Origin of the sequence: Solihabitans fulvus (assembly GCF_008386585.1) — a bacterium.
In the GTDB taxonomy this organism is placed as follows: domain Bacteria; phylum Actinomycetota; class Actinomycetes; order Mycobacteriales; family Pseudonocardiaceae; genus Solihabitans; species Solihabitans fulvus.
In genome coordinates, this window is sequence record NZ_VUOB01000035.1 from 1 (window position 1) to 57,671 (window position 57,671).

The 57,671-nt window shown below is 68.2% G+C and carries 45 protein-coding genes (1 of these 45 running past the window's edge); 14 read left to right on the forward strand and 31 right to left on the reverse strand.

The window, feature by feature from the left end:
- From F0L68_RS19795 to F0L68_RS19825, 7 genes are all read right to left on the reverse strand, one after another.
- Positions 1-243 (reverse strand): helix-turn-helix domain-containing protein (locus F0L68_RS19795; RefSeq protein ID WP_223198958.1); only part of this gene is annotated, 243 nt, incomplete at its 3' end.
- A 177-nt stretch (positions 244-420) separates the two neighbouring features.
- A complete protein-coding gene (locus tag F0L68_RS19800) occupies positions 421-1,593 on the reverse strand; it encodes an MFS transporter (RefSeq protein ID WP_149851107.1) in 1,173 nt (390 codons plus the stop codon).
- 82 nt (positions 1,594-1,675) lie between these two features.
- Positions 1,676-2,356, reverse strand: coding sequence for a type 1 glutamine amidotransferase domain-containing protein (locus F0L68_RS19805; RefSeq protein WP_149851108.1), 681 nt, complete (start codon positions 2,354-2,356; stop codon positions 1,676-1,678).
- 178 nt (positions 2,357-2,534) lie between these two features.
- Positions 2,535-3,434: a LysR family transcriptional regulator gene (locus F0L68_RS19810; protein WP_149851109.1), complete on the reverse strand. Its 900-nt coding sequence runs from the start codon at positions 3,432-3,434 to the stop codon at positions 2,535-2,537.
- A 126-nt stretch (positions 3,435-3,560) separates the two neighbouring features.
- Positions 3,561-4,298 (reverse strand): HAD family hydrolase, encoded by a 738-nt coding sequence (locus F0L68_RS19815; RefSeq protein WP_149851110.1) that lies wholly within the window; start codon positions 4,296-4,298, stop codon positions 3,561-3,563.
- Positions 4,299-4,380: 82 nt separating this feature from the next.
- Complete coding sequence (locus F0L68_RS19820; protein ID WP_149851111.1) at positions 4,381-4,947, reverse strand: type 1 glutamine amidotransferase domain-containing protein; 567 nt, start codon at positions 4,945-4,947, stop codon at positions 4,381-4,383.
- A gap of 36 nt (positions 4,948-4,983) precedes the next feature.
- Positions 4,984-5,700, reverse strand: coding sequence for a cupin domain-containing protein (locus F0L68_RS19825; RefSeq protein ID WP_149851112.1), 717 nt, complete (start codon positions 5,698-5,700; stop codon positions 4,984-4,986).
- A 396-nt stretch (positions 5,701-6,096) separates the two neighbouring features.
- Between F0L68_RS19825 and F0L68_RS19830 the strand changes: the two genes are divergently transcribed.
- Positions 6,097-6,792: a type 1 glutamine amidotransferase domain-containing protein gene (locus F0L68_RS19830; protein ID WP_149851113.1), complete on the forward strand. Its 696-nt coding sequence runs from the start codon at positions 6,097-6,099 to the stop codon at positions 6,790-6,792.
- Between the two features lie 166 nt (positions 6,793-6,958).
- A complete protein-coding gene (locus F0L68_RS19835) occupies positions 6,959-7,399 on the forward strand; it encodes a VOC family protein (protein WP_149851114.1) in 441 nt (146 codons plus the stop codon).
- Positions 7,400-7,516: 117 nt separating this feature from the next.
- Here F0L68_RS19835 and F0L68_RS19840 read toward each other — a convergent pair whose 3' ends face one another.
- The 3 genes from F0L68_RS19840 to F0L68_RS19850 all read right to left on the reverse strand — a co-directional run bounded on the left by F0L68_RS19840 (position 7,517) and on the right by F0L68_RS19850 (position 14,817).
- Entirely contained in the window at positions 7,517-10,348 is a 2,832-nt protein-coding gene (locus F0L68_RS19840; protein ID WP_149851115.1) for an RICIN domain-containing protein, read from the reverse strand.
- Between the two features lie 64 nt (positions 10,349-10,412).
- Positions 10,413-12,839 carry a ricin-type beta-trefoil lectin domain protein gene (locus F0L68_RS19845; protein ID WP_149851116.1) on the reverse strand — a complete coding sequence of 809 codons (2,427 nt, stop codon included), beginning with the start codon at positions 12,837-12,839 and terminating at the stop codon, positions 10,413-10,415.
- A gap of 181 nt (positions 12,840-13,020) precedes the next feature.
- A complete protein-coding gene (locus tag F0L68_RS19850; RefSeq protein ID WP_149851117.1) occupies positions 13,021-14,817 on the reverse strand; it encodes an RICIN domain-containing protein in 1,797 nt (598 codons plus the stop codon).
- A 685-nt stretch (positions 14,818-15,502) separates the two neighbouring features.
- On the opposite strand from F0L68_RS19850, the gene F0L68_RS19855 reads away from it, so the two are divergent.
- From F0L68_RS19855 to F0L68_RS19865, 3 genes are all read left to right on the forward strand, one after another.
- Positions 15,503-16,459, forward strand: coding sequence for a LysR family transcriptional regulator (locus tag F0L68_RS19855; protein ID WP_149851118.1), 957 nt, complete (start codon positions 15,503-15,505; stop codon positions 16,457-16,459).
- A gap of 280 nt (positions 16,460-16,739) precedes the next feature.
- Positions 16,740-18,005 carry an alpha/beta fold hydrolase gene (locus F0L68_RS19860; RefSeq protein WP_149851119.1) on the forward strand — a complete coding sequence of 422 codons (1,266 nt, stop codon included), beginning with the start codon at positions 16,740-16,742 and terminating at the stop codon, positions 18,003-18,005.
- Positions 18,006-18,076: 71 nt separating this feature from the next.
- Positions 18,077-19,702 carry an alpha/beta hydrolase gene (locus tag F0L68_RS19865; RefSeq protein ID WP_223198959.1) on the forward strand — a complete coding sequence of 542 codons (1,626 nt, stop codon included), beginning with the start codon at positions 18,077-18,079 and terminating at the stop codon, positions 19,700-19,702.
- A 164-nt stretch (positions 19,703-19,866) separates the two neighbouring features.
- On the opposite strand, the gene F0L68_RS19870 is transcribed toward F0L68_RS19865, so the two are convergent.
- The gene (locus tag F0L68_RS19870; protein ID WP_188316687.1) at positions 19,867-20,532 is read right to left on the reverse strand and encodes a hypothetical protein; all 666 of its coding nucleotides are present in this window, start codon (positions 20,530-20,532) and stop codon (positions 19,867-19,869) included.
- Between the two features lie 119 nt (positions 20,533-20,651).
- Positions 20,652-21,617 (reverse strand): Lrp/AsnC family transcriptional regulator, encoded by a 966-nt coding sequence (locus tag F0L68_RS19880; protein ID WP_149851121.1) that lies wholly within the window; start codon positions 21,615-21,617, stop codon positions 20,652-20,654.
- Positions 21,618-21,732: 115 nt separating this feature from the next.
- Between F0L68_RS19880 and F0L68_RS19885 the strand changes: the two genes are divergently transcribed.
- Positions 21,733-23,172 (forward strand): FAD-dependent monooxygenase, encoded by a 1,440-nt coding sequence (locus F0L68_RS19885; RefSeq protein ID WP_149851122.1) that lies wholly within the window; start codon positions 21,733-21,735, stop codon positions 23,170-23,172.
- A 22-nt stretch (positions 23,173-23,194) separates the two neighbouring features.
- On the opposite strand, the gene F0L68_RS19890 is transcribed toward F0L68_RS19885, so the two are convergent.
- The 3 genes from F0L68_RS19890 to F0L68_RS19900 form a co-directional block, all read right to left on the reverse strand.
- Positions 23,195-23,614, reverse strand: coding sequence for a DUF6640 family protein (locus F0L68_RS19890; protein ID WP_149851123.1), 420 nt, complete (start codon positions 23,612-23,614; stop codon positions 23,195-23,197).
- 55 nt (positions 23,615-23,669) lie between these two features.
- A complete protein-coding gene (locus F0L68_RS19895) occupies positions 23,670-23,990 on the reverse strand; it encodes a muconolactone Delta-isomerase family protein (RefSeq protein ID WP_149851124.1) in 321 nt (106 codons plus the stop codon).
- A 105-nt stretch (positions 23,991-24,095) separates the two neighbouring features.
- Positions 24,096-25,037 carry an NADP-dependent oxidoreductase gene (locus tag F0L68_RS19900; protein ID WP_149851125.1) on the reverse strand — a complete coding sequence of 314 codons (942 nt, stop codon included), beginning with the start codon at positions 25,035-25,037 and terminating at the stop codon, positions 24,096-24,098.
- A gap of 98 nt (positions 25,038-25,135) precedes the next feature.
- Here F0L68_RS19900 and F0L68_RS19905 point away from each other — a divergent pair, with 98 nt between their 5' ends.
- Both F0L68_RS19905 and F0L68_RS19910 read left to right on the forward strand, forming a co-directional pair.
- Positions 25,136-25,696, forward strand: a complete 561-nt coding sequence (locus F0L68_RS19905; protein ID WP_149851126.1) for a TetR family transcriptional regulator — start codon at positions 25,136-25,138, stop codon at positions 25,694-25,696.
- Positions 25,697-25,931: 235 nt separating this feature from the next.
- Positions 25,932-26,264 (forward strand): hypothetical protein, encoded by a 333-nt coding sequence (locus tag F0L68_RS19910; protein ID WP_149851127.1) that lies wholly within the window; start codon positions 25,932-25,934, stop codon positions 26,262-26,264.
- A 136-nt stretch (positions 26,265-26,400) separates the two neighbouring features.
- Here the strand turns inward: F0L68_RS19910 and F0L68_RS19915 are convergent, their stop codons facing one another.
- The 3 genes from F0L68_RS19915 to F0L68_RS19925 form a co-directional block, all read right to left on the reverse strand.
- Entirely contained in the window at positions 26,401-28,884 is a 2,484-nt protein-coding gene (locus F0L68_RS19915) for a rhomboid family intramembrane serine protease (protein ID WP_149851128.1), read from the reverse strand.
- Positions 28,815-30,077 (reverse strand): alpha/beta hydrolase, encoded by a 1,263-nt coding sequence (locus F0L68_RS19920; RefSeq protein ID WP_149851129.1) that lies wholly within the window; start codon positions 30,075-30,077, stop codon positions 28,815-28,817. The genes F0L68_RS19915 and F0L68_RS19920 overlap by 70 nt, the downstream gene beginning before the upstream one ends.
- A 170-nt stretch (positions 30,078-30,247) precedes the next feature.
- Positions 30,248-31,753: an MFS transporter gene (locus F0L68_RS19925; RefSeq protein WP_223198960.1), complete on the reverse strand. Its 1,506-nt coding sequence runs from the start codon at positions 31,751-31,753 to the stop codon at positions 30,248-30,250.
- Between the two features lie 96 nt (positions 31,754-31,849).
- Here F0L68_RS19925 and F0L68_RS19930 point away from each other — a divergent pair, with 96 nt between their 5' ends.
- Positions 31,850-32,197, forward strand: coding sequence for an ArsR/SmtB family transcription factor (locus F0L68_RS19930; RefSeq protein WP_149851130.1), 348 nt, complete (start codon positions 31,850-31,852; stop codon positions 32,195-32,197).
- A gap of 100 nt (positions 32,198-32,297) precedes the next feature.
- Here F0L68_RS19930 and F0L68_RS19935 read toward each other — a convergent pair whose 3' ends face one another.
- The 8 genes from F0L68_RS19935 to F0L68_RS19970 all read right to left on the reverse strand — a co-directional run bounded on the left by F0L68_RS19935 (position 32,298) and on the right by F0L68_RS19970 (position 45,491).
- Positions 32,298-33,860 (reverse strand): sigma-70 family RNA polymerase sigma factor, encoded by a 1,563-nt coding sequence (locus tag F0L68_RS19935; RefSeq protein ID WP_188316688.1) that lies wholly within the window; start codon positions 33,858-33,860, stop codon positions 32,298-32,300.
- A 223-nt stretch (positions 33,861-34,083) separates the two neighbouring features.
- A complete protein-coding gene (locus tag F0L68_RS19940; protein WP_188316689.1) occupies positions 34,084-36,111 on the reverse strand; it encodes a ricin-type beta-trefoil lectin domain protein in 2,028 nt (675 codons plus the stop codon).
- Positions 36,112-36,690: 579 nt separating this feature from the next.
- Positions 36,691-37,212, reverse strand: a complete 522-nt coding sequence (locus F0L68_RS19945; protein WP_149851133.1) for a hypothetical protein — start codon at positions 37,210-37,212, stop codon at positions 36,691-36,693.
- Complete coding sequence (locus F0L68_RS19950) at positions 37,146-39,206, reverse strand: glycoside hydrolase family 95 protein (protein WP_149851134.1); 2,061 nt, start codon at positions 39,204-39,206, stop codon at positions 37,146-37,148. The genes F0L68_RS19945 and F0L68_RS19950 overlap by 67 nt, the downstream gene beginning before the upstream one ends.
- 45 nt (positions 39,207-39,251) lie before the next feature.
- Complete coding sequence (locus tag F0L68_RS19955; protein ID WP_149851135.1) at positions 39,252-42,248, reverse strand: glycoside hydrolase family protein; 2,997 nt, start codon at positions 42,246-42,248, stop codon at positions 39,252-39,254.
- 126 nt (positions 42,249-42,374) lie between these two features.
- A complete protein-coding gene (locus tag F0L68_RS19960; RefSeq protein WP_223198961.1) occupies positions 42,375-43,142 on the reverse strand; it encodes a carbohydrate ABC transporter permease in 768 nt (255 codons plus the stop codon).
- 62 nt (positions 43,143-43,204) lie between these two features.
- On the reverse strand, positions 43,205-44,095 hold the full coding sequence (locus F0L68_RS19965) for a carbohydrate ABC transporter permease (RefSeq protein ID WP_149851137.1): 891 nt from the start codon (positions 44,093-44,095) through the stop codon (positions 43,205-43,207).
- 73 nt (positions 44,096-44,168) lie between these two features.
- A complete protein-coding gene (locus F0L68_RS19970) occupies positions 44,169-45,491 on the reverse strand; it encodes an ABC transporter substrate-binding protein (protein WP_149851138.1) in 1,323 nt (440 codons plus the stop codon).
- A gap of 233 nt (positions 45,492-45,724) precedes the next feature.
- On the opposite strand from F0L68_RS19970, the gene F0L68_RS19975 reads away from it, so the two are divergent.
- From F0L68_RS19975 to F0L68_RS19990, 4 genes are all read left to right on the forward strand, one after another.
- Positions 45,725-47,809 carry an alpha-L-fucosidase gene (locus tag F0L68_RS19975; protein ID WP_149851139.1) on the forward strand — a complete coding sequence of 695 codons (2,085 nt, stop codon included), beginning with the start codon at positions 45,725-45,727 and terminating at the stop codon, positions 47,807-47,809.
- Positions 47,810-47,831: 22 nt separating this feature from the next.
- Positions 47,832-49,097 carry an ABC transporter substrate-binding protein gene (locus F0L68_RS19980; RefSeq protein WP_149851140.1) on the forward strand — a complete coding sequence of 422 codons (1,266 nt, stop codon included), beginning with the start codon at positions 47,832-47,834 and terminating at the stop codon, positions 49,095-49,097.
- 78 nt (positions 49,098-49,175) lie between these two features.
- On the forward strand, positions 49,176-50,063 hold the full coding sequence (locus tag F0L68_RS19985) for a carbohydrate ABC transporter permease (protein ID WP_223198962.1): 888 nt from the start codon (positions 49,176-49,178) through the stop codon (positions 50,061-50,063).
- Positions 50,060-50,962: a carbohydrate ABC transporter permease gene (locus F0L68_RS19990; protein ID WP_149851141.1), complete on the forward strand. Its 903-nt coding sequence runs from the start codon at positions 50,060-50,062 to the stop codon at positions 50,960-50,962. Before F0L68_RS19985 ends, F0L68_RS19990 begins: the two co-directional genes overlap by 4 nt.
- Positions 50,963-51,031: 69 nt before the next feature.
- On the opposite strand, the gene F0L68_RS19995 is transcribed toward F0L68_RS19990, so the two are convergent.
- On the reverse strand, positions 51,032-51,823 hold the full coding sequence (locus F0L68_RS19995; protein ID WP_223198963.1) for an AraC family transcriptional regulator: 792 nt from the start codon (positions 51,821-51,823) through the stop codon (positions 51,032-51,034).
- A gap of 15 nt (positions 51,824-51,838) precedes the next feature.
- On the opposite strand from F0L68_RS19995, the gene F0L68_RS20000 reads away from it, so the two are divergent.
- The gene (locus F0L68_RS20000) at positions 51,839-53,071 is read left to right on the forward strand and encodes an alpha-L-fucosidase (protein ID WP_149851142.1); all 1,233 of its coding nucleotides are present in this window, start codon (positions 51,839-51,841) and stop codon (positions 53,069-53,071) included.
- Between the two features lie 9 nt (positions 53,072-53,080).
- Here the strand turns inward: F0L68_RS20000 and F0L68_RS20005 are convergent, their stop codons facing one another.
- The 4 genes from F0L68_RS20005 to F0L68_RS20020 form a co-directional block, all read right to left on the reverse strand.
- Positions 53,081-55,894 (reverse strand): right-handed parallel beta-helix repeat-containing protein, encoded by a 2,814-nt coding sequence (locus F0L68_RS20005; RefSeq protein WP_223198964.1) that lies wholly within the window; start codon positions 55,892-55,894, stop codon positions 53,081-53,083.
- Positions 55,895-56,560: 666 nt separating this feature from the next.
- Positions 56,561-56,872 (reverse strand): TfoX/Sxy family protein, encoded by a 312-nt coding sequence (locus tag F0L68_RS20010; protein WP_149851144.1) that lies wholly within the window; start codon positions 56,870-56,872, stop codon positions 56,561-56,563.
- Entirely contained in the window at positions 56,869-57,216 is a 348-nt protein-coding gene (locus F0L68_RS20015) for a nuclear transport factor 2 family protein (RefSeq protein ID WP_149851145.1), read from the reverse strand. Before F0L68_RS20015 ends, F0L68_RS20010 begins: the two co-directional genes overlap by 4 nt.
- Positions 57,213-57,671, reverse strand: partial view of a TetR/AcrR family transcriptional regulator gene (locus F0L68_RS20020; RefSeq protein WP_149851146.1) — the 3' portion only. The gene runs 138 nt beyond the window's last position; the window shows 459 of its 597 coding nt (coding positions 139-597); the start codon falls outside the window, past its right edge; it ends in the stop codon at positions 57,213-57,215. The genes F0L68_RS20015 and F0L68_RS20020 overlap by 4 nt, the downstream gene beginning before the upstream one ends.

Sequence of the window (57,671 nt, forward strand, 5' to 3'; positions counted from 1 at the left end):
CAACGGCACCGACGACACCTCGTTGAGGTAGGCCAGGTCCTCGGTCTTCTTCCACCCGGTGAGCAGCGCCGAGGTGGCGTTGTAGGTGACCCGTTCCCGCCGCAGCGTCCACGCCTCGGTGCGGGCCTGCAACGCCAGGTTGTAAACCTTCCGCACACAGCCAAACGTGCGCGACAGCTCCACTGCCTGCGCATCGGTGGGATAGAAGCGGTACTTGAACGCCCGCCTCACCAGCCTGGCCACCATCCACAATGTACACAGCTCGGTTGTGAACCCTGCGGCGGGGTGGGTGGCGGACGACGAACCGCACGGCGGCGGTTCGACTTTCCCTGCCGTGCTCCGCGGGGGTGTCGTTTCCCCCCAAGGCTGGGCCGCACCATCCGGCCGAACCCGCGCGGCCGAACCTGCACGGAGCGGACGTCAGCGACGGGACCGCGCCAGCCGGCCCACGACGGCCGCGCCAGCCACCAGCGCCACGGTCAGCACACCGAGCGTCACGTGGAAACTCAACCGCACGAACACCAACTGCGCCAACGACGCGCCGAGGAACAGCACGAAGGTGTTGGCCGCGACCGCCGCACCCCTGGCCTCCGGGGCCAACTCGGCGAGCAGGCCGACCAGGCTGGGCACGATCAGGCTGATGCCTCCAACGAACACCACGCTGCCCGCGATCACCGCGGCCAGCACGCCGCTCTGCTCCACCAGCAGGCCGGTCGCGGCGGACAGGTAGCCCGCGACCGCGAGTCGGCGCAGCGAACCGTGGCCGACCAACCGGTTCACCACCGGCGACACCACCAGGCCCAGCCCGCCAAGGGCTTCCACCGCCAGCAGCCCACCGGTGTCGAACCCGTGATCGCTGCGCAGCCACGACTCCAGCACCAGGTACATCCCCACGAAACTGCCGAACACCGTGCTGGCGCTGAGGAACACCGCAGCGGTGGCGCGGCGACCAGCCAGCATCGCGATCGCCGCGTAGACCGCGCGCCACGGCGCCGAGGTCGCCGGCCGGCCGCGCGCCAATACCAGCCACAGCAACGGTGTCGCGGCCGCGTAGCAGATCGCGACCGGCCAGAACGCGGCCTGCCACGGCGTGTGTCCGGCCACGACCTGGCCGTAGAGCTGGCCGACGATGCCCGCGCCGAGCAGCCCGGTGGTCAGCAACGACAGCGCCACCGGGCGGCGCGGGGCCGGGGCCCGTTCGGCGACGTAGGCCAGCGCGGCTGGCGCGAAACTGGACGCCGCAAGCCCTTGCGCCGCACGCAGACCGATGAACCAGTCCATCGTCGGGCTCACCGCCACCAACGCCGTGGTGACGGCCGTCGCCGCCGTGCCGAGCACCAGAATAGGGCGGCGGCCCACCCGGTCCGACAGCGGTCCACACACGAGGAAACCGATCGCGTAGGCCAGCCCGAACGCGCTGCCCGTCCACGAGGCCGTGCCGGCGTCGGTCCGAAACGCGTCCTGGATGCGGCCCGCGATCGGGATGGCCAGGTACAGCGACGCCGGAACGGCGAACGCCAGCGCCACCAGCAGCGCCAGCTGCCAACGGAACCGAGGGACGACGGCCGTGGCGGCTCGGGTCGAGGCGGTCATGCGCACCGTCCTTGGTGGCCGCGCGACGGCGCCTGGAACGAACCCCAGCCGTTCCAGACGCCGCGCCCGGCACTCAGAGCTCTTAACCCGCCAGACTTTCCAGGACCTTCACGGCGACCTTCGCCGAGGACGCCGGGTTCTGGCCGGTGATCAGGCGGCCGTCGACCACGACCTGCTCGGCGAAGTTCGGGGCCGTCTCCACGGTGGCGCCACGCTCGATCAGCGCGCTCTCCAACAGGAACGGCACCACCTCGGTCAGGCCGACCGCGGCCTCCTCCTCGTCGGTGAACGACGCGACCCGCCGGCCGGCGACCAGGTAGCTGCCGTCGGACAAGGCCAGGTTGACCAACGCCGCCGGCCCGTGGCAGACCGCGGCCACGACGCCGCCCCGCTCGTAGATCGCGGCGGCGAGTCCGGTCAGGTCCTTGGCGTCGGGGAAGTCCCACATGGTGCCGTGGCCGCCCGCGAACAGGATCGCGTCGTAGTCCGCCGGGTCGAGGTCGGCCGCGGTCGGCGTGTTCGCCAGCTGCTGCGCGATCTCCGGGCGGGCAAGGAAAGCGCCGACGACGCGGTCGTCCGGCTTGATGCCCTCCTGCGGCGGCCGACCGCCCGCGACCGACACGAAGTCCACCTGGTGACCGGCCTCGACGAAGACCTTGTGCGGGTGGGCCGCCTCCGGGACGTAGAAACCGGTGGCGCGTCCGGTGGACCCCAGCACGCCGTGGCTGGACAGGGCGATGAGAATTCTTTTCTGCGCGGACATTAAGCCCCTCCAACGGGATTGAATGTTTCCGGGAGCCAACTCGGGAAGCCGACAACGAATACGTTAGCTCGAACGCGGCAAAACTGGCCAATACAGTGGACATGCACCGGCCATAACCAAATTTATGTGCCGGACGCGGCCATCCGCGATTGACCGAGGTTGCCGGAACAGAGGCGGACTACCGCCACACCTGCGCCTTCATCAGCAGATGGGAGCGCACCACGTCCAGATGCGGTGAGGCCAACGCCCCTGCCCTGGTCGCCAGGTACAACGTGTTGATGGGCGGCACTTCGGGCATGTGCAGCGGAACTATCTCGCCGCTCTCCAACGCGGCGCTGCACAGGTAGGTCGGCAACACCGAGATGCCCGCACCCGCGGCGACCGCGGACAACACCCCGCGCAGGTCGGGCACGACCACTGCCGCGCTGACCTCCGGCGGATGCTCGAACACCGTCAACCAGTAGTGCCGCAACACCGGCAGGCTCTCGGCGTAGGCGAGGAGGGGGAATCCCTCCAGCGCCGACGCGCCCTCCGCCGCGAGCCGTTCCGCCGACACCTGCTCGGCGATCTCCGGCGCCGCCACGAGCGCGAACTCCTCGTCCATCAACGGCGTCGCGACGATGCCACGGCGCCGTGGCCGCACGGTCGACACCACGAGGTCGAGCTTGCTGGTGGCCAGCCCGGACAACAGGTCGTCGGGCATGCCGAGGGTGATGCGCAGCCGCAACCCGTCGCGGATCAGGTCGGCGAGCGCGGGCAGCAGGCGCACCGTGACCAGCTCGGTTGGCCCGCCGACGTAGAGGGTGTGGCTGCCCAATGTCTGCGGTTCGATGCTGCGCTGCAACGCGATCTCCAGCGCGTCCACGTGCGTCTCGATCCTGCGGGCCAGTTCCTGGCCGACCGGCGTCGGGACCGCGCCCTGGGGAACCCGTTTGAACAGCGGCTTTCCCAGGGTCTTCTCCAGGCTGCGGATCTGCGCGGTGACCGCGGGCTGGGAGATGCCCAGCTGTCGCGCCGCCTTGGTGAAGGATCCGGCTCGATGCGCCGCGAGGAAGGTGCGCAACAGTTCCATCTGCATCGGATCCCCCTGCTGACGCGAATAACGTCACCGGCGGCACAGCGGAACGCACACACCGTGCTACGTCCTGACCGTACTCCGCAGCAACGGCCACTGCGGCGTTTCGGACAGATCGCACATCGTCGGTCAGCGCGGCGTCCCGCAGTCGATGAGCGAGGGCCGGTCGATGCCGACGACTCGCTCCCGCGCGGCGATCGCGACGTGCTCGGCGGTGTGATAGCCCCACAGGGCCCACCGGGTTCGCGCACCGGTTTCCCGCACCCGCAACACGTTGGCCAGGTTGTCGTCGACGAACACGGCCGCCGCGGGTTCGACCAGGAACTCGGCGCAGATCCGCGACACCGCCGCCGCCTTGTCCCCGCACTCGCCCTCGATGTGCGCGACGGCGTCCGCGAGTCCGTGGTGCGCCAGGATGTCGGCGACGGACCCGGCGTCCTTGGCGGTGACGATCGCGACCTTGCCCGCGTGCCGGCGCAGCAGCTCCGGCATGCCCGGGTAGAGGGTGTGCAGGCCCAACCAGAACTCCGGCTGCCGCGACCGCAGCGCCGACCGCACCGCGCCCGCCCCGGCGACGAACCGCGCCACCAGCTCGGGCGGCAACCGCGCGAACAGTTCGTCGAAGCGCGCCTGGTCGCCGATGGCGGCGGCCTCCGCCAGATGCGCCACGACGAAGCGGTCCAACGTTCTGGAGTAGTCGCGCACGGTGCGGAACGCGCGCACGAAGTCCTCGGGCAGCCGGGCGAGCGCCTCGACCGCCACCGACACGACGTCGAACTCCGGCACGACGTGCAGGCCGAACCAGGTGACCAGCGCGCACTCCAGGAGCGCGTCGCACACGACGCCGTCGAAATCGAGCAACAGCATGTTTTTCCGTCTCCCCCGCTCACGACTGCCGGTGGCGGCGCCCCACGCGCCGCCACCGGCAGCTGTCCCCCAGGTGTATGGCTCAGACGCCGGCCGGCGCGACGACCCTGGTCCGGTCCAGCTCCTCGACCGTGCTGAACACGGCACGCATGAACGCGCCGACATAGCCGTAGTAGGAGCAGGTGATGATGTGGCCGTCGACGATGACGTCGCTGTCCACGACGTTGGCCCCGGCGTTCACGACGTCGTCGCGCAGACCGATGTAGGCGCAGGCCGTGCGGCCGCGCAGCACGCCGGCACTGACCATGATCCAGGGCCCGTGGCACAGCCCGGCGACGACCTTGCCGGCCCGGTCCATGGCCCGCACGAACTCCAGCACCTGCGCGTCCTGCCGCACCCGGTCGGGTGCCTCGTGGCCGCCGGTCAGCACCACGGCGTCGTAGCGGTCGACGTCGAGCTGGTCGAAGCCGATCAGCGGGTTGGCGGTCTTGTCCATCGGCAGCGGCACACCGTACTTGCCGACCGCGCTCGCGGCGCCCTTCGTCGCGACGTCGACGACCCAGCCCTCCTCCAGCAGCCGGTAGTAGGTGTAGACGACGTCGTGGTCCTGGAAACCCGGACCGGTAATGATCACTGCGTGACGGGTCATCTCGGTCTCTCCAAGGTGAGTCTCGGCGAACACGATCTAGGCGGCAGCACTGATGCTCAGGTAGTACTGGTCGGTCGCCGGGCTGATCCGGTTGTCCAGCCCGGTGAGGATCTCCACTTCCCCGTGTGCCAACCCGACGAGACCGAGTGGAACGTGGAAGATGTCCTGCGGACGACGGCGGTAGAAGATGTCCATGCCGGTGCGCAACGCGAAACCGAATCTGCCGTCGGGCGACCGGTCCCGCATGGCGGCGTTGGGGAGATAGGGCACCGTCCGCATCGGGTGGCCGTCGGCGGGCTCCGAGTCCGTCTCGTAGGGCGTCCCGGCCCGCGCGTAGTCGTCGCGATAGCGAATCAGGTCGAACTTGTTGCGGGGTAACTCGACCTCGATCAGCGCCAGCGGCTCGGCGCCGATGTTGCGGGTCGCGTGGAACGTGCCCCCGGCGATACGGACCATCGTGCCGGCGCGGACCAGGATCTCCTGCGTGAGCCCGATTGTGACGCCCTGACCCGACATGCACAGCAGGTAGGTGAGCTTGCGCGGATGCACGTGCATCGACGTGCTCCGACCGGGTTCGATGTGCAGGTTCCAGAAGTCGAAGAAGTCGTCCGCGTACGCGCGGTACTCGTACCCCCACGGCTTGGGAATGACGTCGCTGAGGTGGGCGTCCCCGTCGAACTGCTCGTTGCCGGGGCGCGCGCCCTGCCGCACCAACTCGCTCAGCGCGACAACATCCTCTGTTCCCACGTTCATGCGGAGCGGTAACGTTGAATCAATGACCTCCACCACAGAATTTCTGTCGAAGCTCTCGACGGTGTCCATGAATCATGTCCCCCATAAAGAAGTCAGCACAGGTTCTTCCGGACCGGCCCACCGCTCAGTCACGCGGCAAGGTGCTCCCCCAGCAACTTCGGCCGTGTGCCCGAGTCTATCCGTGCCAACAGAATAGGCCAATAAAAACACTTCGCCGAGACCATAGGAAAAGTTATCCTGCAATCTGGCTACAGTTGTCCGCAGCGAGTTCGACCACAATCGTTCGATCAGAACAGCGCTGGCCACTCCTCGCCCCGATCGCACTCCCACCCGCCTCGGCGCGGTCATCGCCGCGTCGACGGCGGTGGCCGCGACTCCCAGGACTGCGGAGGATCCATGGAGCAACCGAGGGCACTCATCGCGCTCAGCAGCACACGCGAGCTTCCCGACGGCCGCAGGTGCGGGTACTGGCTTCCGGAGGCCGCCTATCCCTGGTGGGCCCTGACCAAGGCGGGCTGGCAGGTCGACTTCGTCAGCACCAAGGACGGGGAACCACCGGTCGACGGCGTCGACCACTCCGACCCTCGGCAGCACCGCTTCCTGCTCGACGGGCACGCGCGGCGCGCCCTCGCGGCGACCCGCCGTGCCCGGCACTACGACCCAGGCGACTATCGGATCATCACCTTCGCGGGCGGCCGAGGGGCCATGTGGGACCTGCCGCACGACCACGAGCTCGCCGAGCTGACCGCCGGGATCTACCGCGCGGGCGGCGTCGTCGGCGCGGTCTGCCACGGCACGGCGGGCCTGCTCAACGTGCGGGTCGACGGCGTCGCCCTGGTCAGCGGCCGCAACGTCACGGGCTTTTCCGAGGAGGAGGAACGCACCGTCGGTCTCGTCGCCGAGATCCCGTTCTTCCTCGGCGACGAGCTCGCCGCGCGCGGCGCGCACTACCTGTGCGGGCCGCCGCTGCGGGAGCACATCGTCACCGACGAACGCCTGGTGACCGGCCAGAACCCGGCCTCGGCGCCGAGGGCCGCCGACGAGTTGTTGGCGGCCGCCACCAAGACTGTGGGCGCCTCGTCCGTGCCGTGACCGCGTTGCCGGGCCGAACGCGCCGCCCGACACCGTGTTCGAGACCGTCGGCGAGTGTGGACGTTCCCGGCGGCGAGGTGTTGCGAGGATGTCGAGAACGGCGCGGCGGCTCCGTCCCAGGGGCGGACGCGGCGACCACGGCCGCACGACACCAGGGAGACCCAGCATGACGATCCAGCGGATGGACAACGTCCTCATCGTTGTCGAAGACCTCGACGCTGTTATCTCGTTCTTCGTGGAACTCGGCATGGAGCTGATGGGCAGGGGGCCGATCGAGGGACGTTGGGTGGAGCGGGTCATCGGGATCGACGATGTCCGGCAGGAGGTCGCCATGCTGCGGACCCCGGACGGTCACGGCCGAATCGAGCTGGCGATGTTCCACACGCCGAAGGCGGTCAGCGCCGAGCCGAAGGAGGCACCGGCGAACACGCTGGGCATTCGTCGCATCATGTTCGCCGTCGACGACATCGACGACGTCGTCGCCCGCCTCCGCGCCCTCGGCGCCGAACTCGTCGGCGAGGTGGCGCAGTACGAGGACAGCTACCGACTCTGCTACGTCCGCGGCCCCGAGGGCATCATCGTCGGCCTGGCCGAACAGCTGAGCTGACGGTGCGGACACCCGCCGCCCCTATCGAGTGCATGCGCAACGCCCTCGGCCCCGCCACCAGTGCGCGGTACCCGGTCACACTGGCGTGACCGGGCACCGGCCATTGGGGCGGTGCGGCTACCTTCTGGTCCAGGTCTGGTTGGGGCCGGCGCTGCACGTCCACAGCTGTAGCGGGCTGTTGTTTCCGGTGGCACCGTTGGCGACGTCAAGACAGAGCCCCGACTGGACGCCCCGGATGGTCCCGTCGGGGGCGAAGGTCCACTTCTGGTTCTGTCCGCCGGAGCAGTCGTAGATGATCACCTTGGTGTAGTTCGTGGTTCCGCCACCTGAGGCGTCCAGACACTTGCCCATGGTGGCCAGCGTCTGGTCGGCGGCGTAGGTCCATTTCTGGTTCTGCGCGCCGTTGCAGTCGTAGATGATGACCTGGGTGTCGTTCTGCGTGGACGCTCCTGGGTCATCGAGGCAGCGTCCGGATCCGACGCCGACCAGGGTGTGGGTGCCTGGCGGCACAGTGCCGCCGGGAATGCCGATGGTCGCGGGCCCGAGGGTCCTGGGGCCGGTGGCGGGCGTGCCGGTCACGGCGGCGACGGTCATCCCGGAGACTGGAGCGTCGACCGGCTCGACCAGGTACGAGGAGCCCTGCACGGCGGGGATCGAGAGCTGCGCGGCGGTCGTTCCTGCGACGACGACGGTCTTCTCGTCGGCGCCGTCGACAACCTCGACCCGCCTGCCGGGCCACGGACTGCGGACCGTGATGGTGCCGGTGGAGCCGGCGTTGATCCCCACCGTCCCGATCACCCCACCGTGGACCTGGACCGATGCCCTGCTGTTGCCGTGGATGAACACCGTGCCCTCGGCGTCCCATCCCTGGGGCAGTGCCGGGGCGATGCGCAGCACGCCGTCGTAGTCCTGCACGAGGGCCTCGTTGAGGGCTGCGGCGACGACGCCCTGCTGCTCGCCGTAGGGCTCGTCGCCGACGAAGGTGGCCAGGCCGGAGGGCAGCTTCTGGTACTGCTTGGTGAGGCCAACCAAGGTGCTGGCCAGGTTCGCGCCGTCGCCCAGTCGCGCCGCCTGCAACGGGTCATAGCTCCAGTCGTTGGCCAACGTGTTGGGACGGTTGGCGAAAGTCCGCTTTGCCAGCTCGGACAGGCCGCCCTGATCGCCGATCAGGCCGTAGGGCCACACCGGCTCCAGACCGATGTTCTCGCTGTTGTTCGACGAGGCGGTCACGTCGTAGGACGGGGCGATCATGTCGGCGCCGGCCGCGTCGTCGGAGGGCGACAGAAGCGTGCGCTGTGTCGCGATGTCGGTGCGGGGCAGCGGGCGCAGCTGTCGCTGGGCGGCGGTGAGCTGGCCGATCAGCGGGTCGTTGCCCTTGCCGAGCACGGAGGCGGCCTGGATCGTCGCCGGGAACAGGGCCTGCATCGCGGCGATGTCGGTCGTGGGGTCGTGCACGTCCCACTGCGTCTCGTGCGCGTTGGACGGGAAGGTGTGCCGGTAGCCGTCGGAGCCGACGGTGGAGTAGGCCAGCAGGAACCTGCTCGCCTCCGCCAACAGTGGGTAGTTGGTCGACAGGAAGCCGCGGTCGTTGGTGGTCAGGTACTGCTGCCACACCCACAGGCCCACCTCGGCCCCGGTGGTGATGGTGCGCGCGTTGTAGTACGGCCCGACCGAGGAGTCGCACAGCACCGGCGTGGAGGACAGCCACGTCTCGTACTCGTAACCCGCCCCGTTGAACCGCATCGTCTCCGGGACGCAGATCCCGGCCCTGTTGTTCAGGTGAGCCCGGGTCCACGCCTGGATGTTGGCCAGATTCTGTTGGTACAGCCGGAAGTACGGGGTGTTCAGGTCGAACGCGCCCGCGGAGATGTTGGCCTGGACCTGCATCCGCATGTTCCAGTGCCAATACGCGCCGGGACTCCACTTGTGTGCGTCCTGATAGGGGGAGAACAGATCCGCGACACCCGCCTGCGAACCCGGCACCGTGCCTCGACTCTGGGCCGCGGCGTCGTAGAGGTCCAGGGTGCGCAGGTTCTCCAGGTAGTCCGCCGAGCCGTCGGACGAGGAGAGCTTGACCAGCCCGACCCGCCCCCAGAATCCGTGCCACCAGGCCAGGTGCCCCGACCGGAGCGCGGCCGAGGACACCTCGGCATCCGTGCCGATCAGCGCGGACGCCGCGGCCTGCGCGTCGCCGCCGGACCATCGCGGCGCGGCGGCGATCACCCGGAACGAGCCGTCGGAGCGTGGCGTGACGCTGACCTGCACCGTCCGCGAGTCCACCGTGGAGGTCGAGACGCGGGAACCGCCGGCGGTCACCGCCGCCAGCGAACCGTAGGTGTTGCCGGTGTGTCCCGGTTCAGAGTCGTCCACCCACGTCTCGGCCAGCGTGGCGATCGAGGTTCCCGTCTCGGCCTGCGGCGAGCGGCCCGACCACAACGCCACCTCGGCCGTCTGCGTCGTGGCCGGGTCGGCGCCGGTGACGTCGACGACCAACTCGTCCTTGTCGGCACGCAGGTAGATCGTCGCGGTCATGCCGCCGCCGGACTCGTACAACACGCCGTCGTAGACATCCAGGTGGGCCGCGAAGTTCGGCGCACCGGTCAACGCGGCCAGCCCCGGGATCGTCAACCAGCCCGGCGACCTGCGGTCGGGCAGCGTGTCGACGCGGTTGAGCTGGGCGGTGAACCCGCCAGCCGCCCACACCGCCGCCCCGAAGCTCCCGTTGCCCAACGGCATCGCCTGCGCCTGGGTCGTGTTCGGGGCGGCCAGCACGACGTCCGACCGGCGCACCAGCCCGGCGTGGTCGACCGAGAACGCCCCCGACGACCAGGCCGTGGTGCCCGCCGCGGCGGGTGCCGCAGGGGCCGCGACGGCCACCGTGCTCATCGCCACGAGGATGGCGGTCGCGCCGCGCGCCGCGACGGACCGGACCGTGCTCAACCGTGTCATGCCAACTCCCTTGCAGGGTGGTGGTGTGTGCCGGCGGCTCTGCGTTGTGGCGATGCCGCCCCAGTCAGTTCGGCATGGTCCACTTCTGGTTGGTGCCGCCGATGCAGGCGTAGATGATCAGCTGTGTCCCGTTGACCGCGGTCCCGCTCGGGTCGTCGAGGCAGATTCCTGGCGAGGCCGCCGACTGCGCGCTCTTCAGCGTGCCGTCGGCCTGTGGCAGCCACTTCTGGTTCGCGCCGCCGTTGCACTCCCACACCTCGACCGGGGTGAGGTTGGCCGTGCCCTGACCGGTGACGTCCAGGCACAGGCCGTCGTGGGTGAGCGCGCCGTTGGCCGCCGCCCACACCTGCTCGGCGTGGCCGTCGCAGTCGTACAACTGGGCCGGATTGCCCTTGTCGGTCGCGTTGACCAGGCTGGTCGCGCCGACCTTGACGCACTTACCCGCCAGGCCGGAGGTGATCGGGCCGACGTGGGCGATCGGGTTCGTGCCCGGTGTGACGGCGAAGTTGTCGAACTGGTCGGTCCGGAAGTCGCCGACGCCCAACCCCGCCTGACCGTTGGGGTAGGAGGAATCCGTGGCGGTGCCGAGCCGCGTGCCGTCCACCGCGGCGGTGAGCACGGAGTCCTGCATGGTCAGCGCGATGGTGTGCCAAGTGTTGGTGCCCAACGGGTTGGTCGCCCCCGAGGCCAGCGTGGTGGTGGCCCAGCTTTGGTCGGTCTTCACGATCGACCACGCGCCGCCGTCGGTCACGCGCAGGTGGTAGGCGTCCAGACCGTTGTTGTTCTTGGCCTGTCGCATGACCCTGCCAAGGACTTCGACGGTGCCGGGCCGCTCCAGCATCGTGTCGACGCTGACCGTGTAGTTGCTCCACGCGAAGTCGCCCATGATGCTGTAGGGCCCGTAGTACTTCTCGTCGGTCCACCGGACCGGAAGGGCGGGAGCCATCTGACGCAGGCACCCTCCGGTGCGCCCGCCGCCGCAGGCCACCCGCTGGAACGCGCCCTCCATGTCGGAGAAGTACTTCGGCGACGTGCTGGCGGCCGGGGTGTCGAAGTTGTCCCGGTAGGGCAGGGAAAGCCGCGCGGTGGGCGGCGGGGTCGCGGTGCCCTTGGCTCTCGCCGGCAGCGTCGTGGTGGCGGTGTAGACGTACCCGGGTTGCAGGGTCACCGTGTAGTGGCCGCCGGACGGGGTGATGTCGGGCTGGCGGACGAACCAGTCGGCCGGGTTGGCGGACTTCACGTTCGTGGCCCACACGTGCACTCTGCCGGTGGACAGGCCGCCGGTGACCGCGACGTCGACGGTCTGGGCCGCGGTCGCGTCCATCGTCTCGAACACCGTGCTGTAGTCGGAGTTGTTGGTGGACTTCAGGGTGACGTGGCTGCCCTGGCCGCCAAGGTAGCCGCTGGCGGAGTCGATGTAGTGCCAGCCGGGCCGGGTGAACTGGGTGGTCTGCGCGGTGACCCACGTGGTCTTGCCGATGTCGTAGTGCCCCGACCACGGCTGGTTGGCCACCGACATGCCGTCGTCGGAGAAGAACAGGTTCGGGTACTCCGCACCGATGACCGGCCAGTTGAGGTAGGCGGTCATCCTGGCGTCGATGTAGTCCCGGTTGAGCGCCCGCGCGACCGACGTCGCGCCGATGTGATAGTCCAGCGAACCGTTCTCGCTGGCCCACAGCGGATTGCCGAGCGACTGGGCGGAGCCGATGCTGCCGCAGGAGGTGAAGGAGCCGCCGTAGCCGCACGGGTAGTGCACGCCGACGATGTCGACTGCAGCCTTGAAGGCCGGGTCGGCGCCCATGTCGTTGGCCACTGACCAGTCGTTGTCACCGCCGACGATCTTGGTCGAGGCGTAGCCGCCCTGCGCCAACGCGGGCTTGAGCTTCTCGTACCAGGCCTTGGCAGTGGCGTCGCCGCCGTAGTAGCGCTCGTTCCAGCCGCCGAGGTAGTCGATGGCCAGGTGATGCTGCTTGGCGCAGCCGAGCCACTGCACCAGGTAGGTGATCGCGTTGTCGGTGTAGAAGTAGTTCGCGGTGGGATTGACCCAGCTCGGCGCGCCCCAGGACAGGCCGTAGAGCTTGATGTCGGGGTTGCGGGCCTTGGCCTGTTCGGCCAGCCACCACTCGTAGCCCTGGTTGCAGTCCACGGTGTCGGCGGTGTGCATGTGGCTGGCCTCTGCACCGTCGGTGGAGTTGGTGTCGCCACCGATCTCGAGCTTGAGCAGCTGGAGCGAGGCCCCGTAGCCGGGCTTGAACAGGTAGTCGAGGAGCTGGCTGCGCTGCGGTTCCGGATAGTCGATCAGCAGTCGGGAGTTGCCGCCGCCGCCACTGATCGCCCCGACGCCGTCGAAGATCCGGCCCGGCTTGCCGCCGTCCACGGTGATCGAGGTCGAACTCGCCGCGTGCGCGGGCGCGGCGAGGACGAACAGGCCGCCAAGCAACGCCGCGAGGGCCGCGAGGACGGGGAAACGACGTTGTGCCAACGAAGTCATGGTGGCTCCTTCGCGTGCTGTCCATTCCGGAGTGACCCGAGGGTGCGGCTGGGGCGGCGGCTGGTTTCGCTCGACGGCAGGGAAAGCCGAGCGAAACCAGCCGCCGCCGGTCACCGGGCAGGGTCGGCGACCCGGGGCCCCTGATCCGGCCGCGCTGTGCCGGCGCGCGGCGTCGTGGGACTCAGCCGGCGTTGATCTGGGTGAGGCTGAGGGTCTGCTCGGCAGCGGACCGAGATCCGCCGACGGGGTTGCCGGTGGTGTCGGTCCAGGACCGGGCGGGAGTGGTCTCGACGAGCCGTTTGTTGTTCGCCGACATGGCCAACACCAGTCCGCTGTAGCGGTTGACCAGCCGGTAGGCCCCGTTTCTGCCGGGGATGAGGAACCACTGCTGTCCGACGCCGTAGCCGCCAGGCCCGGCCGCGTTGGTGACGGTGGGCTTGGCGCCCCAGGCGCGGTTGGCCGTCTTCCTGGAGTCGACGCCGAGGGCCTGCCGGGTGGCGACGTTGACGATGGCGCACACACGGTCGCTGGTGCAGTCGAAGCGCCACGCCGCCAGGTCCGAGCCCGCGCCCGCGCCAAGCGAGGTGGTGGCGGTGCTGCCGGAGACCTGGGCGAGCAGGCGCCCTGACCCGTTGCCGATCCGATAGGTCTTGGCCGGGTCGACCGGCAGGCCGACCCTCGGGGTGGCGTCGATGGTCACGCTCGCGTACTCGCCGTCGGAGTTCGCGCAGGCGATGGCGCAGTACGCCCGGAAGGTCCCGCCGACGACGGTGGAGTTCGTCCTGTTCTGGCCGTCGAGGAACCAGCGGTACCAGGAGTCGGACTTGTAGTCGCCGGAATCGCCGACATAGCGCCACCGCTGGGTGGCCAGGTCGTCGGTGACGTAGTACTTCTGCGACACCTTCGCCGACTGGTCCACCGCTTCGGGCGTGCCGACGTACAGGCCGAGGGCGGCGTCGTAGGCGATGTTCATGACGAACAGCTCCGACTTCGACGGCAGCGTGCCGGCCGCGATCTGCTGGTCCACGGTGCCCTTGTTGGCCGGGTTGTAGTCGTGGCCGATCGGCGTGTAGCCGGACGGGTTTGCCGCGGTCGCCGGCTCCATGTTGCTCTCCTTGCCGCCAACCCCCGGCTGCGACCAGGAGCCGTCGTACCACTTCTGCCAGGAGCCCGCGGCCATCTTCTGCGACATCGGCGCGCGGGCGACGTGCGCGAGGCCGTCAGTGCTGCCTGGTGTACCGACCTTGGGCACGACCCGGGAACCGTAGTACACGTAGAAGTAGCCTGAGGCGGGGTCGGCGAACAGGCGCGGGTCGCCGTCGCCGTAGTAGAAGGTCTCGTTCGGGAACGCCGCGGTGTCGCCGCGCTTGGTGCTGTAGGGGGAGGTGATGATGTGGCTCTTGATCGTCCACACCCTCCCCTGGTTGGTCGACACCGCAAGGTCGATGGAGTCGTAGTGCGAGAAGGACCTGGCCCCGAACGGCTCGGGGGTGAACTCGTTGTGCACCAGGCCGTACCAGGCGCCGGTGTCCGGGTCGACCCAGACCCCGACCAGGTCGCAGAAGTTCTTCTGGGAGTAGCCCGAGCCCGCAGGCGGGTCGGTGGCCTCCTTGCCGGTGGGGCTGTTGTTGCAGCGCCAGGTCGTGTCGTTGTTCCGGTCCTTGGGGTTGGCCGGGTTCACCGCGTCGCTGATCGGTGACTTCGTGGCGGCGTCGAAGTCCGTGCCGGTGTAGAAGTCCCATACCCGAGGGTCGTTCTTGCCGTACAGCGCGGCGGACTGCTGGAAGTAGAACCTGCCGTCCTTGTCCGTGAACGGGCTGGCTGGCGTGTCGGTCGGGTACTTGTACGGGCTGGTTGGCCCGACCGTGATGGTGTAGCTGGCGTCCGGCGGCGACGCCGACGCGGCCGGTGGCGCCAGCGCGCCGACCGTGGCCAGAGCCACGACAGCGGCGGCGACACTCGTCTTGAGGCGTAGCACTTGTGGTCCTTTCGTTGATCCGCGCGACAGCCGGATTCGGGCGCGCCGTGGCGTGCCGTTCTCGGAGAAGGCCTCGTGGACCGCCGGCGCTGGGCGATCCGTGGGGCGAGATGGGGCGATGACGGGCAGGGGACGCATCGCGCTCCTGACTGTGAGGCAGGACACAGAGTGGTCACGCTTGACGGAGATACTATGAGCCAAAGTGAGCATAAGTCAACAGTTTCGATCATCTTCAGACAGAAGCGTGCATCTTCACCGGTTCCGACGACGAGGCGACCCAAGAGCAAACCCGGTCAGACAAGGGATTCCCGCTCGAAGCCGCGCCAGGCCGGCCGTCGGCCGATTGTTCCCTGTTGTCCACAGATGGTCGACTCGTGCGCGCCAGTGCAAAGAAGTGCGCACCATTCGCCCAACAACACGCACTCCTCCCCCGCTGTCGCGTCGCTGGCCCGAACCCGACCCAGCAGATCGTCACCACCGCGTCGATCGCCCAGCGAACGCCGGATCCGGCGCGAGCCCCCTGGCGGGTCCAGGCGCGGTCCTCCCTGGCCGGCACGCGTGTCGGCCAGGTCCTTGCGCATCGGCCGGACCCCTGTCGAAACTGTGGCGAACAGACCCTGACGGGGTGCCAGGTACCGTGCCGACCGATCTGTTCCGGCGAGTGCGTGATGGTGGGGGTACGCGAATGGACCTGGAACTTCGCCACCTGCGGGTCCTGTGCGCGATCGCCGATGCCGGGAGCGTCGCGCGGGCCGCCGGCATCCTCGGCTACTCGCAACAGGCGCTCAGCGCCCAGCTGCGCCGCATCGAACGCCACTTCGGACAACCGCTGTTCGAGCGGAGCCCGGCTGGTGTGGAGCCGACCACGTGCGGCCTGGAGATCCTCGCCCAGTCGCGCGACGTCCTGGCCAGGGTCGGCAGGCTCGGCCGGACGACCGGGTCCACCGCTGATCGAATCCGGGCACTGCGGCTGGCCGCGACCAACTCACCGGTCCTGGCCGGGACGGCGGCCAGGGTCCGTAGCCACCTGCCGGACCTGGCGCTGACGGTCAGCAGCGTCTACGCGTCCTCGGACATCGTCGACCTGCTGGAGCGCGGCGAACTGGACGCCGCGATCGCCGTGGACTATCCGGGGCTGGAACTGCGGCACTCCGATGCCGTCGCGCATCGGGGCATCATCACCGAGCCCGCCTTCGTGGCGCTGCCGGCCCACCACACGCTGCGGCACAACCTCCAGATCGCGCTGACCGACCTGGCCGGCGAGGCCTGGTTCCTGACCCCGGATGACGGGGCGGGCTGGCCGGGGATCTTCTACGCGGCGTGCGCGACCGCCGGATTCGTGCCGGCGAGGGTGCACGAGTTCCTCGGCGACCACCTGCAACTACAGAACATGATCGCCGAGGGGCTAGGGGTCTCTCCGGTGCAGGCCACGACCCGGCCCATCCCCGGGGTGATCGTGAAGGCGTTGGTCGGCACACCGCTGTGGTGCCGCTACCTGCTGGCCTGGCGGCGGGACGGCGTGCCCGACTCGGTCGCCGAGGCACTGTTCGCCTCGGCCAGCGCGACCTACCGCGACCTCATCGCCCAGGCGCCGCACTTCCAGGCGTGGGCATCGCGCACGTACGCGGCGACCCGCTCGTAGGAGTCCACGCATCGGGCCGGCGCGACGCCCGTGCCCGATCGACGCACCGCTGACCCGGCGACGCCGGATGTTGTGGCCCAGCCACCGGTTGTGCTGTACCCCGACCCATTGTCGCCGGCGGAACTCAGTGCAATGTTACGTAGCACAGATTCGAGCCCTGCCCGCAACGCTGAGCCCGAGTCCACACCGGCACTGATCCGCCGATCTGAGAACGCGCCCGGCCGGCCACAAGTCGGTCGGGCCGCCGCCGAACCAACCTACCCCGAGGTGAGCCAGCTCCATGAATCCGCGCATGGCCGTGACCGACCACGTCTTCACCGTCCCGCTGGACCACGACGATCCCGACGGCGCCACCATCGAGGTGTTCGCCCGCGAGGTCGCCGACCCCGCCCGCAGCCCGGACAAGCTGCCGTGGCTGGTGTTCCTGCAAGGCGGACCAGGAGGGAAATCCCCTCGGCCGAACGGCGACTACCCCGGCTGGCTCGCCCGCGCGCTGCGGACCCACCGCGTGCTGCTGCTGGACCAGCGCGGCACCGGCCGCAGCACACCGGTGACGCCGACGTTCGCGGCAGGGTTCGCGGCGGGCAAGGATCTCGCCCGGTACCTGTCGCTGCACCGGGCCGACGCCATCGTGCGCGACGCCGAGCTGATCCGGCGGAAGCTGTGCGGCGACGAGCCGTGGGAGACCCTCGGCCAAAGCTACGGCGGGTTCATCACCCTGACCTACCTTTCCCTTGCCCCCGAGGGGCTGCGCGCCTGCCACGTCACCGGCGGCCTCTCCGGCCTGGACGCCCGCGCGGACGACGTCTACCGCCGCACCTATCCCAGGGTCGAGGCCAAGAACCGCGAGTACTACGCGCGCTATCCCGAGGACGTCGCGACGGTCCGCCGGGTCGCCGACCTCGCCGCCACCGGACGCGTCGTCCTGCCCGACGGCGACAAGCTCACACCGCAGCGGCTCCGCACCCTCGGCCTGGCCTTCGGCATGGGCGACGGCTACGAGCGCATCCACTGGATCTTCGACGAGGCCTTCGACGCGTCCGGTCAACTCACCGACACCTTCCTGCTCCAGGTCATGCAGCAGACCGGTTTCGTCGACAACCCGCTGTTCACGATCCTCCAGGAGCCCTGCTTCGCCCAGGACGGGATCCCGATCGACTGGGCGGCCCACCGCATCATGCGCGAACACCCGAACTTCGCCGCCGATGCGGACCCGCTGTTGTTCACCGGGGAGATGATCTATCCCTGGATGTTCGAGGAGATCAGGGCCCTGCGGCCGTTCGCCGAAGCCGCCGAACTGCTCGCGGCCTGGACCGAGTGGCCGCCGCTGTACGACGCGGACCGCCTCGCCGCGAACAAGGTGCCGCTCGCCGCGGCCGTCTACCACGACGACATGTACGTCGACGCCGAGCTGTCCCTCCGCACCCTGCGACACCTGGGTTCGGCGCGGGCGTGGGTGACCAACGAGTGGGAGCACGACGGCGTGAACGCGTCGGGAGACGTCGTGCTGTCGCGGCTGATGGACATGAACGCCGGACGGTGCTGACAACCGCCCCGAGAAGCCCTTCGTTCACCAAGGCCTGATGACGGGCCACGGCAACCGAGAGAAGTCACGCCATGAAACGGAAGTTGACGCTGCTGGCCGCGACAGCGGTGTTCGCGTCGCTGATCGGGCTGGTGCCGGCCGGTGCGGCGCCCCAGACACCCGAGCTCCAGGACACCGGCCAGGGCAGGCTTGACTGGACATCCTGCGGCGACACAACCACCCCGGCCCTGCAATGCGCGATGCTGGAGGTGCCCCTGGACTACACCCACCCGCACGGCCAGAAGATCAAGGTCAAGGTGGACCGACTTCCAGCCACCGCGCCGAAAAACCAGCAGCAGGGCCCGATCCTGCTGAACCCGGGTGGTCCCGGCGACAGCGGCCTGTGGATGCCCGCGTACATCGCCGGCCAGATCCCGGCGGACGTCGCCGCGCAGTACGACTGGATCGGGTTCGACCCGCGCGGCACCAACAACAGCGACCCGCACGTGGTTTGCGACGCGCACTACTTCGACGCCGAGCGGCCCGACTACCAGGTCGGCCACGGCACCGAGCAGGCGTGGCTGGAGAAGTCGGCGAAGTACACCGCCGACTGCGCGGCACGATGGAGCGGGATCCTGCCGCACATGACGACGGTCGACAGCGCTCGTGACCTCGACAGCATCCGCCGGTCGCTCGGCGTGTCCAAGATCAGTTTCTACGGCGGGTCGTGGGGCACGTCGCTCGGCTCCACCTACGGCCAACTGTTCCCCTCACATGTGCGCCGCATGGTGTTGGACAGCATCGTCGGACCGACGATCTCCTGGTACGACCACAACATCCTCCAGGACAAGGAGCACCAGCGCCGCTTCCAGGCGTTCGCCGAATGGACGGCGAAGGCCGACGGCACCTACCACCTCGGCACCGACGCCGACACCGTGATCAAAAACTACGGCAAGGTCGAGGACGCCCTGCGCGCCACCCCGGCGCCGGCCGCCCCAGCGCCTGGGGCGATCGGCCCCGCGGAGTTCGAGGACGTCTTCTACAGCGGCGGCTACAACTTCCTGCGCTGGCCGCGCATGGCGACCGTACTGTCGGCCTATCTCGTCAAGAACGACACCCGGCCGCTGACCATCGCCTACAACCGCTACGCCGCCCCTGGCGCGGACGACGCTGCCTTCCCGAACTACAACGCGGTGCAGTGTATGGAGAACCAGTGGCCGCGCGACTGGGAGTTCTGGAAGAAGGACCAGGCCGAGGTGAACGCGGTCGCGCCGTTCTACACCTACAACAACATGTGGTACAACGCGGCCTGCATGTTCTGGCCCCACCAGGGCGGCGCGGGACGCCTGCCGATCACCGGCAAGGGCCTGCCACCGGTCCTGCTGTTCAACGCCACCGAGGACGCCGCCACGCCGTATGAGGGCGCGGTCGCCATGCACAAGGCGCTGCCCGGTTCCAAGCTCGTCGTGCAGAACGGCGGCAGCTTCCACGAGATCCTCTTCCACGGAAACGCCTGCCTCGACGACACATTCGTCGCCTACCTCCGCGACGGCTCCCTGCCCTCGGGCAACGGCTTCATCTCGAAGACCTGCGCACCCGAGGCCGACCCGGCACCGGCCTACCTCGATCCCCCACCGGCAGCGAGCACGCCGAAGGCGACGAACTCCGGCACCGGCACCGCGGCCAACGACCCTGAGGCCGTCCACGGCCGCAGCTGACCCTGGCACCGCGGCGTGTTCCTCGAGCGCTGAGGAGCACGCCGCGCGCCCTTGGTGACGGCGTGATCTGCACCGGCAAGTTGGGTCTCGATGCCGCGGTCGAGGATCGTGCCGATGGCACTATGCGGCCCGCAGCAGTGTTGCGGTCAGTGGGTTGAGTTCGACTAGCTCGTCTTCGCCGACGAGAACCGTCCCGCCGTGGGCTGTCCGGATGCCGATGGTGCCGGGCCCGAGCTGAAGTGCATGTACGGCGCGAGGGTGCCGTGCCGGTACGCGGTGGCCGTGGCCGCGGCGACCACGTCGGCCTCGGAAACGCCCGGTGCGGCCGTGGCCACCATGGCCTCCGCCATCGCATCGCCGATGCGGGCCGCGTGACGCACCACGGCGATCTCCTCGTCGCTCAGCGGCATCATCAGGCGGGCGAACGCGTGCCCGACATTCCGGAAATCAGCGCCGGTCGGCTGTTTCACCACGGTGTCCCAGAACGGATACGGGATGCGCCCTTCGGGATGCGCGGGAAGGTACGGGTCAAGGCCCATGACCCCGATGGAACCTTTGCGCAGCCCCAGGTCCGTCAAGGCCTGGACGAGCTGATGGGACTGCCGGCCCAGTCGCAGGTCGTTCGCGGCGAGCCACAGTTCGTCGCCTCTGCGCACTGCTTCTCGATGGTCGAAGAGAAACGTCGGGATCGGCACGAGCGCGGTCGGGGCTTGGTCGCGGGGGAAGACGAGAAGGACGCCCGGCCGGTCATTGGTGAACCAGCTGAGGCGCTGAGAACCCAGCTGCACGCCTCCGGGTTGTTCACCGGTCTCGACGCGCAGGAACAGCACACCCTGCTCGCGCTGCTGACAAAAATGCAAAAACCGCTATGCCCGTAGCCAGTAAGGCTTGCTGCGTAACGGTTCGTCGCCACGTGTGATCATGTCGTGTGATGCATGCGGCTCGGTCGTCAGGTCCGGGTGGCGGCCCGTTTGACGGTCTTGATCACTGGTGCGGTCTCGACGTGTGTGACGCCGGGCAGCGCGGCCACCCGGGTGGTCAGGTAGCGGTACAGCTCCTGTTGGTTCGCGCACACCACGCTCGCGTACAGGTTCGTCGGCCCGGTCGTGGCGGCGGCGAACGCGATCTCCGGATGCCCGGCCAGCGCCGCGCCGGCCTGTTCCAGACAGGCGGGGACGACGGAGAGCCAGAGCAGCGTGCGGGGGCCGACACCGAACAGGCGCCCGTCGACGTCGATGTCCAGGTACAGCACCCCGCGTTCGCGAAGCTCGGTCATCCTGCGCCGGACCGTCGTCGGCGACCAACCGGTCACCGCGGCAAGCTGCTCGAACTCGGCCCGGCCGTCGGTGGCGAGCGCGGCGAGGAGCTTGCGGTCCCCGTCGTCGAGCCGCACCGGCCCCGGTCGGTGTGGCACCGGGGGCGGACGCAGCCGCTCGACCGCCTCGTCGTCCAGCGAGCCGAGCTTGGCGACCAGGCTGTCCGGGCCGCCGTAGTACGCGTGCAGCACGGAGTGCGCGGTCACTCCCTCCACGCGCGGGGTGCGCGGGAGTTTGGTCAGCAGCAGCGCCTCGCTGTCGGCTTCGCTCTCGGTGCGGACCGTGCAGGTGATCTCCGTGCCTCCGGAAGTGATGCTCACCCAGGACGTGTCGGAGCGGCGGGCCAACGCCTCGGCGACCGGGACCGACGCGGCGGGCGCGCAGCGCACCCGCAGGAACCACAGCACCGCGCCAAGCGCGGTCGGGTCGACCCCGCCGAGCACCCGCACCGCCCCCGCCGACCGTAGCCGGGCGTACCGGCGGGCGATGGTGCGATCCGACACGCCGAGAACCTCGGCGATCGTGCTGAACGGGGCCCTGCCGTTGATCTGCAAGGCGTGCACGAGCCGACGATCCAGTTCGTCGTAGTCGGATTCCACCGGCCCGATCGTAAACAGTGTCGGATACCGATGCAATCGAACTTGTTTCTGGCGCGACCGCGTCGGAAGGCGGAGCGTCGCTCTCGTCCTGATCGGCACAACCAGGGGAGAAATCGTGGACACCGATGTGCTCATCGTCGGCGCGGGCCCGACCGGCCTGACGCTGGCCAACGAACTGCGGCTGGCGGGGGTGCCTGCCGTGTTGGTCGACAAGCTGGCGCAGCGCAGCACGTTGTCAAAGGCGGGCGGCGTGCAGTCCCGCACGCAGGAGGCGTTCGACCAGCGCGGCTTGCTGGAACCGTTGCTGGCGACGGGAAACTACCCGATCGGCACCGCCCACTTCGCCGGTATCACGCTCCCGCTCACCCGGGACAGGCACCGGCATCCGTGGCGGTCCATCCCGCAGGTGGTGATCGAGGGATTCCTCGAACAACACCTTGCCGCACAAGACATCCACGTGCTGCGAGACCACGAACTGACCGGCATCGCCCAGGACGAGGACGGGGTCACCGCGACCTTCGCGAGGGGCGGTGTCGTCCGCTCCCGTTACCTGGTCGCCGCCGACGGCGGCCGCAGCACGGTGCGGTCGCTGCTGGGAGCGGAGTTCCCCGGCAGGCCGGGAACGATGACCACCGTCGCCGCCGACGTGCGATTGGGCGGCGACGACCAGGCGATGACGCACGCCAGGAGCGAGGACGGGCACTGGGTGTCGGTGTTCCCGCTCGGCACCGATCCGCAGGGCAGGCCGCTGCGCCGGCTCGCGCTGGGCGGGCCGGGCCGGTCACTGCCCCGCGAGGTCCCGGTCACCGAGGACGAGATCCGCGAGGGGCTGCGCGCCGTCTTCGGCTCCCGGGTGCGACTGCTCGAACTGCGCTACGCCCGCCGCATCACCAACGCGGCCCGCCAGGCCGCCCGATACCGGCACGGGCGTGTGTTCCTGGCGGGCGACGCCGCCCACGTCCATCTCCCGATCGGCGCGCAGGGCATGAACACTGGGATTCAGGACGCGCTGAACCTCGGGTGGAAACTCGGCGCCGCAGTGCACGGCTGGGCCCCCGAGCACCTGCTCGACACCTACCACACCGAACGCCATCCGGTCGCGGCCGCCGTGCTGCGCAACGTCCAGGCGCAGAGCCTGCTCATGGACCAGCAGGGCGCCCGCGACCCGGATCTGACGGCCACCAAGGAACTGTTCGCGGCCTTGACGGGACTGCGGGAGGTGCAGTACCACCTCGACGACATGTTGTCCGGGATGGGCATCCGCTACCCCATACCGGGCGCCGAGGAGCAGCCGCTCGTCGGTCTGCCCGCGCCGAGTCGCGATCTCGGCCCGGTCAGGTCGCACGAGCTGCTACGGCGCGGACGCGGCGTCCTGATCGACCCGGACGACAGGTTCGCCAAGGTCGCCGCCCGCTGGCAGGACCGCGTGGACCGCACGGGTCAGGGCGCTGACGCCGAACCGATGCTCATCCGGCCGGACGGCTACGTGTGCTGGGCCGGCAACCCGGATGACCTCGAACCGGCGCTCGGCCACTGGTTCGGCGAACCCCGCTGAAACCTCAGATGTCACGGAGCCGTCATTTTCGGGTGATTCGGTAGCGCTCGGTCAAGTAGCCGAGCAGGACCATCCCGAGGCTGGGCAGGGTGTACTTGAGCTGCGGCCAGCTGTCTTCGCGAGGCGGGTCGACGCTGGCGGTTCCCGGATAGAGTGCGGCGGAGAGTTGGGTGAGCCCGTACATGCTTGCGATGATTGCCGCACTGTCCAGCGACGCACGCGACTGGCCTCGCTTCCACACGTGATACAAGGTCGCCAGGGATAATGCGGTGCCCATGCTCATGGTCTGGGCGTTGTGAAACTTGGCGTGGGGCGGCCACGTCGGATTGTAAATATGCGTCTCGTTCCAGTCGGCGGCGTACGACCCGACCATTGTCCCCACCGCAGACAACGAGATGAGCACCTTGCCGAACGGGAACTTCTTGAGGCTGATATTTGCCATATTATTCTCCATCAGCTGAAGGAGGCGAATTCTCGGCAGCCAAACACAGCCGGGCTCACGACCTCGCTCGGTGGGCGGCCTCCGCTGGGTCCGGGGGCGTGGTCGGGTAGACATCGACATCGAAGAACCGGGCGAAAGGCAGGGTTGCCAGCGTCTCCGCGACTTGCTTCTCGTCGGCGGCGATGACCTCGAGGAACGTTGCTCGCCGGGCGGGGGAAACGTAGTGGGCGCCAATTCGCCCGTCCGAGCGCAGCACCTCCAGCTGCTTCTGCTCGTCGTCGCGCAGCGCGGCGAATTCCGTGAAGTCCGTGTCGTCGCGGAGGGTTGCGAACACCATGAACGTCGGCGCGGCGGCGGGATTCGGGGTCGGTGACATGGTTTGTCCTTTCGATAGCGGTTGTGGTGCCATTCACAAGGCCGGGCCTGTGAGCAGGACACGCCTCGCCAGGTCACACTTGTCGGGATTCCAACGACGTAATAGTCACTCGGTCGTGATGATGAGCTTGCCGCCCTTGGGCGTGCGGTTGCGTTCGAGCTCCGTGAGCGCCGCGATCGCCTCACCGAGCGGCACGGTGCGTGCGACCGGCAGCCGCAGCATCCCTTTCCCGGCAACCTGTGCGACCGCTTCGAGGTCGGTCGTGACGGCTTTCCCGATCATCACCTGATAGGGCCCAGGCAGGACGCTTCTCACGAACTTCGCCGGCGTGGGGACGATATCGATGATGCGGCCGCCAGGCTTCAGCAACGTCCGCGCGGCTTTGATCGGCAACGTGCCGGGGGTGTCGAACACGACGTCGAATCGCCCCGCGAGTGTCGTCGCGTCGAAGTCGAACTCGACGATCGGGGCGATGCCAAGGTCGTGCGCCTCGTGCATGGCGGTGTCGCGGCAGCTGCCGCCCACGGAGGCGCCGTGCGCCAAGGCGATCTGTGCGGCGGCTCGGCCGACACCGCCGAGGCAGCCGTGGATGAACACGGCTTGCCCGGCGTGCAGCTTGCTTGTGTTGACCATGGACTGAAAAGCGGTGACGCCGACCGTGGGGATCGCCGCTGCCTCCTCCCAGGAGAGATTCGCCGGCTTTGTCACGACCGCCTTCTCCTCGGCGACGACCATCTCGGCGAACGCTCCCGCAGCCTTCAGGCTTGCCCCGCCGAGCACGTCGTCGCCGACGCTGAGTCGAGTAACGCCGTCGCCGACCGCCGCCACGACGCCCGCGAAGTCGTGTCCCAGGCCGCGCGGAAACCTGCGGCCGGTCATGATCTTCATCTCGCCGCTACGGATCTTCCAGTCCATCGGGTTCGCGGCCGCTGCCTTCACCCGGACCAGAACCTCACCGGGGCCGGGCCGCGCCGGCTGGAAATCCTCGAGCCGCAGCACCTCGGGGCCGCCGTACTGGTGGTACTGGATGCGCTTCATCGTCGTCATGACGAACACCTCCACGCGTTGATGTCATCAGGTGACATCATCGTATCACGCCGATGTCACCTGATGACATCAACGCGAGACGGCACTAAACTCGCGGCATGGGACGTTGGGAGCCTGGAGCCGCTGGTCGACTGCGCGAGGCCGCGCTGGCCCTGTATCTCGAACGCGGCTTCGAACAGACCATGGTGGCCAACATCGCCGAACGGGCCGGCGTGACCGCCCGCACCTTCTTTCGCCACTTCGCCGACAAGCGCGAGGTCCTCTTCGACGCCTCGGCCGAGTTGGAGGAGAAGTCGCTGGCCGCGCTGGAGGCGGCGCCCGCTATGGCGTCGACGCTGGATCTCGTCGCGGCCGCGCTCGACGCCACGGTCGACATCCTCGGGGGCGACCGTGTGCTCGCCCGAAAGCGGCACACGGTGATCATGGCCAACCCCGATCTCCGCGAACGTGAACTGATCAAGATCGCACACATGTCGGCCGCCCTCGCCGACGGGCTTCGACGGCGGGGCATCGGCGACACCGAGGCCAGCCTGGCCGCCGAGGCCGGCACCGCGGTGTACCGGGTCGCCTACGAACAATGGGTCTACGCGGCCGACGACCTCGACCTACGCGACGCCATTCGCCGGTCGTTCGCCCAACTGCGAACCCTGACCGCCTGACGATTGCTGGTTCCGGCGATCGCGGACCGGATGGGATTCCAAACCGTGATCGAGCCGACAGAGGATGAGGCATGAACCATCTGGCGTGCCTGTCCATGAAGGTGGACAGCGGGCTTGTGAAGGCGAACGGTCCTTGTTGGTAGAGACACCCGAATGGGTTCAGTTCGCCGACACGCTCCCGCGTGGGTAGTACTGCTGATGTGCCGGGAGCCCGATGGCCTCGAGACTGATGGTCGTGACAGCACCGACGACCCGGCCTCGCGGACACCTCGTGTCTGCGGCCGTCATGCTGGGCATCAGCCCGCTGGCGGCGCTGTGGATGGGATTGGCCACGATGGCCGCCGGCAACTGCCCCAGCAACGCTCGACCGATCTGCACACCGGGTGGACAGTTCGTGGTGGTCGGGATGCCCGTGCTCGCCCTGGCGGCCGGCATCCTGATCGCCGTAGCCGGAGGGCACGTCGCGGTCCGCCGTGGCCACCGCCCCACACTGTGGATCGTGGTCTCCTGGAGCGTGCTGGTCGTGGCGTCGGTGGTCGCGGTGTCAGTCGGCAACGCCACGCGCTGACCATCGTCCGACCGCGCGTCCGGCGCGAGCCTGGCCGGTGACCCACGGCGGCGTGTCAGCCAGGACCGGAGGGCTGGCTGACCCAGGTCCGCGAGCCGGTGCCGTTGCAGTGCGCCACCTCCAAGCGGCACTGGGATCATGTCGCGGCGACTGTCTTCTGTGGCCGTCGAGTGATCATCTTGCGAGCCAGCCGCAGGCCCTGCCGTGTGTTGAGGTGCGGCAGGTAGGCGCGGCTCACCGCGTTCGCGATGCGAGGCAGCGCAGCCGAGTCCGGATAGGCCATGAACATCGGTCGGTACACGGGCTGGAACTTCGCCTTGAACGCGAACAACGACCTGAACCCGTACACGGGCTCAAGCACCTGACCGGTGACGTCGAGCAGGCGTTGCACGCCACGGGGTTGCTCGCCACGGTCGAGGCGGGCCAGCGGCGCGCCGGACAAGCTCAGGAACGCCGCGCCCTCCTCCTTCAGCGTCAGCGCAGCCGAGGCGATCAGGAACTCAGTCGTGCCACGGAAACCGGCCGAGCGGCGGCGCATGAAGTCCAGCGTCCAGCCCACGATCGCCCCATCCTGGTACACCGGAAGCCAGCTCGTCACGCCGTGCACGGTGCGGTCGGCGTCGACCGCGACCAGGCAGCGCACGCCGTCACCGGAGAGCTCCTCGATGCCGCCGAGGGTGAAGCCCATCTCCGGCAGTCCCTTGTCCGCCACCCATTCCGACGAGATCGACCGCACCTGGTCGGTGATCGCGAGCGGCGCCTCGGGGTAGCGGATCCACTCGGCGGCGATGCCCTCCTTCGCCGCCTTGTTCAGCGCGGTGCGGATGTCCTGCCACTTCTTACCGGTGAAGCTCAGCGTGTCCAGCGGTATCACGGTGTCTTCGGCGACCTGCACGGTGCTCCAGCCCTCGCCCGCGACGGCGTCGCGTAGTTCGGCGCTGATGCTGTAGAGGCACGGCGTCCAGCCGTTGTGCACGCAGAACTCGGAGAACCCGCGCACGGCCGCGTCACGGGCTGCGGGGGCGCCGATCGGGTCGCCGACGGTCAGCGCGATCGTGGCGACGACCCGATACGCGACGGCGGCCTCGCCGTCCTCGGTGAACCAGTAGTGGTTGCCGCGCCACGTGGTCATGTATGACAGCGACGAGCCGCCGTGGCGTTCCATCAGCACGCGGGCGCGCCGCGCCGCGCCCTCCGGCTGGCCTGGGTGTGCGCGCCACGACGCCATCAGCAGGCCACCGAGCACGATCACCCAGAAGACGACGCCGGTCCACTCGAACAGCAGCGTGGCGATGAACTCGTCCGGGGCGAACCGCACCGGCATCAGGTTGAGGTAGCCGGGCGGCAGGAACCGCGCGGGTAGGTCGGCCACCAGATCGGTGAACTCGGGCGAGGGGGTGAACTGCTCGCTCGCCAGGGAGCCGCCGACGATCCACAACGCCGACAGCGCGGCGAACGCGGCGCCAGTCCGGCGCCAGAAGCTGATCACGCTCGGCCGGGGCAGCACGAGCGGGAAGTGTCCGCGCGTCACCAGGAGCACGACCGCGATCGACAGTGGCACCAGTACCGGCACACCGTGGTCGACCATGTTCGCGATCGTGGTGTCGTCCGGGATCGACACCGCGCCGAGCAGCGCCATCAGTCCTGCGAGGGCAAGGTTGAGCGTGAGCGCCGACCACCAGGCGAACCGGCGGCCCCTGCGCAGTCCTTCGGCGAGCACCAGCAGCAGCAACGCGGGCAGAAAGGACATCACCAACGCGGGCACGCGACCATAGGAGGCCCGCACGGACAGCATGCGGCACGTCTCCTCCGCCGCCGGGTCGGCGCACGTGTCGGCGACCAGTTGCGGATCGGGACGCGAGGCCGTGAGCACGTCGACGAACCACGACAGCGGCCCGTTGGAATACGGCGCGATCAGCGCCACCATGGGGCCAAGCGCCGATGCCGCGAGCAGCAGCGCGACCAGCACACGTGCCTCCGCGTGTGAGGGCGGCGCGGGCCTGGCGTCGCGCGCCCGCCAGATCCAGCCGACCAGCAGGCCGATCGCGCCGCCGCCGACCCGCAGCACGTCCTGTAGGTATCCCGAGTACAGGGCCAGGACCAGCAGCGTGAACACGAACAGCAGCCGTACCCGGCGCCGCCACAGCGGGGGCAGCCGGTAGCTCAGCGCCAGCGCGAGCCCGACAAGGCCGACGGACGGGCCGACGGCGACCTCACCGTCGAGGTAGGTGAGCCACCGCCACTCGACCTTCATGCCGAGCCAGACGAGGCCGGCACCCAGGAACGAACCGATCGTGTGGCACACAAGGAAAACCGCCGCGGTCCGCACCGCGCCAAGTTCCCGTTCGGCCAGCACGCCGAACACGAGCAGCAGCACCGTGGTGCCCAGGTAGCCGATCAGGTCCATGGACCACAGCGCCGACGTGAGGACGGTCCACGGCGGGGAGGAGACACCGAAGCCGACGGTGTCGAGCAGCTCCCTGGACGGCCCCGTCCCGATGCTGCCGGTGACGATCCCGACGAGCCAGAACAGCGCGAGGAACGAGAAGGTCAGCGGGGCTCCAGCAACCCAGTGCGTTGCGCGAGCCAGGGCAGCGCCTCGTAAAGCCCGGGACGCCACGTGTTCCAATCGTGCCCCGACGGCATTTCCTTCCACTGCATCTCCATCCCGGCGCGCTGACACGCCTCGAAAACCTGGCGGTCCTCGCTTCGGTAGGTGCTGTCGTCGCGGCCGGCGACGACAACGCCTGCGGTGTCGGGAAACCGGGCCTTGGCCACGATCTCCCAGGGATTGACGCGACTGTAGGCGGCGTCGTCGCCGTCGAACGCGGCCTTCACCGACGCGGCCCTCGTGCCGAGCGTGGGTTCGCGTTGGCCGGTGAGGTCGATGAAGTTCGCGTAGACCGACGGCGCCCGAACGGCGAGCTGGAACGCGCACGTGCCGCCCTGCGAGAACCCGGCGATCGTCCACGCCTCACGTCGTTCGTCGACCTGGAGCCGCTGCTTGATCCACGCGGGCACGTCCCGCGCCAGATACGTTTCGGTCGTGCCCAGCTTCGAGTCCAGGCACATCGGGTTGGCCGTCAGCGAGCCGAGCTGGTCGGGCACGACGACGATCGGCGCGCGCCCGTTGTGCTGTTGGGCGAACGCGTCGAGGTTCTTGGCGAGCTGGCCGGCGTCGAACCAGTCACGCGGGCTGCCCGGCTGACCGGACAGCAGCACCAGCACGGGCAGCTTCGGGCGGGGCGCCACCGCGTAGGCGGGCGGCAGGTAGATCCAGGCCGGCCTGGGTGCGAACCCGCCGCTGGACGGGATGGGCGTCTCCGAGACCGCGCCGTGCTCCGGCAACTGTTGCTTGGTGGGTGTCGGCATCGCGACACTGTCCAGATCGGACGTGTCCTTCGAGAACACGCCCAACGCCGCGCGCGGGGTCGGGTACTGGCCGAAGAAGGTGTTCACGCCGACGAGCGCGCTCGTCAGCACCACGGCCGCCGCCGCGAGGCTCGCCGCTCGCCAGTACCACCGGGTCCCGCGCAGTCGCAGCACGGCGAGCGTCGAGGCCAACAGTGTCACGCCGAGCCATCCGACGACGACCATCGGTAGCGGCTCGGGCCACGGATGCCACACCTCATTCACGAGCAGCGCGACTGCCACCGTGACAGTCGCGCAGCTCAGGGCCGCGATCGGCAGAACGCGCGTCCACCAGGGCCGATCCCGGCGCACACCGAGGAACAGCAGAGCGACGGCTCCGGCAACAGTTGCAGCGGCAGGGATCGGCCCGTTGATCAGCGAGAGGTCTAACGGGCTGGTCATGTCAAGGATTCTTCAGGTAATCGTCAGGTTGAACCAACCTACGAAGGTTGTGACGCATGTCAACTTATGGGTTGACAACCCGGTGGCGGCTTCGTCCGTCCGATGAGGCCCTCCGACGTCCGGCCCAGCTTCGGCGTCTCACCTTGATCGACGCCGAAGCCACCGAAGGGTCAGCGGGTCGCGGCCATGCCGGGCGCCCGCTTGGGCAGCAGGAACGCCATGCCGAGGATGGAGACGATGGCGAGAATGGCCGCACCATCGACCCACTGGAGCGCGCTGACGTAGTCGCCGAACGCGGGGTGGGCACCGAGGGCCGCGAAGAAGACCGTGCCGAGGACGGTCACTCCGGCCGCGCCGCCGAACTGTTGTGCCGTGACCAGCATTCCGGCCGCGGTTCCCGCGTTCTTGCTCCTGATTCCGGCGAGCACGGAACCAACGAGCGAGGGCAGCACGAACCCGTTGCCGGTGCCGACCAACACGAGGGACGGGATGAGTTCGGCGGCGGTGATCTGAGTGCCTCGAGCAGCCAGCAGGATGCCGAGCAGCACCATGCCGGAGGTGCTGAAGCTGGCGCCGACAGCGATCACCCTGCTCCCGATCCGCTCGGTGACCCGCCTGGCCAGCATGGAGCTCGTGGCGAAGGCGATGCCGAGCGGCCCGAAGATCAGTCCGGCGTGCACGGGGGTCATGTGCAGGCCGCCTTGGAGGAACAGGGTCACGGCGAGCATGAAGCCGCCGAACATGGCGAGCATGAGCCCGCTGAGTCCGAGTCCGACGCTGAAGCTCCGTTCCCGGAAGAGCGCGAGGTCGACCATGGGCGACCCACCCCGCCGGGCCAGCCGGGCTTCCCAGCGCATCGCCAGCGCCATGGCGGGCACGGAGGCGATCAGGGAGATCCAGGTCCACAGCGGCCAGCCCTCGCCGCGTCCCAGGATCATGGGGACGAGTGCGAGCGCGATGCTCCCCGCGATGGCCAGCGCGCCGATCGGGTCGAAGCCGGGCCGCTGCCCACCGCGCGCGGCCGGCAGCCACCGGGCCGCGAGGATGACCGCGATCACGCCGATGGGGAGGTTGACCAGGAAGATCGGCCGCCAGCTGAGGCCGAACAGATCGGCCTGGAGGAGCGCGCCCCCGAAGACCTGCCCAGCCACCGAGCCGATGCCGATGGTCGCGCCGAACCAGGCCATGGCCCTGGCCCGCTCGCCCGCGGGGAACATGGCGTTGATCAGGGCCAGGATCTGCGGAACCATCGCCGCAGCCGTGGCGCCCTGGAACAGCCTCGCGATGATCAGGAAGGTCGAGTCGGTCGCGATACCGCAGGCCAGCGAGGCCACGGTGAAGGTCGCCATGCCGAGGATGAACATCCGCTTGTAGCCGATCAGGTCGCCGAGGCGCCCGCCGGTGACGAGCCCGGCGGCGTAGGCGAAGCCGTACCCGCCGACGACCAGTTCGATCCCGGCGTCGGTGGCGTGCAGGTCGTGCTGGAAGGACGGGGCGGCGACGTTGACGACGAAGTAGTCGAACATCGCCATGAACATGGCCGAGAGGATGACGGGCAGCGTGCGCCAGCGGCGCGGGTCCAGCGTCGGCGCGCCGAACGAGCTGTGGGCGGGAGCGGCGGCCGGGGATGCGGTCGAGGCCGTGGCACCCGCTGAGGATGTTGCCGTGGCGGTCACACGTACTCCAACGTGCTCGGAGGATCCAAGTTCGATGATCACCGAACAGTACGACGGATGTCGAACTCGCCGCAAGTGAGTACTACTCTGGGCGGCATGAGTTGGGACACAGGAACCGCCGGGGAGCCTCCCGTCCTCCACGACCCGGACCACCCCCCGGTCGAGGAGATCGAGCTGACGACCGTACTGGCCGCGCTCGCCGAGCCCGCGCGGCTCACGATCCTGCGGACGGTCGCCACGACCGGCGAGGCCAGCTGCTCCGACATCTGGGAGCGCACCGGCCTCGGCGGCACGAAGTCGACGATGTCGCACCACTACAAGGTGCTGCGGGAGGCAGGCGTCCTCCACATGCGCTACGTCGGCAGCCGCAAGTTCGCCACGATCCGCCGAGCCGATCTCGACACGCGATGGCCCGGACTGCTGGACGCCGTCCTGCGGGACTGACTCGGCCCCGCATCCTCGGTGTCCGGCGGATGACCCCGGTGGCCGTCCTCGTGATCACGACACGTCGAGCACGATCACCCTCCCCGACCGCCCTACTCGACTAGTAGTCGAGGTTGATCGCCGCTATGTACCTGTTGTCCTCAGGATCGTTGACGATCACGGCGCCCGCCCATCGGGAACCCGGCTGTGTCAAGGCCTCCCGGTGTCGGGGGCTCCAGAACCACGAGTCGACAAGGTCTTCGGGCTTGGGATGCCCGCCACCGCCGTACAGCACCTCATAGCCGCAGTGCTCGAAGGTGCCAGCGCGCAGGTTCCCCGCTGCGCAGTCATAGGCCTCCTTCACGTGGTCGGGGCTCTCCTTCACCTCGGCCAGTCCCAGTTCTCGACGCTTTTCGTTGAGCCGCGTGAGCATGCGGGAGGAGTTCGGGTCGAGCACGAACGACGAGGTGTCCGGAGACGACTTCGTTGGCGTGGCTGATGTCGGCGTGACCGTGGACGTCGGGGTCGGTTTACGGACCGAGGTCGGTGAGCGCGTCGGGGAAGGGGCGGTCGCCGACGGGACTGTCGACGAGCTGGGCGCGGCCTGTGTGCTCGTGATGGACGACGATGCGGGGCCAGAGGACGTCGCGCCGGCTGACGACGACGGTGGCGCGTTCCGCGTGGTGCCGAGCTCCACGGTGTTCTGGGAGTCCGGCCCCCGCGTCGCGAACGCGGTCACTCCGATACCGCACACCGCCACCATCGCCACGCTGGCAGCCGCGAGGACCGGCTTGGTCACCGCGACACCGGCGATGCGCGGGGGCCGCGCGGCCGGCATCGTGCGCGCGCCGGAGGCGTCGATTTTCGGCCGACTGACCTGCCGGGTCGCCGCCGTGTTCAGCACGCCCGGCAGCATCTTGTCCGCGTACCCCAGCGGAACCAGCAGCAGGGCCGAGGCCATCAGCAACCTTTGGACGGGCACCAGGTCGGCTCCTGCCTCACGGCAGGTCGGACATCCATCGACATGCCGCAGAAGCCGCTTGCGCCACAACGGATTTGGCTCCCCCGACCACTGGGCCGCGGCTTCGGTCAGCCCAGGACAGCGCGGGGTTGCGGACAGTGCGCGCGTCAACAGGCGCGCTGTATCCAACCGAGTGCGCAGCCTGCCCACCTTGACCGTCGCGTTGTGCACGCTGGTCCCCAGCGCGTGCGCGATCTCGGCCCGGGTGAGGTGGTCGCCGCATTCCAGTGTCCACAGGGAGAGCAGCTCGCGATCGGCGAGGTCCAGCCATCGCGTGGCGGGCTCGAGCTCCCGCCGCTGGCGGTTGAGGGTGACCCGGGTCAGCGCGCGGTCGACGAACTCGGCGTAGCGATCCGGCTGCTCGTCGTGCTCCGCCAACCGCAGCGGAGCGGCCTGCGATCGCGCACGGTGATCGCGGATCTGGTTGACCGTGATCGCCACCAGCCAGGATCGGAACCGCTCGGGCTCACGCAGACCGCCGATGCCTTTGACGAGCCGAACCATCGTCTCCTGGACGACGTCGTCCGCATCGGCCTCCACGGGCAGCGCACGGCGCGCGATGCTGTAGACCAAGGGAAGGTACTCCACCACGAGTTTTTCCAGCGTCGCACGGTCCCCCGCCCGGGCGGCGACCACCGCCGAGGTGTCCACCTGATCGATCACGCTCACAACCTCATCTCCACTGGGATCAGCCCTGACACTGAGGGGACCGCTCAGCACCCGACCAGGTCACACAAATCTCGGAAGTTCGCCATGAAAGATGCCTCAACCGCATCGAGGCGCCCCGAGAAGGGCTGCCCGTGTCACATTGCGTGGCGCCGCCGTCACAGAACCTGTGTCGTCTCACGGTTTCAGGACATCGCAGCCGCTCCGGGGATCGCGCAGGTCAGGCCGGCAGTGTCCATTTCTGGTTGGCCCCGCCGTTGCAGTCCCAGATCTGTAGGCGGGTCCCGTTGGCGGTGGCGAAGGCGGGATCGTCCAGGCACCTGCCGGACTGGGGGTTCACCAGCGTGCCGTTGGACTGGGGCCGCCAGGCTTGGGCGCCGGTTCCGTTGCAGTCGAAGAGCTGCACCGGGATGCCGTTGACGGTGCCGCCTCCGGCTACGTCCAGGCATTTGCCCTGGTTGCGGATGGTGCCGTCGGACTGGGCGGTCCAGCGCTGGGCAGCAGTCTGGTTGCAGTCGTAGAGCTGCACCGGGGTGCCGTTCGCGGTGCCCGCAGCTCGTACATCCACGCATTTCCCAACGTAGCCGGTGATGGCTCCGGCGGGCTGCTGGCTCGAAAGCCGCGAGTACAGGCCCAATTCGGCGATGGCGGGGGCGGCCCGAGAACCGGTCACGCGCAGCCGCACGCTGGTGGTGGTGACCGAGGAGGGCAGGCGGATCAGCTTCTTCTCGCCGATGGTGGTGTCGTTGGCGATCTGCGTCCACGCCCCGTTGCTCCAGGCGTCGACGGCGAAGGACTCGACGCGTTGGCCGACGCGCAGGTCCTCCTGGACGGAGATGGTGTCGAACGTGCGTACCGCGGGCAGGGCGAGCACCAGGCCGCCGGTAGTGGCGGCCGGCTGCCAGTAGGTGTCCAGGCTGCCGTCGCCCGCGCGGTCCGGCGTGTTGTCGGCGGTGTTGGTGGTGCCCTGATCGTTCGCGGCACGGGCACCGAGAGCCAGGTTCGCGCCGAACGTCGAGGACAGACTGGTGTGGAGGGCAACAAGACTGTCCACGGTGGACTGGTCGAACACGCCTTGCCGGTTCGGGGGGACGTCCAACAGCAGGTTGCAGTTGCGGCCAACCGAGCTGTAGTAGAGATTCTCCAGATCCGCCGTGCTGCGCCAGGCGTCGCCGGGTTGCCAGAACCAGTTGTGGTGGGCCGACAGCGTCGCGTCGCACTCGGCGGGGGCCCAGCGCAACAGGTTCCATGCGCTGGTCCCGTCCGGGGCGCGCCGGCCGAGCACGTCGTTGCCGCCGAGATCGGCGGCGCCGTTGCCGCCCGGCACGGACAGCACGGAGTCGGCGGCAGTGGCGGGGTCACCGGTGTAGGGCAGCACAGACCATTCGGACTGCCGGGCGGCGCTGTTCTCGTTGCCGACCCAGCGCACGTCCGGGCCGCCGTCGTTGAAGATGACGGCGTGCGGTTGCAGAGCGCGGACCATGGTGATCCAGTTCTGGAAGTCATATGGTTGGGAGCGACCGGTCGGGTTGGCGCCGTCCAACCAGATCTCGTCGATCTCGCCGTAGCGGGTCAGCAGCTCGTAGAGGGTGTTCTCGTAGTAGGCGTTGTAGTCGTCTGAGGTGAAGTCGAACGTGTGCCCGCCCGCGATTTCGGTCGGGTCGGCGGGAATGGTGACCGACTTCGGGGTACTCCCGTTGGCGTAGCGTCCGCCGGGCAGGGCCTCGTGCAGGTCGGCAGGCGAGAGGTAGATGCCAGTTCTCAGGCCCACCTTGTGCGCGGAGTCGGTGAAGCTGCGCACGACGTCGCCCCTGCCGCCCTCCCATGAGGACGCGGCGACTGACTGCTGGGAGTACGCGGACGGAAACAGCAGAAAGCCGTCGTGGTGTTTCGCGGTGAGAATCGCCTCTCTGAACCCGGCGTCTCGCAACGTGCCCGCCCACTGGTCGGTGTTCAGTCCGGTGGGTTGGAAGATGTTCGGATCCTCGCTGCCGGTGCCCCACTCTCGGCCGTCGTATGTGTTGACACCGAAGTGGATGAACGCGGTCTGCTCCTGGCGCTGCCAGGCCAGTTGCCGCGGCGACGGGACGACGTTGGCGGCTTTGGCGATGACTGCGGCCGCCGGGTCCGATGGCGATACCGCGATCACCTCAGCCGGGGTGTCGGCGCTGGCGACGCCCGCCGACGCGAACACGTCGGCGACGCTGACGACCAGCGCTGTCACGAACAGCTTGCGGGACAGGCGCATCATTCGCTCCTTCCAGCGTTGTTCACGATCAATCGCCGCCAAGCGCCGCCCCGTGACGGTGGGCCAGCGTGGTGCGGCAGCGTCGGGTCCAGGCGGACAGGCGGAGACCACTGCGGGAGAGACTCGCCGGCAAGGGTCGGATCAACTCGCGATGCCACTGCCGGCGAGCCGGATCTGCGTGGCGCCACCGGCCGAGTGCAGGATCACCATCAACATAAGGCCCACCGGCGCGCCACACAAGAGGACCGGCGCCGTAACATCGGATGATTTCCCGCTGTCAACACGAAGGCGCCTTACGCTCCGCCGACCGGTTTGACGACACTACGCGGTTCCTTGCTCGTAATCACAGGAAAAGATAGCTTCACCGCGGGAAGGCCAGCGAGGTAGGCAACTGCGATCTTCTTGCCATCTTCACATAGACATCGGATGTCTGACCTCGACGGCTGAGTGCTGAGCACGAACGACCCGTCGACTCCTCTGAGTTCCGGCTGGTCATGGGCGAGCCGAGCAACTCGCCCATGACCAGCCTCGACCTGGCGCCTCCTCCCAGTGCCGCCGGAATTCCGGAGCAAAGAGGGCTCAGTTGACGGTGCCGAAGCCGTCCAGCGTCGCGTAGTCCCCGGACAGTTTGGTGACCACGATGGTGTGGGCGCCGGAGGACAGTCCGGTGGCGGTGAACAGCGCCACGTTGGCGTGCCGCTGCCCGTCGGCGGGCACGGTGTCGATGGTCTGCTGCGGCCCGCCGTCGATGCTCACCCCGATGCTCCCCTGGTCGGTGAACTGCTCGCCGAACACCTGGACACCTGTGCCAGTAAAGCTGAGCGTCGCGGTCGATCCGTCGGCCGTGGCGTAGTGGATGTCATCGGCATAGTCGCCGTACCCGCGGTTCGCCAAGTAGGAGAACCCGCTGTAGGAGATCGACCCATCGGTGTCGTTGACGCGGGTCACGCCGGGTTGCGATCCACCAAGGCTGACATCGGATGCCTGGGCTCCGTCCGACAGCGGGACGATCAGGAAGCCGCCGGACAGGTAGGTCACGCCGCTGACCACGCTGCCCTTGACGTAGACGGGTGTGCCGTTGCTGAAGCCCTCGCCGGCCACCAGGGCCTGCGTCCCGGCACTGTTCTGCGCTCGGTAGTAGATCTGCGGGCTGCGGCCCGCGGCCGGCCAACTGCCCGCTGCGGTCGATCCTGCTGTGCTGAGCAGGTTGTTGGGCATGACGCCGGGCCCGGGGGCATCGGGGATGGCGGTGTTGCCGCTGGCGTTGGAGTCCGTGGCCGCCAATGTGCAGCCGCCGATGTAGCTCTCGACGCGGCCCGCGAGGTAGTTGCCGGTGATCCAGAAGTGGCCGGTCGGGTTGCATCCGCCTTGCGAGGCGACCCCGCCGGTGGCGAACGCGGCGTTGCCCTGCCAGTTGATCCATTCCGCGCCGGCGTCGTCGTAGAAGGTGGCGGCCCCGTGGGAGCTGTTGTAGGCGACGTTGCCGGTGGCTTGGTGCCGAGGGTTCCGTCGGGCTGCTCAACGAGCCAGTCCAGCAGGAACTGCGCGGCAGACGCCGTGACGGGCCAGACAATGTGGTGCGCGAACTCCTCGGGATCCGGTTGTGCTCGGGCGCCGAAGGCCAGGTGCTCCTGGAGATGCCGGACCAGCCAGGGGCCGGCGAAGGGCCAGAACGACCACTTCGGGTCGTGAGTACCGTTGCCGACCGGCTGGGTGTAGGCCCAGATGTCGGTGTTGTGGTGGGTCACCCAGCCGGATGCACCGTACAGACGGTCGGCGGTCTGCCTGCCGTTGCGGGACAGCGCCTCGATCATCTCGATCAGCGGGGGCATGGTCTCCGGGAGATTGGCGACCTCGGCGGGCCAGTAGTTCATTTGCAGGTTGATGTTGGTGGTGTAGCCCGAGCTCCACGGCGCCCGGATCGAGTCGTTCCAGATTCCCTGGAGGTTCGCAGGCGTTCCGCCGCGCCGGGAGGAGGAGATGAGCAGGTACCGGCCATAGTCGAACAGCAGCACCGCAAGATGCGGGTCGGCGTGCAGCGGTCCGCCGGTTTGTGTCGTGGCGGCGCGGAGGCGTTCGCTGGTTGACTCGTCGCGGCGCTCCTCGGCCGACAGATCCCACGACACACGGTCGAACAATTCCTGGTAGTCGGCGAGTTGCCTTTCCCGGACCGCCGGAATGCCGCGATTGAGCGCACTGTGCACCTGTACGGTCGCGCGTGCCAGTGCGGTGTACTCGTCGCCGCGGGAAGGCGACCCGATGCCGTCGAATGTCGTCGCCGTGGCGATGATCATGTCCGTTGCGGTGACACCTGTCAGCGTCACGCTTGTCGTGCCCTGGCCGGAGTTCGGGGCGGCACGGCCGTCGTGCCTGACGGCCAGGCAGGCGGCACCGCGTAGCGCGGCGCCCGGTGCGCCGTCCCAGCGGATCGGCTCGTCGGCGTCGTCGTGGGCGGGGACGACGTCGCTGGGCAGTTGCACCAGGAGCGCGATCACCGCCGTGTCGGCGTCGTCGGATTCGGCGAGCGTCGGCGTGCCCAGCACCCGCAACGGGGAGGAGATCGTGACCACCACGTCGACCGGGTTCGTCGTCCGCAGTTGATGCACCAGCACCCGGTCGGGATGGCTGGCGAACGAGGACTGTTCCACCTCGATCCCGTCACGGGACCACCGCGTCCGATGGGTCGCCGTGCCGAGATCAAGGACGCGCTCATAGGAGTCGGGCGCACCGCGCCAAGTGGCCGCGCCGGCAGGCAGGACCTGGAGCGATACCTCGACGAACGGCAGGAATGCCTGGCAGTGGCGGTGTTGCAGCTCCCGGACAGCCGCGTCTGCCGCCTGCGGGTCCCCGTCGCGCAGCGCGGTCCGTGCGGTGCGCACGGCCGCCTTGGCTTGGTCGGCGGTGACCGTCGGCGGCAGGCGCTCGCTGTGCACACTCCCCGACCAGGCGGTGCCTTCGTTGATGTGGAGCCGTTCGGTCTCGATGCCGCCGAACAGCATGGCCCCTTGGTATCCGTTGCCGATCGGCAGCGCCTCGGTCCACTCCCGAGCCGGACGGCGATACCGCAGAACACTCACCGTGTTGAGTCCTTCCATGACAGTCCTGGCCCGCGGCCGCGACCGCGGGCCAGGCACTGCTGGCTAGTTGTAGGTGGTGATGCCATCCAGCAGCAGGTACGCGCTGCTGCGGTTGGTCATGGTGATGGTGTGCGGGCCGGAAGCCAGTCCTCGGGCGGAATAGATGACCTGCTGAACCGCACGAGTGGCGGCATAACCACTGATCTGCTGCGCGGTTCCACCGTCGATCACGACCTCGGCGGCACCCTGGTCGGAGTTCTTCGCTGAGAGAACGTCGATTCCCGTGCCGTAGAAGGTGAACGACGCAGAGTCGCCGTTGGTCGCGGTGGCGTGGACATCACCGGACAGGTCGCCCAAGGCCCGGGTCGGGGAGTATCTCCAGCCGGATCCGTTGTAGACGATGCCGGAATAGCTGTCATTGACGGTCTTGACGGGCGGAATGGTGGTGTAGGTCTTGAACGCGTCGATCAACAGGTACGAGGCGCTCGTGTTCACGACCTTCACCGTGTGGGTGCCGAACGGCAGACCGGCCACGCTGTACACCGGGACCTGGGCCGATCGGCTGGCCGCGTTGTTGTTGATGCTCTGGACGAGTTGGCGGTCGAGGTAGATGTCGGCGGTGCCTTCGTCGCTGTTCTTCTCGGTGAGCAGGTCGATGCCGGTGCCGGTGAAGGTCACCGTCGCCGCGTCGCCGTTGGTCTGGGTGGCGTGGACGTCGTCGCCGACATCGCCAAGGCCCCGGTTGGGGTAGTGCTGCCATCCGGCGCCGGAGTATGTGACGGCAGCGGCGTTGTCGTTGATCGTGGTCGGGGCCTGCTGGTTGAGGTAGACCACGACCGGGACACCGGCCGGCACGGTGACGCTGATGGTGCCGGAGTCGACGGAGACGGGGATGTCGCCGCGATGATCGCCGTACAGCGCGGAAGCCCCAATCGCGGCGGGATTCACGCCGGACGGCAGCGGGTAGGTCAGTGTCTGTGCGGTGCGGGAGTAGAAGGCGATCCGGGTGCTGTCCATCGGCACGGTCACGCTGTAGTTGTTCATGATCTTGATGCCGTTGTAGACAGCGGAGAACGTGTTGCTCTGGTAGTTGATCGCGATCGACGCGGTGTTGCCGGAGCGGTCCGACAGCGTTTCGTTGACCGAGTTGCCGTCGGCGCCGCGGGTGAAGGTGTCGATGTCGAGTTTGGACAGCAGCATCCACGGCCGGTGATCCAGGTAGTAGGCGTCGGTGATGTCCTGGTCGGTGGTACCGGACGTGATCCAGCCTGCCGACCGGTTGCTGTTGAGCAGCATCACCTTCGGGTCGACGTCCAGAGCCATGCGCGGCATGGTGCCGTTGTACTTCCCGCCGTAGATCTGAGTGTGGCGCAGCACCGTGGCCATGAATGGCACCTCGGTAGCGAAGCCACCGACCCAGCCGCCGCCTTCCGGCCCGTCGACGTTCATCGCCATTTTGCCAAGGAACGGGTATCGCGCGAGCTCACCGTTGACGGCGATGCCGTGTTTGGCGTACTCATCGAGGATCTTGTACTTGCCGCCGATGAGATTGTCGACGGCGCTGGCGGGGTGGGCCGGATCCCAGTCGTTGCGCTGGGCCCACCAGGTCATGGCGTCAATGAGGGAGCCGTCGTGCAGGCCGAGGCTGGTGATGGTGCGGTCCGCGCGAGCCAGGGCACGGCCGCTGTCGACGTACTTCTTCATTCCGGAGATGTAGCTCGTATCGATTCCGTTCCAGGCGTTGAACGTCTGGAGGTTGTTGTTGATGTCGCGCGTGATGTCCGCGTCGTTTTCGCAGGCACTGGGAACTTGCGGGTTGCAGCTCCACTGGTCCTTGTACTGGTCGTCGTAGTTGTCGTCGGTGGTGAGGTTGGTGTTGTACAGGTTCGCGGCGTTGGCCTGCGCCGTCTTGAACCCGGACAGGCCGCCAAGGGCGCTGTTGATCTGGGTGTGATTGGGTTCGACGGTGTCGTGTCCGCCTTGGAAAATTCCGGCCATCTGCTGCACCTGGGGGTTGCCGTCGACCAGGTTCGAGATCCGGGCGGCCAGCCGCTGTGCTTGGTCGAACGTGTAGTTCACGGTCCCGTCGTGGCCATGCTGGCCTTCGATCATGTAGACGAATTTGTCGTCGTAGTAGTGCGATGGAATAGCCGGGGCCTGATCACGCATGGTCTTGGCCAGGTCCAGCCAGGTGACCGCGCCATCGCGGTCGTAGTCTCCGGCGAAGGTCAGCCGGGCGATCTGCGGCTGGTTGACCAGGATGTTCGGTGTGGTACTTCCACCGCGGACCCGGTACTGCGCGCCGACGCCCGCCGTGTAGTGCAGGTTCGGCGCGCTGCCGTACACCGAGGCGAACGTCTCGTCGAGGTAGCCCTGGAGTTCCAGTGAGCCTGCGGCCCCCGTGGTACCGACCGCGTCGACCGGGTAGAACGGCGAGTTGTAGGCGTTGGGGTCGGTGGAGTAGGTGGACTGAGGTTTGGTTCCACGGTTGGCGTTGGCCAGCGGACTGAGCCGGCCGCCGCCGTTGGCGTCCAGGATCCAGGGCGAGCCGCCGTCCTCCTGGCGCACCGACAGCAGGCTCGGCAGGTTCACCGCGATCAGCTGGTAGCCAGGAGTCTCGGTGACGTTCTGCATGGTGAGGGAGACGTTGGGTCCGGAGACGTCGTACTGGATCGCCAGCGATGCCGTCTTGGTGGTGCCATCACGCCAATACGTGTCGTAGAAAATCTTCACCTCGGTCGCCGACGGCGTCTCGATGTGGTTGAGCCGCAACGAGTTCGCGCCGGAGAACTCGTTGTTGGCGCCGTCGCGGGAGACCGCGCTGAGCTGGTAGGTGCTGCCGCCGGTCAGGTCACTTCCGCGCAGCCATCCGTTCGGCGCCATGGACAGGTTGTACTGGGCGGGGAGGCCGCTGGTGGTGTCGAACTGCACCTGGACCTGTGCCGAGCTGATCGAGGGACCAGCCGCCAAGGCCGGTGCCGCCGCAGCAAGCGTGCCTGCGATCAGTCCAGCGGCCACGGCCGACGGGACTATACGGGCGATGAAACGTCGTCGTCTCATGGCGCTTCCTCCTGGGACAGGGTGATCTTCTTGTGGGCGCCCAGACGGAAGTCATGGAAGCCCATGCACCGGACCCGTCGGCGAACCGGCCGGACTGGCGTCACATTGGGGGGGACTGCTCGACATTCAGTCTTTGATCGCTCCACTGGTGAGCCCGCTGGTGATGAAGCGCTGGCCGAAGACGACGAGCAGGACGGCGGGCAGCGCGAGGAGGACGAGGCTGGCGCTGTAGCGGGCGGAATCGACCGGGGAAGCCGACAGTGCATTGTGGAACGTCGCCACGGCCTGGGCGGCCGTGGTCATCTCGGGATGGGTGTTGAACACGGTCGGCCACAGGAAATCCTGAAGAGACCACATGAAACACATCACGAACAGGTTCACGATCGCGGGCCGGGCGATCGGGACGAAGATCCTGGTGAAGGTCTGAAGGTGCCCGGCGCCGTCGACAACCGCGGCCTCCAGCAGGGTGTCGGGCACGTTGTCGGCGTAGTTGCGCATCAGCAGGACCCCGAACGGCACGGTGAGCGCCGCCTCGGGCAGGCCGATCCCCAGGTGGGTGTTGAACAGGCCCAGCTCCTGCGTGACGTGATAGAGCGGCACCAGGATCGCGGTCCCCGGAATGGCCAGGAACAGGATGGTCGCGTAGAACAAGGTCTCCCGGCCCCGGAAGCGCAGCTTGCCGAAGGCATATCCCGCGGGCAGCGAGACACCCAAGACCACTGCGGTGTGCACGATCCCGTTGAGCACGCTGTTGAGGTACGTGCGCCAGATCGGGATGCCGCCCAGCGGATTGCTGAACAGCGACACGAAGTTCCCGAGGCCGTCGACCTTGAGCGCCTCGCGCAGCGCCGACCAGGCGGGGAACAGCCACAGCAGCGCGGTCGCCGCGAGCATCACCTGCGCGATGCGCCGGTCCCGGCGACGCCGGATCAGCAGGCCGAACCCACCGCGTGCGCTCATCGGGACGCTCCCCTCTTCGTCCTGGTGACCAGGACCTGAACCACCGACACGAGCATTGCCACGATGAGGACGAGCACGGAGGCAGCCGAGGCGTAACCGATCGTGGATCCGGCGGAGGTGACAAAGCGGTAGGTGTAGGTGCCGACGATCTCTGTGGTGTTGTCCGGGCCGCCGCCGGTGGACAGCAGCACCACCTCGAAAGCCCGGAACGAGCCGAGCAGGAGGGCCAACGTCACAGTGATGTGGGTGCTGCGCATCATGGGGTGGATGACGTTGCGCATGATGAGCAGCGGGCCTGCCCCGTCCAGCACGGCCGCCTCCAGCACATCGGTGCGTAGTGCGGCGAGGTCGGCCGTGTAGTACATGATCGGCAGCCCGATCAGGTACGCGAGCAGGCCGATGACCGCGAGGAACGCCCAGCCCGAATCGGTCAGCCAGTGCTCGGTCAGCCCATCCAGCCCGATGGCGCGCAGTCCTTGGTTGAGCGCGCCGTCCTGGTATTGCAGCATCCGGCTGAACACGGTCGCGACGAGTGCGATCGGCGTGAGCGCCGGGACCAGGAAGATCGCGTAGTACAGCCGCCTCCCGCCAATCCCGGACGCGAGCAGGACCGCGATGGCAAACGCCACGGTCAGCGAGACCGCGATGCTGGCTGCGGCGAACAGCAGGTTGTTGCGGATGGCGGTGAGGAAGGCCGGATCGGTCAGCAGCAACCGATAGTTCTTCCAGCCGACGGCGACGGCGTTGGAGAAACCGATCGACACCTTGGTGAAGCTGGTGCCGATCAGGAACCAGAAACTGTAGGCGAAGTACAGCGCGTAGACCAGGAAGAGCGGGGCGAGGAACAGGACGGCGGTCCGCCCCTCGCCCGGCAGCTTTCGTCGCATCGACTGCCTTTCGGTGGATCCCGGCCGGGCGCGCACGGCAGCGGACGCGCCCGGCCGGAGGTCTGGCCGGCCCTCAGTTGAACTTGCCGCTGTCCAGGTCGTCCTGCATCTCCTTGGCGGCAGTCGCGGGATCGGAGCCGCCGATCACCTTCAGCACCTTCTTGCCGACCTCGGCGGAGAACGCGCTCATGTTGTTGCGGTCGCTGTGCGGGCTGGTCAGCAGCGCCTGGATCGTCTTGGCCCCGGCCTCCTCGTCCGCGAAACTCGGGTCGCCCGTCCGCGCGGTCCAACCCTGGACAGCCGGGAACAGACCGAGGTTCTTCGACCACAGATCGGCGCCCGCACCGGTGGTGACGTAAGCGATGAAGTCGGCGGCCTCCTTGGAGTACTTGGCCGTCTTCGGGATACCCATGGTCACGTCCAGGAAGGACCGCAGCGAGCGGGCCGACGGGTCGGAGACCGCGGGAACCGGCATGGCGCCGACACTGGTCAGCGCGATCTTGTTGGCCTTGCGGAAATCCGGGGACAACAGCGTGGAGTCCCAGGTGCCGTTGAACAGGATCGCGGCCTTGCCGGTGGCGAACTTCTCCTCGGCCCCGGCGTAGTCGACATCGATGACGTTCTTGTCCAGCCCGCCGTCGGCATAGATCTTCCGCAGGCTGGTCAGCGCCTGCTCGTAGGCCGGGGTGTCCCATTTTCCGTTGTGGTAGCGGACGTTGTTGAAGAAGTCCTTGTCGTTCTGGCCGGCCAGGGTGAGCGCGAACTCGTCCTGGAACCAGGAGTCGGCGCCCGAGGGCATGACTGCCACCGCCACGCCCGGCTTCTTGTCCTTGAGGGTCTTGGCCAGGGCGGCCATGTCGGTGAAGGTCTGCGGGGGCTGCACGCCCAGCTCCTTGAGCAGCGCGGCGTTGTAGAAGCCGACCGCCGAGCCGCTCAGACCGAACGGGACCGAGTAGAGCTGGCCATCGCTGTAGAGCTTCTTGTTCTGCTCCAGCGCCAGCGGCTGGAACTTGTTCATGGTGCCGGAGGGCATGTCCTTCTCCCAGGCGCTCACCGGCAGCAGTTGGTCCTTGATCTGCTCGGCGAACAGGCTCGGCTGCACGGCCAGAACGTCGATCTGCTCGCCGCCCTTGAGCGCCAGGGGCACCTTGGCCTTGAAGTCGGCGGCCGCCACCTCGGTGTTGGTGATCGTGACGTTGGGGTGGTCCTTGGTGTAGGCGTCGATGGCGCGCTTCATGGCCTCGCCACCGGGCGCCCCGGTCCAGGTCCACAGCTTGAGCGTGATCGGGCCGGTCGTGGACGCATCGGTGCCCGAGCCGGAGTTGGAGCAGGCGGCGGCCAGGGACATGACGACGCCGGCCGCGAGTACGGCGAACGTCATCCGGGAGATGGTCATGGCGGGATCCTTGAGGTGGACGATCGAGGGGGATCATTCATCCGATGACTTGTGACGTGAGTCGCATTTCTACCGCCACGTGGCTCCCCTGTAAAGACTCGGAGACAAGATTGGCCCGATGACTTGACACTGTCCCGAGGTGACCGCGTCAGCCGAGCTGGGCAAACGCGAGGTCTGGACGAGATTGGTCCGATGACTTACTGTTCACGGAACCGTCACAGAGGAGAGATCCGATGACTGCCCCTGGACAACCGTCGCCGACCACCAGGCCCGCCGTCTCGTGGGCGTTGGAACAGCTGCTTGGCCTGCTGGCCAGGGGCTCCTACGCCCCCGGCCAGCAGCTTCCGGTCGAACGGGACCTGGCCCTCCAGCTCGGCGTCTCCCGAGGCTCGATCCGGGAGGCGATGAGCGCACTGGCCGCCCTCGGGCTCGTCGATCCCCGGCAAGGCGCCGGCGTGTTCGTCACCGCTGTGGAGCCCGTGCAGTTGCTGTCGGGACTACGACTCGTGCTGCCCATCGCCGACGAAACCTGGCGGGCCGAGCTGCTCGACGTGCATGCCGTGCTGGAGGCGGCGGCCGCGGCCCGCTCGGCCGCGACCTCCGGGCCGGCGGAGGTCGCCCGGCTGACCAAACTCGCAGGCGAGGTAGCCGCCGCCGACACCCATGCCGATGCCGCCGAGGCCGATCGGGAGTTCCACCGAGAACTGACCCGGCACAGCGGCAACGCCATGCTCGCCGCACTGGCCGACGCCCTGTTCAGCGCATCGGCGCGGGCGGATCTCTGGCGGGCGGCCTGGGAGAAGGGGCGTGAGCATCTGCTGCTCGACCACGACATGATGGTGTCGGCGGTCGAACGCCAGGATGCCGACGGTGCTCGCGCGTGGTCGCTCGCGCATGCCGCCAGGGCCACCGCCGAGCGGCGCTCGCTCCAGCCCGTGCTCACGGCCCGCAAACAGCCACAGCGCGTCGGCGTCGAGCCCGAACCGGAGGCCCGCGAGACGCCGGCCTGGTTCCGCGATGCCAAGCTGGGCGTGATCGTCCACTGGGGACTGTATTCCGTCCCCGGCTGGGCGCCGCTGGACGAGTCGCTGGTCGACCTGCTCGTCGACGACGAGAGCGTGCCGCGCAGTCGCGACGAACTCGACCCGCTGGTCACCCATTCCTTCTCCGAGTGGTACGAGAACGGAATCTCCATCGAGGACAGTCCCACCTGGCACTACCACCGCGCCACCTACGGCGGCATGGCCTACCAGAACTTCCGCGGCCCCTTCGCGTCCGCGCTCGAAGACTGGGATCCGGCGGAATGGGCCGACCTGTTCGCCGCGGCAGGCGCCCGGTACGCCGTGCCGGTGGCCAAACACCACGACGGCTACCGCCTCTGGCCTTCCCAGGTGCCGCACCCGCACGAGTGGAACGCACCCCGGGATGTCATCGGCGAACTCGCCGACGCCGTCCGCCAACGGTCGATGCGCCTTGGCCTGTACTACTCATCGGGCATGGACTGGTCCTTCGCCAACCTCCCGGTCCGCCGGATGGCCGACACGCGCACAAGTTGCCCGCCCGGCCCCGCCTACGCCGCGTACGTCGACGCCCACTGGCGCGAGCTGATCGAGAACTACCGCCCCGATTTCCTTTGGAACGACATGGGATATCCCGGCGATCCCAGCCAGCTCGTGCAGGACTACTACGCGGCCGTGCCCGAGGGGATCATCAACGACCGGTTCTGGTCGGGTCCCTACGACGTAGCCACCCCCAACTTCGCCCGCCGCCACGAAGTCGATGCCAGGGCCTGGGAGGTCGCCCGCCCGATCGGCCTCTCCTTCGGCTGGAACCGCCAGGAAGGTCCCGAACACGCCCTGTCCGGCACCGAACTCGTCCACCTCCTCCTCGATGTCGTCAGCAAGAACGGCAACCTCCTGCTCGGCGTCTCCCCAGACGACCGAGGCCGCATCCCGAAACTCCAGCAGCGGGCGCTTCTCGAACTCGGCCGCTGGCTGGAGGTCCACGGACAGGCGGTCTACGGCACCCGTCCCTGGACCACCCCGGAATCCGCCACCCAGGACGGACTTCCAGTTCGCTTCACGACCACCACAGACGCCCTCTACGCCCATTTCCTTGGTGCGGCCGCCGGAGAAACTGTGATCACCGGCCTCCACCTTCCCGACGGCACACGGGTCACCGACCTCGCCTCCGGGGCACCCATTCGCAGCGCGCCCGGGCGGAGGGGAACCGTGCTCACCCTCCCCGCGACCGCCGACCCGGTTGCTCGGGTCGTGCGGATCAGCCCAATCCCGAGTCATTCGATGCATCAGGAATGACGATCGTGACAGAGGAATTCCCATGCGCAGCAAGAACATCGTGGCGCTGGCCAGCGCGATCGTGGCGTCCTCCCTCGCCCTGGCGGCCTGTTCCGGCTCTACCGGCGACAATGCCGGCGGCGGCCCGGTCACACTCAAAGTGATCGGTTGGAAGGGCAGCCCGGCCGAATCGGCTTACCTGAAGGACATCAACGCGGCGTTCGAAAAGTCCCACCCGAACGTCAAGATCGACTACACGTACGCGCAGGGCAACAGCTACGGCCAGAAACTCAACGCGGAGCTCCTCGGCGGGAACGCCGAGGACGTCTTCATGGCTCAGCCCTCCGATCTGCCGCGCTGGGCGAAGGCTGGATATCTGCTCAACCTGTCTGATCAGTCCTGGGCGACCGACCTGGCGGCCCCGGTCAAGTCGCTGGTGAGCGCCGGCAAGAAGGTGGTCGCCTCGCCGAGCGAGCTGGCGGGCATCGGCTTGTACAGCAACATGAAGCTGCTGAAGGCCGCGGGAATCGACAAGGCGCCCACCACCTGGTCGGAGTTCGTGGCCGACCAGCAGGCGCTGAAGAAGGCCGGGCAACCAGGGCTCGCGCTCCCGGACAAGAGCGGCTGGACCATCTACCAGGCGATCAATGCCTCCGCCGCATCCCGTGTCTTCGCGGGCAAACCGAACTGGAACGACGACCAGGCCGCCGGCAAGGCCACCTTTGTCAGCGAGGACGGCTGGAAGAAGGCCATGCAGCAGTTCGTCGACCTCGGCGACAAGGGCTTCGTCGACTACAAGGCACAGCTGGGCATCGACGAATGGTCCCAGGGCACCCAGGACTTCGCGGCCGGCAAGAGCGCGTTCCTGCTGCAAGGCTCCTGGGCCATGAGCGACCTGGCCAAGAACGGAAACCAGGTTCAGTTCACGCCATGGCCGGGTGGCGACGACGGCGGACAGCAGGCGGCCCTCACTGCGGTCGGGACCACCTGGACGATCAACGCCAAGACCAGCCACAAGGCGGAAGCCCAGGAGTACCTGAAGTTCTGGTCGAGCGCCGACGCGCTGACCCCCTACCTGACCGCCGAATCCTCGCTCTCGCCCTTCACATCGGTCCCCACGCCGAAGATCTCGGGCACGGAGACCTTCAACTCCACGGTCACGGCCGGCCGGTTCTGGGTCCTGCCGGCGGGTGGCTGGGCCAACGAAAAGGGACAGACCGCGATGGGACAAGCCGTGCAGGGGCTGTTGCTCGGGCAGTCCTCGATCGACAAAACCCTTGAGGCCTACGACACCGCGGCCAAGAGTTGACCGCCGCCGGACCGTGGCCCCGGATTACCTGGTAGCCGCGCCCCGACCGTCCCCGACGGCTACCAGGAAGGAGTCTCCGTGACCGCACCGCGAACACAAACCCGTTCCCGGACCCTGCTGCCGTTCACCCTGCCCGCGGTTGGCCTGTACGCGCTCCTGATGGTGTACCCGCTGATCAAGACCATTCCGCTCAGCCTGACCGATTCCGAGGGCGGACCGACCGCCGAGAACGTCGGACTGGCGAACTACCGCGCGATGTTGGATGACGCGACGCTGCTGTCGGCTCTGGGGAACACGCTGGTGTTCACCGTCGTCGTCGTGCTGGCACAGAGCGCGATCGGCCTCGCGCTCGCCGCGATGCTGCGTCGGTGGGGCGGCTACGGCAAGGCACTGGCCGTGGTCCTGCTTACCCCGGCCCTGCTGTCCAGCTTGATGGCCTCCTACATCTGGTCGTCGCTGTACCAGCAGGATGGCGCGATCAATTCGGTGCTGAACGCCATCGGACTCGGCAGCCTGCGTCAGGTGTGGCTCGCCGAACCCTCGACGGCGTTGTACGCGATCGCCGTGGTCCATGTCTGGATGTCCGCCGGACTCGCCGCGTCGATCTTCGCCGCCGGGTTCCGGACCATTCCCGAGGACATGCTTGAGGCCGCCAGGCTGGACGGAGCCAATCGGTGGCAGGTGTTCTGGAAGGTGGAGTGGCCGATGCTCGCCCCTTCACTGACGGTTGCCATCACCCTCAGCCTGCTCGGCTGTCTGCGCGTCCTGGAACTGCCGCTGGTCATGGCCAAGGGTGGTCCCGCGAACGCCACCAACACACTGGGATTGCAGATCTACCGGACAGTCTTCGCCAACGGCGAGGTCGGATACGGCACGGCGCTCTCGGTCCTCCTGCTGGCCGTCGTGACAATCCTGGTCACCGCGGCCAATGCCCTGCTGCGCCGCCGCGAAGGACGTCTGCTGTGACCACCATCAGCAAGATCCCCGTTGGCGCGAGCGGCCGGACCGCGTCGCGCACCGCCCGGGGTGGCTCGGCCCGGCCGAGCCGCGGCACCGGGGGCCCGCTGGCCCGGCTCGCCGGCACCGTCCTCGTCATCGGATTCGTCGTACCGTTCCTGTTCGCCTTGAGCACGTCACTGCGTAGCCCCGAGGACGTGGCCGAGCATCCACTGGCCCTACCGTTCCATCCGACCCTGTCGAACTTCTCCCGCGCCATCTCCGCCATGCAGTACCCGCGCAGCGTGCTGAACACAGTCGTCGTCACCGGCGGCAGCTGTGTCCTGGTCGTGGTGCTCGGCGCCATGGCCGGATACGCGCTCGGCCTGACGACGCTCGGCTGGTCGCGATGGGCCTACCGGGGCTTCATGCTCGGCATGGGCGTGCCGCTGTTCGTCTTCGTCGCTCCCCTGTACCTGTTGATGCGCGACCTGCACCTACTCGGCACCACCATCGGTGTCATCCTGATCTACGCCGCGATGAACCTGCCCGTCGCGGTGTTCTTCTACACCAGCTTCGTCCGCACCATTCCCGGCGAACTCGGGGAAGCCGCACAACTCGACGGAGCGGGGCGACTACGCACGTTCTTCGCCATCTACCTTCCGCTGCTCGGCCCGGTCACCGCCACGCTGCTGGTGTTCGTCACCCTCATGGTGTGGAACGACCTGATGATCCCGCTGATCTTCTTGCAGGATCCGGATCAGCGCACCCTGATGGTCAACGCCTACTCGCTGCTGGACGAACGGATCGTCCGTCCGACCGATCTCTTCCCGGCCGCGCTGCTTGGCATGGCGCCGCTGTTCGTGCTGTTCGTGTTGTTCCAGCGCCGCATGGTCGAGGGCATGAGCGGCGGAGGGGTCAAGGGATGACCCTCTGTCGTTGTCACCGACGACGATCTACCCTTCGCGGCGCGGCGAGCAGCTGAGTCGGCGAACTCATCATCGCGTGGCGCCGCGTAGTGCCCGGGGCGAAGCCCCGAAAGTCTTCCGGCACGCCTTGTTGAACGCCTGCAAATCCGGGATCCCCACCGCAGCCGCGATCGCCGCCGCCGTCAACGTCGATGCTCGCAGCAAATGCAGCGCCCGTGCCATCCGCCGCGCCGCGATGTGTCCGACCACCGTGTCCCCCACCTGCTCGCGAAACAACCGGGTCAGATGGTTGTGCGAGACCCCCGCCTTACGCGCCAACTCCGCCACCACCAGCGGCTCGGCCAGATGCTCCTCGATATGGCGCACGACAACCTCCACCGCAGGATGGCGCCACACCGCCGAAGATTCGGCCAGGTCCGACACCCGCCACAACGCGGCCCACACCAGCGCCGCCGACCGCGTCGGTGACTGCGGAAGCGACGCCACCGCATCCCGCATCAGCTCGCGCAGCACCGGTAGCGCGTCGCCGGCGTCTCGCACCAGAGGATCCCGCCGACCCGGCATCCGGAAATGCATGAACAGATGCTCCGATCGCCCCCGATAGCGGTACTCCACCGTCGTAGCGGGCGGCACCAGGCTCACCGTGCCTGGCCGGATCTGGTAGTCCACACCGTCCACCGCATATCCGGCGTGGTAGCCGTACAGATGTAGCTGCCACAGATCCGGCAGCAGGAACACCTCCCGCGCCGTGTTGATCCCATGCACGCCGACACCGGCGTGCACGACTAGCGGCGGAGCCTCCATGGTGAAAACATACCAGTATTGGTGATCCAAGCCGATCCGATATAAGGACTTACGCATCTAGCATCGTGAACCATGACCACACAGGCCTGGTTCGCCGACGCCAAGCTCGGCATCTTCGTCCATTGGGGGATTTACGCCGTGGACGGCGTAACGGAATCCTGGTCCTTCTTCAACGGCGAGGTCTCGTATGCGGACTACCTGAAGCAGCTCGACGGCTTCACTGCGGCGAAGTACGACGCCGAGGAGTGGGCCGTCCTGTTCCGGAAGGCGGGTGCGCGCTATGCCGTCCTCACCGCAAAGCACCACGACGGCGTCGCGCTCTGGGACACCGCGCTCAACGATCTGAGTGTCGTCAGGCGCACCCCTGCGGGCCGTGACCTGATCGAGCCCTACGTCGAGGCGCTGCGCCGACACGATCTCAAGGTGGGCCTGTACTTCTCTCATCTGGACTGGTCGCATCCGGACTATCCATACCGGACGCTCCAGCAGCTCAACGCCGAGCCGATCATCGAAGAGCCCGAACACTGGGAACGGTTCCTGCGCTTCCACCGAGGCCAGCTCCGCGAACTCGTCACCGGCTACTCCCCCGATCTGCTGTGGTTCGACGGCGAGTGGGAGCTCCCGCAGCCGTGGTGGCGCATGGACGAGATCCACGCCGATCTGGTGGCCATGAAGCCCGGCATGGTCTTCAACGGCAGGCTCCTCGGCCACGGTGACTACGCCACCCCCGAGCAGGGCGCGCCGACTACGCCCCCTGAGGGCCCGTGGGAATTGTGTTACACCATCAACAACTCGTGGGGATTCCAAGGACAGGACCAGGACTACAAACCACTCGCCTTCCTCGTTCAGCTGTTCGTGGAGACCATCGGTGGCGGCGGCAACCTGCTGCTGGATGTCGGCCCGCGTGAGGACGGCACGATCCCGTCCGAACAGGCCGCGCGGCTGGAGGGCCTGGGAGACTGGATCCGCCGCAACGACAACGCGGTCTACGGCACCGAACGCGGCATCCCCGCCGGCCACTTCCACGGCCCCACCACGGTATCCAGGGACCGCAGGACCCTGTACGTGTTCTGCTTCGACCCGCCCCGCGACCACATCACCATCCGCGGCCTGAAGACCCCAGTCAAGCGGATCACCGTACTGGGAACCGGGGAGACACTGGCCCACCGGCGCGTCGGCGGTTTCTCCCCGGTTCCCGGCATGCTGCTGATCGACGCCCCGGCGGCCTGCGACCGCTATGTCACCACACTCGCGGTCGAACTGGACGGCGAACTGGAGCTCTACCGCGGCCATGGCCGGGACTGAGCAGGAGATTCAGGTCCCGACGGAAACCACTTTCTTGATGCGCTGCGGTGGAATGCCAGTGCGCACGGCGAAGCCGTCGACGATCATGTACTGGCCGGTCTTCATGACGCCCTTGAGGGTGTGCACGCCCGGGGCCAGGCCGTCCTTGCTGTACACGGTCTGCTGGTAGGCGCGCGTGGCGCTGGTGGCGTCGACGGTGGTCTGTAGGACGCCGTCGACGTAGATGTCGATCTCTCCCTCGTCGCTGTACTTCTCGGTGATCAGGTCGATGCCGGTGCCGTTGAAGCGGAACGAGAACGAGTCGCCGATGGTGGTGGTCGCGTCGATGTCGTCCATGAACGAGCCTCCGCCCCCGGTGTCCTTGCCGCGCCAGCCCCAGCCTGCACCGGTGTAGGCAACGCCGGCAGTGTTGTTGTACTGCTGGGGATCGGCGGGTTTGGTGAACGTCACGGTGGTGAGTGCCTGGCTGCGCCACACGCCGGCGGTGACGGTGCTGCCCGGCGCCAGCGCCTGGTACACCGTCCAGAAGCTGTCCCGGTCGGTGACGGTGCTGTCGTTGACCGACCGGATCACGTCCAGCGTGCGCAGTCCCTGCCCATAGGCATAGGACGTGGTGGGCACGTTCTCCAAGTACAGGCCGTTGAAGTCCCCGAGGCCGACGGCGGACTGGACCGCGTTGTCGTAGACCTGCTTGACGGTCGCGCCCATCAGCGGCTCGGCCTGCGACGCGCGCGTGGGCACGACCGGCGTGTCCGGCCAGGTGACCGCCGGAGGTGCGGGTTCGCCGGGGTTTCCGGTGCCGAACCGGTCCATCGGGAAGTTCACGAATCCGAGCGTGAGCGCCGGCGAGGTGCCGGCGACCGTGTAGTCCTTCATGGCCGGTGTGCCCCACGGCGAGCCGTTGGTGAACTGCGGGCTGGCGGTGACCGAGTGAGTGTCCAGCCCGTTGGCCGCCCAGGCACCGTCCAGGCCGGTGACCGTCCCGTCGTTGTTCCAGAACACGTTGTTGTCGGCGGTGTACTTGGCGGTGGCCGGGTCGCTGACGGTGAGCTGGTAGGGCTGGCCGGTCAGGACGATGTTGCGGTTGATCGCGTCCTCGACGTCGCGGTGGGTGATCTGCTCGTAGATGCTGCCGTTGACCACGATGTTGTTGGTGACGGTCCGGTAGAAGCCGTCTCGCAGCTTGATGCCGGCGTTGAGCAACAGGTTGTTGGTCAGGACGTAGTTGCTGGAGCCGTCGTCCAGGTCGATGGCCCACTCGCTGTTGTGCCAGACCCGATTGTTGCTGATGGTGTTGGGCGAGACGACATCCAGGCGTGCATAGCTTTTCTGCTGCGCGTCGGACTGGGCGCTGGGGTTGATGTTGGGGCCGGCGATGGGCCAGAAGCGGTCCCGGCCCCACGCGTTGATCGGGCCGTGGTCGGAGGTCTCCTTCACGCAGTCGAAGATGTCGTTGGAGTCGACGAGGTTGCCGCCCCAGGTTCCGTCGTTGATGTTGACGCAGGAGCGCGGGCTGCCGTGGATGGTGTTGTGGGACACGGTGACCTGTCTGCTCATGGAGATGTTCACGCCGGCGCTCTGCTTCTCGAAGCGGCCCATGTCGGCCATGCTGTTGTCGCTGACCGTGATGTCGCGGGGGTAGTCCTCGGTCTTGGGGCCCGGGGTGAGGTCTGTGGGCGGGTTGACCATGGCGTTCCAGGTGGAACGGTCGCGGACGGCGGCGGGCGAGCCGACAACCTGGACGTCGCTGGCCCCGGAGGAAGTGAACCTGTTGCGGGTGACCACGTCGTCCTTGTTGTAGCCGTCGATGAACACGCCGTTGCCGCCGACGTTGTCGAACACCGAACCGGACACCGTGATGCGCTTGGTGTTCTTGGCGTGGATCGCGCCGGCCCGCGCGATGGCCCAGTCGCCCAGTTGCAGGCCCTCGTAGGGCGTGTCGAACAGGGTGCGGTGGGTCTGGGTGAAGGTGAACCCGTTGAAGGTCAGGTCGTGCACCGGTTGGGTGGGCGAGTGGCCTTCGACGCGGATCAGCTCGTCCAGCTCGGCGGTCTCCACCATCGCGGTGGAGAGATCGGTGCCGGCTGGCGGCTGGAGGTACAGCTTGCCGGCGGTCTTGTCGTAGAACCATTCGCCGGGGGCGTCGAGTTCCTCGAAGATGTTCTCGGCGACGACGGTGTTCGGGTCCATGCCGCTGCCCCGGTTGTTGTCGCCCACCCACTGCGTCTGCAACTGGCCGGAGCTGAAGCCGGTGATCGTGTAGTCGTTGCCGCCCCAGTGACCGTAGTGCAGGGCGCGGATGTAGCCGGTCGTAGGGTTGTTCCAGGTCTTAGCCCTGGCGTCGAGCGTGGCCATGCTCGTGGTTCCGTTAAGGACCGTCGCGGCGGGGTCGGCGTTGGGGTAGCGAGCAAGGGTCTGCTTGGTGCCATTGAGGAACAGCCCGTCGATGCTCAGGTTCTTCCCGACGTCAGCCACCTGGATGGCTCCGGAGTAGGCAGTCCACGCCGCGGTCACCTGACGTCCACCGCCGATAACGACCTTCTCCCCCGGGTAGGCCGAGTAGGTGACCGGGGCGGACGGCGTTCCGGAGTCCGCCGCGGTGAAGCGCAGCGTGGCCGCCAGGTGGTAACTGCCACCGCGAACCCACACGTGGACGGCCTTCCCCGACCTCGACGCGGCCCGAGCCGCGGCCTGCGCGCGCGCCAGTGTCAGCACCGGGCGCGCCTCCGACGATCCGCCGTTGGCATCGTTGCCGGTGGGTGCGACGTAGACATTGACCACGCGGGAGTGCACGGGCGCGCCCATAGACTCCGGCGCGGTCAATGCCAGAAGGGTGATCGACAACGCCGCCGTGAGGGGTACGGCTCCCCGGCGTCGCGCCGTGCTCAGGTTCCATCCGTGCCTCATCGGCTGCTCCCGCCGTGACACAACATCGCGATACATCCGATGTCTTAACGAGTTGGATACGCGAGCGCCATACTGCACTCTCCACAATCGCCGCGTCAACGCCAACTTTGACCGGTTTGGCGCCTCTAGGTCAGACCCACCGTCCTTCAAACATCGGAGTGCTCGCTCCGATGAGGGAGAGACCCTCGCCCGCTACGCGGGCTCCCCGCGGCCAGTTCCAAGGATCGCCGCCCCGTCCGCCAGATCGGCCACGTCCAGTGCCCACGGCCGGTGTTCTCCGGCGGCACGCGGGTCACCGGGCGGAAGTCCTACGACAGCGCCAAAAACATCTACCCGGTTACCGCGATCATCCCCAGCGGCACCGGGTCCGCCTTCTACCTTGACACCGACACGGCGGCATGGTCATGCGCAACGTCGGCGCGCTGCCTAGTACAGGCTCGCGTACCCAAGCAGACGGCGCCCGTCGCGGAGCGCAGACCTACGTATCGCTGCCGAGTAGGTCGGGTTGGGTCGCTCGGGGTGGCCGAATGGCGGGGTTTCGAGCGGCGGCGTGCCATCGCCCGGCGGTTGGGGACTGGCTGCTCAGGCGAGTGCCGCGCGGGCCAGGGCACACAGCTCAGCCCGGTCGTCGATCGCGTCCGGTGGGACGCTGCAGTAGGCGTGCACGACCACCTCGCGGCCCGCGGCGTTGTAGGTGAACGGTGTGGACCCGGCCTCCTCATAGGAGGAGCGGGCCGCGTCGTCGACGCGGAGGTAGAGGGTGTCCATCACCATCGCGAACTGGATGCCGTGGCTGCGCAGTGCCCAGCCGCCGAAGTAGCGGTGGACGGTGACCTCGCCGAGCGACGCCAGCTGATCGGCGACATGCTCGGCGAGGCTGCGGGATCCGCTCACGCGGGGAGGAAGAACCCGGTGATGTCGGCGAGTCGGCCGTCGCGGTGCAGCGCGGTGCTCACGCCCGCCATGGCGGGCTCGCCCTGCTCGCCCAGCTGGGTCCACCGTGCGAGCGACCGGTCGTGGTGCTCGAGTACTTCGTCGATGCGGAACCGGTGACCGGGGAAGGCGCCGGCGAATCCGGCCATGTAGGCGGCCAGCTCGGTTAGCCCGCCCACCTCCGTGCCCGGGTCCCGATAGGCGACGTCGTCGACCGCGACCGTGCCGAGGGCGGCGAGCCGCTCGCCGCGGTCGGCCGACCAGCACGCGGCATAGTCCGTCCAGAGCTGCTGTGAGTCGCTCATCGCTGTCCCTCTTTCTCGGAGCCGATCGACGCCATCGCGCCATCGGTGATGGTGTGCAGTTTCGTGAGGGGGGTGCCGGCCCTGACCAGCACCAGCAGGCCTTGATAGAGCGCCAGCAGGCGGGCTGCCGACTCCTCGACGTCCAGATCCGCGGACAGCAGGCCCAGGGCACGGGCGCGCGTCAGCGCGTCGGCGAAGCCGGACTCGATCGCCTCCAGCCCTCGGCGCACTCCCGCGGCGGCCTGCGGAACGGTGAAGGACTCCACGGCGGTGTTGGTGAGCAGACAGCCCGGATCGGGATCGAGGCCGGTCTCGAACGCCGAGGTGAAGAACGACCGGATGCCCGCCACAGGATCCGCCGGCTCCAGGAGATGAACCCGGACCCGGCCCCGCACCACCTGGTCGTTGTAGGCGTCCAGTGCCGCGCGGAACAGGCCGTCCTTGCTTTCGAAGAC

Bases quoted from the DNA above. Each gene is read 5' to 3' on its own strand.
- F0L68_RS19800 (WP_149851107.1), bottom strand. From the start codon at position 1,593: ATGACCGCCTCGACCCGAGCCGCCACGGCCGTCGTCCCTCGGTTCCGT.
- F0L68_RS19805 (WP_149851108.1), bottom strand. From the start codon at position 2,356: ATGTCCGCGCAGAAAAGAATTCTCATCGCCCTGTCCAGCCACGGCGTG.
- F0L68_RS19810 (WP_149851109.1), bottom strand. From the start codon at position 3,434: ATGCAGATGGAACTGTTGCGCACCTTCCTCGCGGCGCATCGAGCCGGA.
- F0L68_RS19815 (WP_149851110.1), bottom strand. From the start codon at position 4,298: ATGCTGTTGCTCGATTTCGACGGCGTCGTGTGCGACGCGCTCCTGGAG.
- F0L68_RS19820 (WP_149851111.1), bottom strand. From the start codon at position 4,947: ATGACCCGTCACGCAGTGATCATTACCGGTCCGGGTTTCCAGGACCAC.
- F0L68_RS19825 (WP_149851112.1), bottom strand. From the start codon at position 5,700: ATGAACGTGGGAACAGAGGATGTTGTCGCGCTGAGCGAGTTGGTGCGG.
- F0L68_RS19830 (WP_149851113.1), top strand. From the start codon at position 6,097: ATGGAGCAACCGAGGGCACTCATCGCGCTCAGCAGCACACGCGAGCTT.
- F0L68_RS19835 (WP_149851114.1), top strand. From the start codon at position 6,959: ATGACGATCCAGCGGATGGACAACGTCCTCATCGTTGTCGAAGACCTC.
- F0L68_RS19840 (WP_149851115.1), bottom strand. From the start codon at position 10,348: ATGACACGGTTGAGCACGGTCCGGTCCGTCGCGGCGCGCGGCGCGACC.
- F0L68_RS19845 (WP_149851116.1), bottom strand. From the start codon at position 12,839: ATGACTTCGTTGGCACAACGTCGTTTCCCCGTCCTCGCGGCCCTCGCG.
- F0L68_RS19855 (WP_149851118.1), top strand. From the start codon at position 15,503: ATGGACCTGGAACTTCGCCACCTGCGGGTCCTGTGCGCGATCGCCGAT.
- F0L68_RS19860 (WP_149851119.1), top strand. From the start codon at position 16,740: ATGAATCCGCGCATGGCCGTGACCGACCACGTCTTCACCGTCCCGCTG.
- F0L68_RS19865 (WP_223198959.1), top strand. From the start codon at position 18,077: ATGAAACGGAAGTTGACGCTGCTGGCCGCGACAGCGGTGTTCGCGTCG.
- F0L68_RS19890 (WP_149851123.1), bottom strand. From the start codon at position 23,614: ATGGCAAATATCAGCCTCAAGAAGTTCCCGTTCGGCAAGGTGCTCATC.
- F0L68_RS19895 (WP_149851124.1), bottom strand. From the start codon at position 23,990: ATGTCACCGACCCCGAATCCCGCCGCCGCGCCGACGTTCATGGTGTTC.
- F0L68_RS19900 (WP_149851125.1), bottom strand. From the start codon at position 25,037: ATGACGACGATGAAGCGCATCCAGTACCACCAGTACGGCGGCCCCGAG.
- F0L68_RS19905 (WP_149851126.1), top strand. From the start codon at position 25,136: ATGGGACGTTGGGAGCCTGGAGCCGCTGGTCGACTGCGCGAGGCCGCG.
- F0L68_RS19920 (WP_149851129.1), bottom strand. From the start codon at position 30,077: ATGACCAGCCCGTTAGACCTCTCGCTGATCAACGGGCCGATCCCTGCC.
- F0L68_RS19930 (WP_149851130.1), top strand. From the start codon at position 31,850: ATGAGTTGGGACACAGGAACCGCCGGGGAGCCTCCCGTCCTCCACGAC.
- F0L68_RS19940 (WP_188316689.1), bottom strand. From the start codon at position 36,111: ATGCGCCTGTCCCGCAAGCTGTTCGTGACAGCGCTGGTCGTCAGCGTC.
- F0L68_RS19950 (WP_149851134.1), bottom strand. From the start codon at position 39,206: ATGGAAGGACTCAACACGGTGAGTGTTCTGCGGTATCGCCGTCCGGCT.
- F0L68_RS19955 (WP_149851135.1), bottom strand. From the start codon at position 42,248: ATGAGACGACGACGTTTCATCGCCCGTATAGTCCCGTCGGCCGTGGCC.
- F0L68_RS19960 (WP_223198961.1), bottom strand. From the start codon at position 43,142: ATGCTCGCGGCGACCGCGCTGCTGTGGCTGTTCCCCGCCTGGTCGGCG.
- F0L68_RS19965 (WP_149851137.1), bottom strand. From the start codon at position 44,095: ATGCGACGAAAGCTGCCGGGCGAGGGGCGGACCGCCGTCCTGTTCCTC.
- F0L68_RS19970 (WP_149851138.1), bottom strand. From the start codon at position 45,491: ATGACCATCTCCCGGATGACGTTCGCCGTACTCGCGGCCGGCGTCGTC.
- F0L68_RS19975 (WP_149851139.1), top strand. From the start codon at position 45,725: ATGACTGCCCCTGGACAACCGTCGCCGACCACCAGGCCCGCCGTCTCG.
- F0L68_RS19980 (WP_149851140.1), top strand. From the start codon at position 47,832: ATGCGCAGCAAGAACATCGTGGCGCTGGCCAGCGCGATCGTGGCGTCC.
- F0L68_RS19995 (WP_223198963.1), bottom strand. From the start codon at position 51,823: ATGCGTAAGTCCTTATATCGGATCGGCTTGGATCACCAATACTGGTAT.
- F0L68_RS20000 (WP_149851142.1), top strand. From the start codon at position 51,839: ATGACCACACAGGCCTGGTTCGCCGACGCCAAGCTCGGCATCTTCGTC.
- F0L68_RS20015 (WP_149851145.1), bottom strand. From the start codon at position 57,216: ATGAGCGACTCACAGCAGCTCTGGACGGACTATGCCGCGTGCTGGTCG.